The organism is Burkholderia sp. BCC1993 (assembly GCF_905339865.1).
GTDB lineage: Bacteria > Pseudomonadota > Gammaproteobacteria > Burkholderiales > Burkholderiaceae > Burkholderia.
Window position 1 is genome coordinate 1 of sequence record NZ_CAJPGZ010000025.1, and the last position, 55,782, is coordinate 55,782.

Consider the following 55,782-nt stretch of genomic DNA (forward strand, 5'->3'; position numbering starts at 1 on the left):
CCACGCCACACAATCCGCGCACAGGACTGGCCGAGCCCGGCACCGAGACGACCGCCCCCGATGTCGGCGACGTTCGCGAATTTTTCCCGAGGCGCAAGTCATGACAAACGTCCCCCGATGCGTATGGGCAGCGCTCGCGGCACGAAACGTGCCTGGCTGACAACAAACTAGCACGACCGCTCTGCGCCTCTGGCATCATTGCGGGCTACGTTTAAGGAGTAGGGCGAAGCGCGCGTATCGCGACTGATGTGCTCGCGCGCTTCAATAGTTGTTCAAACGACGACCGTTCGTCCGCGTCATCAACGGTGATTTCCGCATCCCGCACGAAGTCACCTGGATCGGTGACGACATGACATCTCTCCACGAGACGCTGATGGGCTCGCCGTACGCCTCCCTGACTTCTAACGTAAGCATTGATAGAGTGGGACGACAATCGGAAAAGCCAGTGGTCGCGGGTGAGCCATTGGATCTGGACACGCCAATAGTTCCCACGAGGAGCAGGATAGCCAGCTGTAGCCATTCCGGCTTCAGTTATTTCCTCTGCGTCAGAAACGATGCGAGCAAGCGCGACTCCATGTGTTGAAGAGCAGTAAAGGAGGAGCTGGCTGCTCAGTGGGGCTGCGCCAGGATGAACGCTTAGTTATCAGGATCGCCAAGTTTGGAAGATGAAAAGCGATATTGGCGCCGACAAAATATCCTGAGAGCAGTGTATTTTATCGGCGCGACATCATAATTTATAGTTCGGAGTCCATCTCCCTATTTTCTCTTTTTCTGTGAAGGTCGTTAATAAACATGATGTTTGCAAAAACCACTGACAATATCGCCTCAATCTGAATTATCGACATCATTGTGATTCCTGCTAGTGCGCTTGCTTTGAAGAGGGCTGCATGGGTCGAATAGATTGTGGTTTTTGAAATAATTACTTTAAACAAATAAAGGGCGAGAACAAAGACTATCGCGATCGCTGATTTAAGTACGCTTGCTACGATATTCTCTAGTCGCTTTGTTTCTGATAGAGTTTCAGAGAAATCGGCAACTTCTAATTTCCCTTGATGAACTATTCTGTTTAAGGCGTTTGGATAAAGAAAGGCAATCCAAATGCCCATGATGGTGAAAACCATTCCTGAGGCGGCTAGTAGCGTATCTGTGTAGTTTTTTAAATCGGACAGGTTATAGGATATCTCCCAATGAAGATATGTGAATTCAAGTGCTGCAAGAAGAATGGCGTAAATAAGTAGCCGAATCTTCATTGATAGGTACCGGTTCTTGTTGTTGCAACAATGGCTTGACTTCCAATTTTTGGAGCGAGAAAGGCATTTCTTCTATTGATGATGGCCTCGCATAAATCAACCGCTGTAATAATTTTATCTTTCGGAACATCATATGCAATAACGTTTGTGAGTCGGTACTTGTCGACCCAAACAATTTTGGCATCATTTGTCCCAAACCCAATGTTGTCCCATTCGCCAATCTTTCGATTTTCTTTGCTGTATGTTTCGATGATATGCTTGACTTCGGCAGCGGTCGGTCGCGCTTCAGCCTTGATCTCGATTTGTCGTGTCTTTGATTTTGGAGCGGACTTTAGGAACGGAAAATTGTCGAATAATTTGATCCATTGGTCGCGCTCATCACTCGTTTGAAGTGTGATTGTTTCGCGCTTTATTACATGCGTGATCTTGGCCGCAAGCGAGGCCATAGCTGCGCTTGCAGTGTCTTCTGTTTTTAGTGAAACATCGAACATATAACGGAAGCGATAGTCTCCATCGACCGCTCCATCGGTAAATGACAGACGAGTTTGACCGCTATCTGTTTGGTCTTTCTTTTTGTCTGGATGGTCTACTCGATTGGTAATTGCGGCACAGACCCAATCTTGAAAGAGTTGTGAGTCGCAAACTGAATTTTCAAATTTTACCGAGACAACCAAATCTTTCGATGGAACGATCCAGTAATACATAGGGCGACCCCAAATCATCTTTTTGCCCTTGTAATTTCCATTGTAAGTTACGACGTTGCCTTCACCGGTTTTTGCGTCCTCGGGAGCGCCAAGAATTGTGCCGTTGCTGGACGTCTCGGACTTCCAAAGGACGAGCAGAATGTCTCCAGTTTCTTCGGATGTATATATATCTTTGCAATAGCACTGAGCCTTTCCCGAGCGGAAGTCTGAGCTCCACGGCAGCGTATTACCGAGCGGTTTTCCGTGAACCCAGTTGGTGATCAGTTTAAATGTCTCTTCCAAACCAAGGCCTTCCGCTCTCGAAGAACTTTGGCGATATAGCCCGCACTTGTTCACGTTGAAATAGTTCATGTGCCCCGTAATGATCATTTCTGGTCCTTTGAGTATTATTCGAAAGAGATTGCGTTTGCATTTTGAGATAGCGCTCAAGACCAAGAATAGCCGATCCACGGAGTTTTTGGGAGGGCGTGTACTGCGAGCGAACTGAGGGGCGATGGGTGGCGTCGAACGTCATCTCGCTCGACTTGGAAGATCAAGGTCCATGGGCCGACGCGCTGTATACATCCATTGGCATGCCACGGAGGGAAGGGGGAACTTTTGAGGAGGCGAAGAAAAAGGGCTTAGCAAAGCTAAGCCCTAGAGTTTTTTAGCAAGGTGGTTGAGTGCGAGTCAGTAACGCGGGAATGGGTTAGAAGTCCACGGATTTGGATAGCGATGTGTCGCTCAACGCATAAGTCCGTTGCAATAACAGACTCATGTAGCGGCACTTCCTCTGGCGTTCTACTATCGCAGCGTTAAACGTCAATATTCCCCGCCCGCAACGCGTTCGACTCGATAAACGCCCGCCGCGGCTCGACATCATCCCCCATGAGGGTAGTAAAGATCCCATCCGCCGCAATCGCATCCTCGATCTGCACACGCAGCAGACGCCGCACTGTCGGATCCATCGTCGTTTCCCACAGCTGCTCGGGGTTCATCTCGCCGAGCCCCTTATAGCGTTGTTTGGAGACGTTGCGTTCAGCATCCGCCAGCAGCCACTTCATCGCGCTCTTGAAGTCCGCGACAGCCATGCTGCGCTCACCGCGCTTGATGACTGCACCTTCCCCAATAAGCCCCTTGAACGTATTCGCTGTGGTCACGAGCTGCTGATAATCCGCCGTGTGCTGGAATTCCTGATCGATGACCGAAACCCGCACGTTGCCGTGATGCGTGCGTTCGACATGCAGCGACCGCTGTTCGCGAACCGGGTCATACGAAGGCACGACACGCACTTCGTTCTTCAGCGCTTCATCATGCAACGCAGCGTGCAGCGCCTTCGCCGAAGCGTCAGTCGAAGCCTCAGTGGAGAGATCGATCACAACCCCATCCATGACCGCTTCCAGCGCGGCCGGGTCATACAACCGGCTCAACCGCTCGATCACGCTCTGCGACAGCAGATACGACCGCGCCAGCTCCCCAAGCGCATCGCCCGAAATCGCCGCCGCATTCTCACCCGGCACCAGCTCCGACCCTTGCAGCGCCAACCGCAGCATGTGCGCGTTGAGCTCCACGTCATCCTTCAGATACCGCTCGTCCTTGCCCGCCTTGATCTTGTAAAGCGGCGGCTGCGCGATATACACGTACCCGCGCTCGATCATGTCCGGCATCTGGCGATACAGGAACGTGAGCAGCAGCGTCCGGATGTGCGCACCGTCGACGTCCGCGTCGGTCATGATGATGATGCGGTGATAGCGCAGCTTGTCGAGGTTGTAGTCTTCCTTGCCGATCCCGCACCCAAGCGCGGTCACGAGCGTGACGATCTGTTCCGACGACAGCAGCTTGTCGTAGCGTGCCTTCTCGACGTTCAGCACCTTGCCGCGCAGCGGCAGGATCGCCTGGAACTTCCGATCACGCCCTTGCTTCGCCGACCCACCTGCCGAGTCACCCTCGACGATATAGATTTCGCACTTCGCCGGGTCTTTCTCCTGGCAGTCCGCGAGCTTGCCCGGCAGACCAACGCCGTCGAGCACACCCTTGCGACGCGTCATCTCACGCGCCTTCCGAGCAGCATCCCGCGCACGCGCGGCTTCAACAATCTTCCCGCAAATGATCTTCGCGTCGATCGGCGTTTCCAAAAGGAATTCTTCCAGCGCCTTCGCCACAACCTCTTCAACCGGCGCACGAACCTCGGAAGAAACCAGCTTGTCCTTCGTCTGCGAGCTGAACTTCGGCTCCGGCACCTTCACGGACAGCACGCACGACAGCCCTTCGCGCATGTCGTCGCCGGTCGTCTCGACCTTCGCCTTCTTCGCGATTTCGTTGTCGGTGATGTACTTGTTGATGACGCGCGTCATCGCGGCCCGCAGGCCGGTCAGGTGCGTGCCGCCGTCGCGCTGCGGAATGTTGTTCGTGAAGCACAGCACGTTTTCGTTGTAGCTGTCGTTCCACTGCATCGCGACTTCGACGCCCACGCCATCCTTCTCGCCGTTGGCGAAGAACACCGTCGGGTGCAGGTTGGTCTTCGTCTTGTTGATGAACTCGACGAAGCCCTTCACACCGCCGGCGAACGCGAAATCGTCTTCCTTGCCCGAGCGCAGGTCCGTGAGACGAATCCGCACGCCGTTGTTCAGGAACGAGAGTTCACGCATCCGCTTCGCGAGGATGTCGTAGTGATACTCGACCGTGCCGAAAATGGTCGGATCGGCCATGAAGTGCACTTCGGTGCCGCGGTTCTCGGTATCACCGGTGATCAGCATCGGCGAAACTTCCACGCCGTCCACCGTCTCGAGCACGCGCTCCTGCGCGACGCCGCGATGGAACTCCATGAAATGCTTCTTGCCGTTCCGGCGCACGGTCAACCGCAGCCAGCTCGACAGCGCGTTCACGCACGACACGCCCACGCCGTGCAGGCCGCCCGACACCTTGTAGCTGTTCTGGTCGAACTTGCCGCCGGCGTGCAGCTCGGTCATCACGATTTCAGCCGCACTGCGCTTCGGCTCGTGCTTGTCGTTCATCTTCACGTCGGTCGGAATCCCGCGGCCGTTGTCGGTCACGGAAATCGAGTTGTCGGCGTGAATCGTCACGTGGATGTCGTTGCAGTACCCGGCCAACGCTTCGTCGATCGAGTTGTCGAGCACCTCGAACACGAGGTGGTGCAGACCGGTGCCGTCAGACGTGTCGCCGATGTACATCCCGGGGCGCTTGCGCACCGCTTCCAGACCTTCGAGGATCTGGATCGACGAGGCGCCGTAGCTGCTGTTATCGGGTTGCGAATTGTGCTGTTCACTCATGGATATCTTCCGGTTCTGCGAGGCCACTCAGGTGGCGGCGCGGTGCGTTTCAGCGAGAGAAATCGCCGGGCCGCTCCAGTTTCCTGGCCCGCCCCAGGCGCCGAAAAGGCACCAAAGGGACGGGTTGTCGGTTCGCCATAAAAACGCCAAAGGGGCTTGCCGCCCCCTGGTGTGTGTCTTGATGTCGTGCGCGTCAGATGCGCATCGGCATCACGACATACTTGAACTCGTCGTTCTCGGGCACGGTAATCAGCGCGCTCGAGCTGGCGTCGCCGAGGCTCACCTGCACGGTGTCGACCTTCAGGTTCGCGAGCACGTCGAGCAGATACGTGACGTTGAAGCCGATGTCGACGGTATCGCCCTGGTACGCGATTTCCAGTTCTTCCTGCGCCTCTTCCTGATCGGCGTTGGTCGACATGATCTTCAGCTGGCCCGGCGCGATGATGCAGCGCACGCCCTTGAACTTGTCCGAGGTCAGGATCGCCGCGCGCTGCAGCGAACGCTGCAGTTCTTCACGGCCGATCTCGAACGTGTTCTTGTGCGCCTTCGGGATCACGCGCTGGAAGTCGGGGAACTTGCCCTCGACGAGTTTCGACACGAGCTCGACCTGGCCGAACGTGAACTTGGCCTGGGTTTGCGCGATGTCGATGGTGACGGTGTCGTCGATGTCTTCGAGCAGGCGCTGCAGCTCGAGAATCGTCTTGCGCGGCACGATGACTTCCTGGCGGCCGAACGTGCCGCCTTCGAGCTTCATCGACGAGAACGCGAGGCGGTGGCCGTCGGTGGCCACGGCCATCAGCTGGTCGCCGTCGACGACGAGCAGCATGCCGTTCAGGTAGTAGCGGATGTCCTGCTGCGCCATCGCGAAGTGGACCATGCCGAGCAGCTGGCGGAACGACTTCTGCGGGACGGTCAGGGTCGCGCCGAAATCCTTCGCCTGCGCAACGGTCGGGAACTCGTCGGCCGCCAGCGTCTGCAGTGCGAAACGGCTCTTGCCCGATTGAACGGTGAGGCGCTTGTCGGCGAGCGACAGCGTGACCTGGCCGTCAGGCATCGCGCGCAGGATGTCGAGCAGCTTGCGGGCGGCGACGGTGGTCGCGACCTGGTCGCCGCCGACGCCGAAATCGGCGCGCGTGGTGATCTGCAGCTCCAGGTCGGTCGACAGGAACGAAACGTCCGGGCCGTTCTTGGTGATCAGCAGGTTGGCGAGGATCGGCAACGTATGGCGGCGTTCGACGATGCCGCTGACCGTTTGCAGCGGCCTGAGGAGGGTGTCTCGTTCGGTCTTGACCAGTTGCATAGAGTTCCTTCGTTGAGTAACGGCCTGCAGCGCAGCAGCCTCGCAGCGCCCCGCCGGCCGGGCTCTTGGCCCGCCACCACCGGGGCGGTCAAACCAGTATTGTGCCTCAAAACCGAACCGCCCCCCTTAATTTGGGGCGGATGCCGAATTATCAAGCGCGGTGCGCGCTCAGCCCTTCAGCGTCTGTTCCAGCACGTGCAGCTCGTGGTTGAGCTGCGCGTCCTTGCTGCGCTCGTCGGCGATCTTGCGCACCGCGTGCAGCACGGTGGTGTGATCGCGCCCGCCGAACAGCTCGCCGATTTCCGGCAGGCTCTTCTGCGTGAGTTCCTTCGCGAGATACATCGCGATCTGCCGCGGCCGCGCGATGTTCGCGGGGCGCTTCTTCGAATACATGTCGGCGACCTTGATGTTGTAGAAGTCGGCGACGGTCTTCTGGATGTTCTCGACCGAAATCTGCCGGTTCTGCACGGTCAGCAGGTCCTTCAGCGCTTCCTTGGTCAACTCGATCGAGATCTCGCGGCCGTGGAACTTCGAATACGCGAGGATCTTGCGCAGCGCGCCTTCGAGCTCGCGCACGTTCGAGCGCAGGTGCTTCGCGACGAAGAACGCGACGTCTTCTGACAGATTCACGCCTTCCGACTGCGCCTTGCGCATCAGGATCGCGACGCGCATTTCCAGCTCGGGCGGCTCGATCGCGACGGTGAGGCCGGAGTCGAAGCGCGAGATCAGGCGATCGTCGATGCCCGAGATTTCCTTCGGATACGTGTCGCTGGTGATGATCACCTGCGCCTTGTTCGCGACCAGCGCCTCGAACGCGTAGAAGAATTCCTCTTGCGTGCGCGACTTGCCGGAGAAGAACTGGATATCGTCGATCAGCAGCAGGTCGAGCGAGTGGTAGTAGCGCTTGAAGTCGTCGAACGCCTTGCGCTGGTACGCCTTCACCACGTCGGACACGTACTGTTCCGCATGGATGTAGCGGATCCGCGCGCCGGCCTTGTCGAGCAGCAGCTGGTTGCCGATCGCGTGGATCAGGTGGGTCTTGCCGAGGCCGACGCCGCCGTACAGGAACAGCGGGTTGTACGAGATGCCCGGGTTGTCCGCGACCTGGATCGCGGCGGCGCGCGCGAGCTGGTTCGCCTTACCGGTCACGAAGTTGTCGAACGTGAGCACCGGGTTCAGCTTCGAGCGTTCGTACATCGAATCGGCTTCGCCACCGTTCGCGGGTGCGGCGCCGGGGCCCGGGCGCCACGTGCGGCGGCCCGCTGCCGCTTCGTGCGCGGGCAGGCTCGGCAGGTCGATGTCGGCGTCGTCGGCGTTCAGGTGGTGCGCGGCGGCCGCCGACGGCGTCATCGGCACGTCGATCGGCGCGCTGGGCGCAGCGCCGGCATTCGCGGCCAGGTTGGCGGCGATTGCGGCGACCGTCGCGGCCGGGCCGGTTGGGGCCAGCGGCGCGCGCGGGGCTGCCGGCGCGGCGCCCACAGCGGCGCTGCGCATGCCTGCCTTGGGATCGAGGACGAACTGGACTTCGATCGGCGCGTTCCAGAAATCTCGGGCCAGATCGGAGATCCGTCCCGAAAACTGGCTCTTGACCCAGTCCAGCTTGAAACGGTTCGGCGCGGCGATGGACAGCGTGTTCGCCGACGCATCGAAGGCCACCGGGGCCAAGGGTTTGATCCACGTCACGTACTGCTGGGGCGTCAGCTCGCGCTCCAGCAGTGCCGAACAGTGTTGCCAGAAATCGTTCATCAAGTAACTGTCGTTTTTTGCGTGCACAGCGCGGCTCGCCGGCGCCCTTGTTGCGGTTGCGCAACAAGGCCCGAAGCGGTCGTGCGAGCGTGCCTCGGACGCCTGCGTCACAGTGTTGGAGGGGCAGGCGCGGGCCGAAGCGGCGTGCGGGATTCTTGGAGATAAGGCGAGATTCTACCGCCAAACGCGGCCACAGCGCGAGTTATCCACAGGCCGTGGCTGTGGGGCGCGGGGCCGGATCGGGCGGGGCCTGCACAGGCGATCGACTCCTAAAGTATTGACCGTCAACGGAAAAACGGTTTAAATAGCGGGTTCCGCGAAAACCAATCCTGTATTCCCGGCGATTGCGTTCGCCCGAATGCCTCCGGTTAAGGGCACGCGGTCCCCTGAATTTCGACATTCTCGAACAAGTGAGAACATCATGAAACGTACTTACCAACCGTCCGTGACGCGCCGCAAGCGCACCCATGGCTTCCGTGTCCGCATGAAGACGGCAGGTGGCCGCAAGGTCATCAACGCTCGCCGCGCGAAGGGCCGCAAGCGCCTCGCCATCTAAGGCAGGTTGCGCGCTGTGTCCGCCGTCCGCAGTCCTGCGGAAGGTGCCGTCGAGCCGGGTGCGAATCCGTCGCAGACGAAAGCCGCCTTCCCGAAAGCTGCGCGACTTCTGAAAACGGATGAATTTTCATCCGTTTTTCGTTTGCGCCCCTGGCGGCGTTCCGCGCACTTCGTGATCTACGGCAAGCCGACCGGTCAGCCCGCGCGTCTGGGGCTCGTCGTCGGCAAGAAGTATGCGCCGCGTGCAGTAACGCGTAACCTCGTGAAGCGGCTGGCGCGCGATCAGTTTCGCCTGCGCCGGGCCGAATTCGCCGGTTACGACCTGCTGCTGCGGCAGCACACGCGCTTCGACAAGAATGCGCTGCCGAGCGCGGCTTCCGCCCCGCTCGCGGCGATGTGCGCGGCCGAGATCCGCGAACTGCTCGACAGGGCAGTCCGGGAAATCGCCCGCCGGGCGTCGAAGCCCGCGTCCGAGTGACGCATCCATCCGTGGTGCGGCGTTCGCGCCTGCCCGGCTGGTTTTGACGCGGCGTCGAACGGCGCCGCCCAAGGTATGGAAACGGTATTGATCGCCTTGCTGCGCTTCTACAAGGTTGCCGTGAGCCCGATGCTCGGCAACCGTTGCCGTTTTTATCCTTCCTGTTCTGATTACGCGCGCGAGGCAATCCAGTATCATGGCGCCGCGCGCGGCACGTATCTCGCCGTCAGGCGCGTGTGCCGATGCCACCCGTTTTCCGCGGGCGGCATCGACATCGTCCCGCCGCCCAACTCCGACACTCGCGCTCACGGCGAAGCCGACGCGCGGTCCCATCGACTCTGAGACAACGCATGGATATCAAACGCACCGTCCTATGGGTGATCTTCTTCATGTCAGCTGTCATGCTGTACGACAACTGGCAGCGCGACCATGGACGCCCGTCGATGTTCTTCCCGAGCGCCACGCAAACGGCCCCCGCGGCTGCAGGCGGTGCATCGGGCACGGGCGCGACGACGACGACCGCAGGTGACGCACCTGCTGCAGCAGCAGGCGCCGCACCGTCGACGACGGCACCGGCCGCGCAGGCGCAGCTCGTGAAGTTCTCGACCGACGTGTATGACGGCGAAATCGACACGCGCGGCGGCACGCTCGCGAAGCTGACGCTGAAGAAGCAGGGCGACGGCAAGCAGCCGGACCTGTACATCACGCTGTTCGACCACACGGCCGGCCACACGTATCTCGCGCGCTCGGGCCTGCTCGGCGGCGACTTTCCGAACCACAACGACGTCTACACGCAGGTCAACGCGGGCTCGACGTCGCTGACGGGCGACCAGAACACGCTGAAGCTGTCGTTCGAATCGCCGGTGAAGGGCGGCGTGAAGGTCGTGAAGACCTACACGTTCACGCGCGGCAGCTACGTGATCGGCGTCGATACGAAGATCGACAACGTCGGCACGGCACCGGTCACGCCGACGGTCTACATGGAACTGGTGCGCGACAACACGGCCGTCGAAACGCCGATGTTCTCGCACACGTTCCTCGGGCCGGCGGTCTACACGGACGCGAAGCACTTCCAGAAGATCGACTTCAGCGACCTCGACAAGAACAAGGCGAACTTCGAGAAGTCCTCCGACAACGGCTGGGTCGCGATGGTGCAGCACTACTTCGCGTCGGCCTGGATTCCGCAGCAGGGCGCGAAGCGCGACATCTACGCCGAGAAGATCGATCCGTCGCTGTACCGCGTCGGCGTGAAGCAGCCGGTCGCCGCGATCGCGCCGGGCCAGTCCGCCGACGTGCAGGCGCGCCTGTTCGCCGGTCCGGAAGAAGAGCGCATGCTCGAAGGCGTCGCGCCGGGCCTGGAGCTCGTGAAGGACTACGGCTGGGTGACGATCATCGCGAAGCCGCTGTTCTGGCTGCTCGAGAAGATCCACGGCTTCGTCGGCAACTGGGGCTGGGCGATCGTGCTGCTGACGGTGCTGATCAAGGCCGTGTTCTTCCCGCTGTCGGCGGCCAGCTACAAGTCGATGGCGCGCATGAAGGAAATCACGCCGCGCATGCAGGCGCTGCGCGAACGCTTCAAGAGCGATCCGCAGAAGATGAACGCCGCGCTGATGGAGCTGTACAAGACCGAGAAGGTCAATCCGTTCGGCGGCTGCCTGCCGGTCGTGATCCAGATCCCGGTGTTCATCTCGCTGTACTGGGTGCTGCTCGCGTCGGTCGAAATGCGCGGCGCGCCGTGGATTCTGTGGATTCACGACCTGTCGCAGCGCGATCCGTTCTTCATCCTGCCGGTGCTGATGGCCGTCTCGATGTTCGTGCAGACGAGCCTGAACCCGACGCCGCCGGACCCGGTCCAGGCGAAGATGATGAAGTTCATGCCGATTGCGTTCTCGGTGATGTTCTTCTTCTTCCCGGCCGGCCTGGTGCTGTACTACGTCGTGAACAACGTGCTGTCGATCGCGCAGCAGTACTACATCACGCGCAAGCTCGGCGGCGGCGCCAAGAAGAAGCCGGCCTGATGCTCGTGGCACACGCGGCGGCGAGCCGCCCGCGATGCACGTAGAAAAGCCGCATGGTGCGAACCATGCGGCTTTTTCGTTTCCGGCGAGTGGCCCGACCGCGCATGCGTGCGCGCGGCGGCTGCCGCTCAGGCCTTCTTCGCTTCGATTTTCGTGTCGCCGCCGTAGAACTGCTCGATCAGTTCCTGAACGAGGTAACGCTGATGCGGCGGCAGCGCCTCGATCTTCGACGCGAGTTCGATCGTCTCGGGCGTCGGCGGATAACGCTCGTCGCGCGGCAGCGGTTGCGGCGTCGTATGTTCGGTCACGCTCGGCGACGGGCCGTAATGCAGCCAATGCAGTTCGACGCGCAACCAGTCGGCGAGCGTTTCGAGTTTGTCCGGCGTCGGAATCGTGCGGCCCGTCAGCCATTTGTGCGCGGTTTGCGGCGAAACCGGCTGCGCACCGCGGTGACGCAGATTGAACCGGTTCGCGAGCTCCGTCGCGCCGGTGACCTTGTCCGGGCTGCGCCGCAAGGCGAATTTCAGGCGTTCCGAGAACGCTGCTTTTTCTTCGGGTGTCGGCATGGGGGTGATTGTGCAATTCCACCGACACGTCTCAGACAACCATATGGGCTAAACATAGCCTGTTCGGACGAATCTCAACCTGCCGTGGACCATGCGGAGGAATTGGGGGCCGCAGCGTCGGACCGTTCGGAAAGGCATACTCGTCCGAAATGGACAGGTCGTGATGGTCCGGCGTTGATACTCGACTTATCCCCGTCGGGATAAATTCGGGCAAGTTCGACGCCGATCGGGCGTCCGGTGGCGTGCGGGCCGGCACGCTACAATGCCGGCGTCCCGATGCCCGAACTGTTGTGCGGGCGCACCATTGACGCTCTGTTCACCCGATTCATCCCATTCCCATGCTCGCTACCGATTCCGATCCGATCGTCGCCATTGCCACTGCTGCCGGCCGGGGGGGCATCGGCGTTGTCCGCGTGTCGTTCGGGCGCGGCGGCGAGGCGGCCGCGCTGCCGCTGATCGACGCGTTGTGCGGGCAGCGGCTCGCGCCGCGCCACGCGAGCTACGTACCGTTCCTCGACGAGCACGGCGCGCCGCTCGACCGTGGAATCGCGCTGTATTTTCCCGCGCCGCATTCGTACACCGGCGAGCACGTGCTCGAGTTGCAGGGACATGGCGGGCCGATCGTGATGCAGCTGCTGCTGCAGCGCTGCCTGGATGCGGGGCGCGGCTTCGGGCTGCGGCTCGCGGAGCCGGGCGAGTTCACGCGGCGCGCGTTTCTGAACGACAAGCTCGATCTCGCGCAGGCCGAGGCCGTCGCCGACCTGATCGAGGCGAGTACCGAAGCGGCGGCGCGCTCGGCCGGGCGCTCGCTCGACGGCGCGTTCTCGCGGCAGATCCACGCGCTCGTCGAGGATGTGATCACGCTGCGGATGCTGGTCGAGGCGACGCTCGATTTCCCGGAAGAGGAAATCGACTTCCTGGAAGCGGCCGATGCGCGCGGCAAGCTCGCGAGGATCCGCGAGCAACTGGCGCACGTGCTCGGTGACGCGCGGCAGGGCGCGCTGCTGCGCGAGGGGTTGTCGGTCGTGCTCGCGGGGCAGCCGAACGTCGGCAAGTCGTCGCTGCTGAACGCGCTCGCCGGCGCGGAGCTGGCGATCGTTACGCCGATCGCGGGCACGACGCGCGACAAGGTCGCGCAGACGATCCAGGTCGAAGGGATTCCGCTGCACATCATCGATACGGCCGGGCTGCGCGAGACGGAGGACGAAGTCGAGCGGATCGGGATTGCGCGCACGTGGAGCGAGATCGAGCGCGCCGACGTCGTGCTGCATCTGCTCGATTCGCGCACGGGGATGACGGCGGACGACGAGACGATCGCGGCGCGGTTCCCGGATGGCGTGCCGGTGGTGCGGGTGTTGAACAAGACGGACCTCACCGGTGTGCCGGCGCGCGTCGAGCATCCGGCGGCCGAAGGCGACCTGACCGAGGTGCATCTGTCGGCCAAGCGCGGCGACGGCATCGACATGCTGCGCGCGGAGCTGCTGCGGATCGCGGGGTGGCAGGCGGGCGCCGAAGGCGTCTATCTGGCGCGCGAGCGGCACTTGATTGCGCTGCGGGCTGCGCAGGAGCATCTGGCGCAGGCGGCGGATCATGCCGAGCAGCGCGCGCAATCGCTCGATCTGTTTGCGGAGGAGCTGCGGCTCGCGCAGGAGCAACTCAATGCGATTACCGGGGAGTTCACTTCGGATGATCTGCTGGGGGTGATTTTCAGCAGGTTCTGCATCGGGAAGTAGGCGGGCATTTCAACGGAATACCGGCGCTTCGAATTCCCGCTGTTTCCCTTTTCCACATCGACCCACGTTCCGAGATGAGTGCCTTTCCAATGGCGGACGCCGTGCCGCGCGGCATGGACAAGGAAAAAGTCGCAGCCCTCGCGCGTCGGAAATTTACCGGCTCGCTGGCCAACGACACCAAGTGGAACGAGCTGATTACCTTCGTGCGCGATCTGAGCGGGTGGCGGCCTTCGTACCGGTCAAAGTGGGTCAATGGTCATGTGACGGATTGGGACGTCGAGTGGTTCTACCATCTGCCATTCCCGTTCGTGGGCGTCGAATGGTTCGACATCGGGTTGAATGCCCAGGCGTCCGCCACGCATCAAGCGGCGGACCAATCCGCGCGAGTGTTGGGAAAGCTTGCAGAGATCGGCTTCGAGTTCGAGGCCAGATGCGAGGTGGTGAGAATCTGGGGATATGGGCCGAAGTCGTACGAAGACTTTCCGACGGCTCGTTGAGGAAGGACGCAGCTGCCGTCCTCAGCGGTCCGGATCAATCGACTGATCCGGACGGCGTCGTCGCGACAGCCGGGATGGAAGGCATCAATCCCAATGCCGATGATGATGGTAATACCCGCCACCACCGTAATACCCGCCACCATCCGGCACCACGATGCAGCCGCTCAACAGCACGGCGACACCGGCAATCAACAAAAGGGTTTTCTTCATCGCGCTCACCTGCTCGGATTCGACATGAACCCAGCATAGCGAGCGCCTTCAACACCGGCTGTAAGCGATCGTTTCCCGGAGCGGCAATCCGTAACGGCGGATTATTCCGGTCACAATGACCGTAACAAATTCCCAATCCGCAGACGTTTTCATGCCGCCACGACGCGGTTTCGCCCCGCATCCTTCGCACGATACAGCGCGGCATCGGCGGCTTCGATCAACGCATCGGGCGTCGACAGGTCGTCGGCCGACACGGTCGCGCAGCCGACGCTGACGCTCACGCGCCCGGCCGGCGACCCGGGCATCGCGAGATCGATCCGCAGCACCGCTTCGCGCGCTTCCTCGGCAACGACCCGTGCCCCGCGCGCGCCGGTGTTCGGCAGCACGATGGCAAACTCCTCGCCGCCGTAGCGCGCGACGATATCGGACGGCCGCCGCACCGCGCCGGCCAGCGCATTCGCGACCGCGATCAGGCACGCATCGCCCTTCACGTGACCGAACGCGTCGTTGTACGCCTTGAAGTGATCGACGTCGACCATCAGCAGCGACAACGGCTCGCCTTGCCGCCGCGCCTGCAGGAACAGCGTGTGGAAGTGATCGTTGAAGTGGCTGCGATTGAACGCGCCGGTCAGCCCGTCGCGCGCGGACGAACGAACCAGCGTCGCATGCGCCTCGAACAGTTGCTGATACAGCTTCGTCACCTCCCAGGCGAGCACGCACACCAGCACGCCCGGCGTGAACATGCTGAACACGCGCGCGAGATACCAGCCGACCGTGAAGCGGCTCGTGGTCAGCAGGTTCAGCGTCGTGTCGGTGAGGCAGGCGAGCACCGCGATCGCGAGCCACAGGTCGAGCGTCGTGCGCAGTCGGCCGGAAGCCAGCACGGCGACGAGCGCGAGCGCATTGAGCAGCCACACGACCAGCGCGATCCCGTTGACGGGCAGCGCGGCTTCGTCGCCCGGTGGATGGAACGCGGGCGGCAGGGCCACGTTCAGCGCTAACGCGCACAGCAGCGCGGCCGCGACGGCCGGGCCGCCGACCAGCGCGAAGGTCCATATGCGCGTCTGCGCCGCACCGACCGGCGCATGCGTGAGGCACTCGCGCGCGAGCAGCGCGGCCATCACGAAGCACGGAAAGCCCGCATGCCAGAAGACCCACATCCACGCGGCGCTTTGCGGACGCGCGCCGAGCAAGCCGTGCGGCGCGAACACGCCGGGGAAGGTGAGCAGCTGCAGCGCGACGGCGAGTGCGGTGAACGCATAGGCGCCGCCGAGCGCACCGAGCACGGGCTGGCGCGTGACGGTGAACTGCGCGCCGAGGAAGAAGGCGGCGATGCTCGCGGTGGTGAACACGGTCAGCGCGCACATCGGCATGAACGGCTCGACGGCCGGCAGCGTGACGTTCGCGTGCGGCACGGCGATCCCCAGGGCGAGCACGATGACGAGTGCCGTCAGCGCGCCGAACCAAAGCTGACGGCGCGTCGTATGCTGGATCAGGATACCTTCCATGGATTCCCCCGGGCACTCGTGCGGTCACGCCCGGTCTTGGCGCCGGGCAGCATGCATCCGGCCGCAGCGCAACCGGTGCGGCCCGATCCTATCGCGTTATTGGCGTGCGCTCAAATACCGAGGCCGGGGCCGAAGTTGCCGGCGATCCAGCGCGTGACGGCATCGACGTCCGCGTAGTCCTGTTCGGGCAGGCCGTCGAGCATCGACAGCACTTCGTTACTGGCGCCGGCGTCGCGTGCGGCGTCGACGATCGCATCCTTGTTGGCCGGGTAGCGGACGGCCGCCAGCACGTCGGCAATCTGCAGGTCGATCGCTTCGCCGGGGATATCGTGCGGAGGGAGAGCGGGTTTGTCGTTCACGTCGGCGGCTCGCTGGTTGGGCGGGATTCGGTTCGAGGCGGTTCGTAGCGAAAAGCGGTTGCACCGTTTGCAGCGCCCCGCCCGCGCGGGTGCCCTGCGGGGATGGCGATCGGCTCAGTGTCCGCGCCGCACCCGGCGCCACGGATGCCTCCAGTCGATATGCGGTGCATTTTCGTCGCGCGGATGCTGGCGCCGATGTTCCTGCCACAGTTCGTCGGAGAACAGCGCAGCCACGATCATGAGTGGCAGCACGAGGAAGATGCCGAGTATGACTTGCTCGATCACGATAGCCTCCTTGCGGTGGCAGGAACCCTTGTGTCCATTCTAGGCTCTGACCTTCGCCCGCGGTCAACTTCTTGCAGCGCGGAACGCGCCCCGTTCGCGGCGCCGCCGCACGGGTGTTTCATGCGCGCGCGGGCATCAAAAAGGACACGAACATGCAACTCCAGAACGACAAGCACACGCTTGCACTGCGGCCGCTGGAGCGCCAGGACCTGCGCTTCGTTCACGAGCTGAACAACGATGCGAAGATCATGCGCTACTGGTTCGAGGAGCCGTACGAAACCTTCTCCGAGCTGTCGCAACTGTATGACCGTCACGTGCACGACCAGCGCGAGCGCCGCTTCGTCGCGGTCGATCCGCAGGACGAGCTGGTCGGCCTCGTCGAGCTGATCGAGCTCGACTACATTCACCGTCGCGGCGAATTCCAGATCATCATCGCGCCCCAATGCCAGGGGCGCGGCTATGCGGGGCAGGCAACGCGCCTCGCGATCGAATACGCGTTCAAGGTGCTGAACATGCGCAAGCTGTACCTGATCGTCGACACGTCGAATGCGGCGGCCATCCACGTGTACGAGAAATGCGGATTCCAGCACGAGGCGGAATTGAAGGAAGAATTTTTCGGAAACGGCGCATATCACAACGCTTATCGCATGTGCATTTTCCAGCGCGATTATTTCGAGCGTCCGCAATCGGCCTGAATAAGATCGGGTAAAAACACGGGCAAATGCCCCCTGCGGCCCCGCTGCAGCGGGCGCCCGGCCTACCCGGGAAAATACGGGTAAATACGAGTGCGCTTATACCTGGCATTTTTCTTGTATCAGGTAAATCCGGTCCCGCACTGCGGTAAATTCAGATCGTTTCGGATGACTTTATGTGCGACGCATCAAAATGGTCCCGATGTTGAAATGAATTATCCAAACCGTTCAATCGGCGAACTGAAGTTTCTCTGAAAGTCTTGCCGGACGAGGCTTTGCGTCCGGCGGCGCAAGCGGACCCTCCGGACGGCAGACGCCGCCGCAAGCAAAAAACCGGATGCGCGCAGGGTGCGACAATTCGCCGCTATTGCGATCGCACAACAAATGTGCTTGATATCGCTTGCCGGTCTTCTAAAGTAAAAAACGCGGGTTCACGATCATCTTTAAACACATAGCTAACCCAGCCTGGTGCCCGCAAGCCTGGAGACAGAACATGATGAAGCGTACCGGTGTCCTTTTTGCCCTCGTCGGCGCATTTTCCGTGGTGTCGATCGCCCAGGCGGGCGGCGATGCGGCTGTCCAGCCGAAGCAGGAAATCCAGCTGACGCAGAATGCGTGGGGCTGTCTGTCGAAAGACAATCTGGACTCCGTACTGAGTCACGAACGTGACGGCAAGTCGCAGGCGAAGCAGCAGTACTTCGACGACTACCGTTGCCTGTCGGTGCCGGAAGGCCAGCGCTTCCGCGTGGTGTCGGTCGATCAGGGCGACGTCCAGTTCGTCAGCGCCGACAACAGCGACCAGCAGGGCCTCTGGACCGATTCGCGCTTCGTCAAGCAGTAACCCGCACGCGCACCTCTCGCCCCCGCGCGCCTGCCGGAACCGCCGGCGGCGCGACCTGAACGCGGCCCGGCCGATGCCGGGCCGTCGTGCTGTGGCGCGCCCGTCTCGCGCCGGGCGGCGCGCATTCGGTATCATCACGGCCCGACCGAACCGAATGCCCGCCCGGGCCGTATCCGCATGGCGCTGAAATCCACGATCTACAAAGCCGAGCTGCAAATCGCCGACATGGATCGGCACTACTACGCCGATCACGCGTTGACGGTCGCCCGTCACCCGTCCGAAACCGACGACCGGATGATGGTGCGCATCGTCGCGTTCGCGCTGTTCGCGCACGAGCGTCTCGAATTCTGCAAGGGGCTGTCGGACGTCGACGAGCCCGATCTGTGGCAGAAGGACCTGACGGGTGCGATCGACGTATGGATCGAGGCCGGCCAGCCCGACGAACGGCGCATCTCGAAGGCGGCCGGCCGCGCCGGGCAGGTCACGGTGATCGCGTACGGCGGCAAGACCTCGGATATCTGGTGGCAGGGCGTGCGCAGCAAGGTGGAGCGGCTGCGCAACGTGCAGGTGCTGTCGCTGGCCGACGGCGTCGCGGCCGCGCTCGGGCGTCTTGCCGAGCGCACGATGCGCCTGCAGTGCACGGTGCAGGACGGTGCCGCCTGGATCTCGAGCGCCGACCACGATCCGGTCGCGGTCGAATGGACGGTGCTGAAGCCGTTCGCCGACGCTTGACGGCCGGCGCTCAGCCGAACGCGGCGGGCGGCCCCTTGAATTCCAGCATGTTCCCTTCGGGATCGAACAGATAGATCGACGGCCCGTAGCCGCCGGCGCCGTAGCGTTCGGCGGGGGCGCCGGGGCGCGCGCCATGCGCGGCGAAATGCTCGATCAGCGCGTCGGGGTCGAACGGCTCGACGCGCAGGCACAGATGGTCGAGGTTGCGGCCGGTGCCGGGCGGGCCGCTGTCGGGACGATCGATCGGGCCGCCGACCGACAGCAGGTCGATCAGCGCATCGCCGGCGCGCAACTGCACGAGGCCCAGGTCGGGCTGTTCCTTCTCCACGTGGCAGCCGACGGCATCGCAGTAAAAGCGCGTCATCGCAGCCATGTCGGTCACGCGCAGCACGACGTGATCGATCGCGCGGATGGTCGGTTTCATGAGCGGGACACTCCTTCACGGATGGCGTGCACCGAGTGTAGACCGCGCCGGCGACGGATGCCGCCATGCTGCACGATCGACGGACGAAAAAAAGCCCGTTCACGCAGAGCGGAACGGGCTTAATCCATATCAGGAGGAGACATGGAGGAGACAGTTCCAACTATACACACGGCGATGGTGCGTTGCAATATTCCGAGTGTAAAAAATGGTCAGGATGGCGATTGGTCGCGGCCGCACTGCAGCAAAATGGTGACGCGACGATGACGAAAGCGGTGCCGGAGCAGCGCTTGCGCGGCCTTTCGTCCGATTGATCGATTGCGATGCGCCCCCGGTTTCGCGGGCGCGAATCACAGAGCAAGATTCAGGGCGCGACGGCCCATGCCGATGTCTAGAGTAGGCACCATCTACACTAGAGAGTGCGAGGTTCAGATGAAAACCGCCTATCCGACCGACGATGCCCGCTGGGGCGCCGTGACCGCCCGCGATCCGCATGCGGACGGCGCGTTCTTCTATGCCGTGCGCACGACCGGTGTGTTCTGCCGCCCGAGCTGCGCGTCGCGGCTGCCGCGGCGCGAGCATGTGTCCTTCTTTGCCAGTCCGGCCGACGCGCGCGCGGCCGGTTTTCGCCCGTGCAAGCGCTGCCAGCCGGAAGGGCTGCCGCGCGAACTCGAGATCGTCAATCGTGCCTGCGCGGTGCTCGACGCGCATCCGGAGCGGCTCACGCTGCAGCAACTGAGCGACGCCGTGCACGTAAGCCCGTTCCACCTGCAGCGGCTGTTCAAGCGCGTGGTCGGCGTGTCGCCGCGGCAGTATCAGGCCGCGCAGCGCGGTGCCGCCTTGCGCGAGGCGCTGCAAAGCGGGCAGCCGGTCACGCAGGCGGCCGTCGACGCGGGTTTCAACTCGCCGTCGCGGCTCTACGCATCGGTGCCGCGCGAACTGGGGATGGCACCGTCCGCGTTCCGTCGCCAGGGCGCCGGCCTGCGGATCGACTATGCAACCGCGTCGACGCCGCTCGGCACGGTGCTCGTCGCCGCGACCGAACAGGGCATCTGCCGGATCGCGTTCGGCGACGAGCCGGCATCGCTCGTCGGCGAACTGACGGATGCGTTCGCGCGTGCCGAGCTGGTCGAATCGCCGTCGCGGCTCGCGCCGTTCGTTGCGCAGATTCGCGCATACCTCGACGGCACGCGGCACGCGTTCGATCTGCCGCTCGACATCGCGCCGACTGCGTTCCAGCAGCGCGTCTGGGAAGCGCTGACGCACATCCCGTACGGCGAAACGCGCAGTTACTCGGAGATCGCCGAGGCACTGGGCGCGCCGCGTGCGGTGCGGGCCGTCGCATCGGCCTGCGCGTCGAACCCGGTCGCGCTCGCGATCCCGTGCCACCGTGTCGTGCAGAAGGGCGGCGCGCTCGCCGGATATCGCTGGGGCGTGCGCCGCAAGGCGACGCTGCTCGCGTCCGAGGCGCGCCATGCGCACGACGATGAAACCGAAGCCGTTGCGGAGGGCAACGCAGTTTGAGCATCGAACCAACTACGATCGCGTCGATCGAGGGCGGCGGCCAGGTGCCGCCGTCCGCGCAGCTGGAACTGCGCTTCAAGGCGCCGTACGACTGGGCGCGCGTGCTGCGCTTCTTCAGCGGACGGGCGATTCCGGGCGTCGAACAGGTCGTCGACGGCGTGTATCGCCGCATCGTCGACCTGCACGGCGACGCGGGCCGGCTCACCGTCACGAAGCATCCGCGCCGGCGTTGCCTGATCGCGACGGTCGACGGGGCGGCCGCGCGGCATGTCGACGATGCATTCGCGCGCCGCGTCGCGTCGATGTTCGACCTCGGCGCCGATCCGGCCGCGATCGGGAGCGGGCTTGCGCGCGATCCGTGGTTCGCGCCGCTCGTCGATGCAGCACCGGGGCTGCGCGTGCCGGGCGCCTGGTCGGGATTCGAGCTCGCGGTGCGCGCGATCGTCGGCCAGCAGGTGAGCGTGAAGGCGGCGACGACGATCGTCGGCCGGCTCGTCCAGCGGGCCGGCGAGCGCGTCGCGCACGACGACGGCATGGCGGCGCCGGATGGCGTGCCCGCCTGGCGTTTCCCGACGCCGGACGCGCTCGCCGCCTGCGATCTGGAGAAGATCGGAATGCCCGGCAAGCGGGCCGCGGCGCTGACGGGCGTGGCGCGCGCGGTGGCGGCCGGCCACGTGCCGCTCGATCCCGCCCAGGCCGATCTCGCGACGCTGCGTAGCGCCTGGCTCGACCTGCCCGGCATCGGTCCGTGGACTGTCGAATACATCGCGATGCGTGCGTGGCGCGACCCGGACGCATGGCCGGCGTCCGATCTCGTGCTGATGCAGTCGATCACCGCGCGCGATCCGTCGCTCGACCGGCTCGCGAGCCAGAAACGCCGCACCGAAGGCTGGCGGCCGTGGCGCGCGTATGCGGCGCTGCATCTGTGGAACGACGTGGCCGACCGCGCCGGCGGCGCGCGCGGTGGATGACGGCCGCCGCGGCCGGCCGGCGGGTGCGCCGGGCAGGGCCGCGCTGCGACCCGCAAAGGGCGCGGGGCCGGCAGCGATCGGTCGGTGGTCCTCATGGTTGCGACGCTTGACGGCGATCGACCCGTTCCGGCGTCCGTCACCCCCGGCGTGCGGGCGGCTCGACCGTGACGGCGAGGCATCGCGGGTTCGGCTGCGGGGGTTGCACCTGGCGGCGCCGTGGCGTGCACGGCTCACGTTCCTTCCGACGAATTTCGCGTGATCGTCGAGTCTGGCGGTGCCGACGACGGTCGGCCGCGCGCGCGGCGATCATCGCCATCGGCCCGCCCGGCGGCCCGCCGCGGCGGGCGCGCACCACCCGGAGTCACCTCAAGCGCGCGTGACGGCGAGATGTTAAAGTGCCCGCTACCAACGAAGCGACCAATAATCCAGCCGGCCGCGCGGCATCCTGCGCGCGGCCGTCACGCACTTGCGTCTCCATGTCGAACACCATGACTCACCGCCAGTCCGAACTGCTGCTGAATCGTCTCGAAGCGCTGAGCTCGGGCCCGACGCGGCAGCATCTGCCCGACGGCCTGCGCGGCATCGAAAAGGAAAGCCTGCGCGTGACGCGCGACGGGATGATCGCGTTCACGCCGCATCCGCGCGCGCTCGGTTCGGCACTCACGCACCCGTCATTGACGACCGACTATTCCGAAGCGCTGATCGAACTCATCACGCCGGCGGAAGCCGACGCGTCGATCACGCTCGAACGCCTCGACGATCTGCATCGCTACGTGTACGCGTCGCTCGGCGACGAGATGCTGTGGAACGACTCGATGCCGGGCCAACTGCCGGCCGACGACGAAATCCCGATCGCCGACTACGGCACGTCGAACATCGGCCGCCTGAAGACGGTGTACCGGCGCGGCCTCGCGTATCGCTACGGCCGCACGATGCAGTGCATCGCCGGCATCCACTACAACTACTCGCTGCACGAGGAAGTGTGGCGGCGCCTGCATGCGGAAGAGGGCTCGACGGCCACGCTGGTCGACTACCAGTCGGAGCGCTATCTCGCGCAGATCCGCAACTTCCGCCGCCGCAGCTGGCTCTTGATGTACCTGTTCGGCGCATCGCCGGCGCTCGACACGAAGTTCCTGCGCGGCAAGCCGCACAAGCTCGACACGTTCGACGCCGATACGCTGTACCGGCCATATGCGACGAGCCTGCGGATGAGCGACCTCGGTTACTCGAACACGACCGCGCAGGCCGCGCTGCAGGTCGACTACAACACGCTGCCCGGCTATCTCGACGCGCTGTCGAAGGCCGTGAGCGAGCCGTATCCGCCGTACGAGGCGATCGGCACGCATCGCGACGGCGAGTGGATCCAGATCAACACGAACGTGTTGCAGATCGAGAACGAGTTCTACTCGACGATCCGGCCGAAGCGCGTCACGTATTCGGGCGAGCGCCCGCTGCATGCGCTCGCGTCGCGCGGCGTGCAGTACATCGAGGTGCGCTGCCTCGACATCGATCCGTTCGAGCCGACCGGCATCGCGCTGGAGACCGCGCGCTTCATCGACGCATTCCTGCTCGCGTGCGCGCTCGACGAGAGCCCCGCACTCGACTGCGATGCGTACAAGGAAGCGAACGCGAACTTCGGCAGCGTGACGATGGACGGGCGCAAGCCGGGGCTCATGCTGATGCGCGACGGTCAGCCGGTTGCGCTGCAGGCGTGGGCGGACGACCTGATGGCCGATATCGAAACCATCGGGCGCCGTCTCGACGAGATCCGCGGTGGCGACGAGCATGTGCGTGCGATTGCCGCGCAGCGCGAGAAGCTCGCCGATCCGGAGCGCACGCCGTCGGCGCGCGTGCTGCGCACGATGCGCGAGAACGGGCAGTCGTTCCTCGCGTTCGCGTGCGCGCACAGCGAAGCACATGCCGCGCATTTCCGCGCGAACCCGCCGTCGGCGGAGACGATGCGCGCCGAGCAGGCGCTCGCGGCGAAGTCGCTGGCCGAGCAGGCCGAGCTGGAAACGAAGGAGGCCGGATCGTTCGACGCGTTCGTCGCGGCCTATCGCGCGTATACGCTGAACCGCTTCAGCGTTTGATGGCCGCGGCCCGCTGCGCGTCGCGCGGCGGGCAGGCCGGTTGCGGGCCGGGCGGTCGCGTAGTCACGCGCCCGGCCCGGTTTCGTCCGCCTCAGTGATGCGCGTACGTGTCGCGATCGACCACGCGTGGCAGTGCCGGTTTCCCTGATTCCACATTCGCATGGCCGTTGCTGCCGTAGCCGGCCGCGTCGCCGCGCGCCTGCGCGGCGCGCTGCATGACCGCCTGCATGTTTTGCGGAAAGTCCGGGCTGCTGGCGAGACTCGGCCGGTAGCCGGCGGCCTGCAGTTCCGCGAGTTCCTGGCGAACTTGCGCGCGCGTCAGCGTCGACGCGGCCTGGGCCTGGGCGGTGACAGCCGAGCCGATCAGCAGGAATGCGCACACCGCAAGTTTCATGGTCTTCATCGTGTTTGCTCCGTGAGGTGTCCGGCGCCGTGCCTTCGTCGGCGCGGGCGGAATCGATGCAGCCAGTCTAGGCTTCGGATGCCAAACGAAACACCCCGCGCGCCGTCAGTCACCTTTGTCGCCTGAGCAACATTGCGCCGGCGGCTTGCTGGCGTGCGTGTCAGTGCGGCGCCAGCCGCCGTTCAGCATGCGGCGGATTCCGTGTGTCGACGCCGCGCGCATCGGGCTTGCCCTCCTTGTGCAAGCGCGATGCGCCTCCTAACCTTTTTTAAGCGACCGATCGGTCGGCGCTGCGGCATGGTTGCATGCGCAAGCGTCGGGCGATCTTCGCCGCCGTGGAACGCACGTTTGATACGGGGCCGGGGCATGCGCAGGCGCCAGGACGCCAAGTTCCACCGCCAACCGGTCGAGCGCGAAGCATGGGACAGGAGTAGGCGCTGAAGGGCTAACTCCTGTCGGCCGCGAAGCATGGGACAGGAGCAAGCGCTGAAGGGCCAACTCCTGTCGACCGCGAAGCATGGGACCGGAGTAAGCGCTGAAGCGCTAACTCCTGTCGACCGCGAAGCATGGGACCGGAGCAAGCGCTAAAGCGCTAACACCGGTCGAGCGCGAAGCATGGGACAGGAGTAAGCGCTAAAGCGCTAACTCCTGTCGACACGGAGACACGAGACACGATGAATCCCACCGCAACCCTGCCGCCCGGCATCCTGTTCGCGCAGCCGTTGACGCCCGTCGCCAACTCGCTGTTCCTGTCGTTCCTCGTCGCCGTGATTCCGATCGCGGTCGCGCTGATCGCGCTCGGCGTGCTGCGCCGGCCGGCATGGCAGGCGTCGCTCGCCGGCCTCGTCACCGGCCTCGCGGTCGCGATCGGCGCGTGGGGCATGCCGGCCGGCCTCGCGTTCAACGCGGTCGGCGCCGGCATGGCGCTCGCGGTCGTGCCGGTGATGTGGATCGTGTTCAACGCCTTGCTGCTGTACAACATCGCGGTGAAGTCGGGCCGCTTCGACCAGTTCCGGCAGTGGATGCTCGACCACCTGCCCGACGACCGCCGCCTCGTGCTGCTCGTCGTCGCGTTCTCTTTCGGCTGCCTGCTTGAAGGGATCTCCGGGTTCGGCACGCCGGTCGCGATCACCAGCGCACTCTTGATCGCGCTCGGCTTCCCCGCGCTCGAAGCGCTCACCTACACGCTGCTGTTCAACACGGCGCCAGTCGCGTTCGGCGCGCTCGGCGTGCCGATCACCGTGCTCGGCGCGGTCACGTCGCTGCCGCCCGCGACGCTCGGCGCGATGGTCGGCCGGCAACTGCCGTTCTTCGCGCTGCTGCTGCCGTTCTACGTGGTCGGCGCGTACGGTGGCCTGCGCTCGATCTCGAAACTGTGGCCCGCGCTGCTCGTGTCGGGCGCGAGCTTCGCGATCGCGCAGTTCGTCACGTCGAACTTCCTCGGCTACCAGCTCACCGACGTGCTGTCGTCGCTCACGTCGCTGATCGTCACGATCGGCTTCCTGCAGGTGTGGAAGCCGCAGCCCGATCCGCAATACGCGCTCGCGCGCAGCGTGCCCGCCACGGCCGGCGCCGCGCGCGCGGGCTTCGGCGGCTGGCTGCCGTGGATCGTCGTGTCGGTGGTCGTGATCGTCTGGGTGCACGCGAACATCGCGGCGATCGGCGACGTGAAGATCAAGTGGCCGGGCCTGCACAACGCCGTCTTCGTGTCGCTGTACCACAAGCCGTATGCGGCGATCTGGGACTTCCAGCCGCTCGGCACCGGCACCGCGATCCTCCTGTCGGCGATCATCACGGCCGTGCTGACGCGCACCGGCGCCGGCGGGTTCCTCGAATGCGTGGTCAAGACGTGGCGGCAGACGTGGATCGCGATCATCACGGTGATGATGATCGTCGGGCTCGCGTACCTGCTGAACTACTCGGGCATCAGCTACACGCTCGGCACCGGTGTTGCGTCGACCGGCGCGCTGTTCCCGCTCGTATCGGCGTCGCTCGGCTGGATCGCGGTGTTCCTGTCCGGCAGCGACACGTCCGGCAACGCGCTGTTCGGCAACCTGCAGGTGGTCGCCGCGCGGCAGCTCGGCCTCGATCCGGTACTGATGGCCGCGACCAACTCGTCGGGCGGCGTGATGGGCAAGATGATCTCGCCGCAGAACATCGCGACGGGCGTCTCGACGACCGACCTGAAGGGGCAGGAAGGCATCGTGTTCGCGCGCACCTTCTGGCACAGCGTGATCCTCACGCTGCTGCTCGGCGTGCTCGTGTTCCTGCAGCAGCACGTGCTGACGTGGATGATCCCCGCGCTGCCGAAGTGACGCGCGGCGGCTCAGCGCGCGTGCACCGGCCGCGTCGCGTGCGTTGCGTCGTGCGTCGCGGTCTGCGCCGGTACGATGCACGCGAGGAACGCATCGATCGCCGGGCTTTGGTGGCGCGCCTTCAGGTAGTACACGTATTCGTCGATCGTCGTGTCGACGCCGCGCAGCGCGACGACGCGCAGGTCCGGGTGACGCTCGGCCTCGCCGCGCGGAAACAGGCTTCCGCCCACGCCATGCAGGATCGCCTCGCGGATCGCTTCGCGGCTGCCGATCTCGGCGACCGACGTGGCCGCGACCCCGGCCGCCGCGAGGATCGTCTCCGTGCAGCGGCGCGTGACCGACCCTTCCTCGCGAATCAGGAGCCGCACGTCGGCGAGCTGCGCGGCGTCGATCGCGTCGAAGCGTGCGAGCGGATGGTCGCGATGCACGACGAGCACGAGCGGATCGGTCGAGATCACCTTGCGTTCGAGGCCGTCCGCGTCATTGCGCTGTGACGACACCGCGAGGTCGATGCGGAACTCGTGCAGCGCTTGCAGGATTTCCTCGGAATTGCCGATCCGGCACGTGAGCGCGATCGACGGATGCGCGTGCGAGAAGCGGCCGACTGCGTCCATGATGTAGTACGGCCCGGTCGCACCGATCCGCAGATGGCCTTCGAACAGGCCGCCGACGTTGCGCAGCATGATGTCGGCCTGCGCCTCGAGCGCGATCATCTTCTCGACGAGCGGCAGCAGCTCGATGCCGGTCTCGGTGACCTCGAGCTTGCGGCCGCTGCGATAGAACAGCTCGACGCCGTACAGCTGCTCGACCTGCCGGATCTGCGCGGCGATCGTCGGCTGGCTCACGCCCAGGTGGCGCGCGGCGCGCGTGATGCTGCCCTGCCGGACGGTCGCGTGGAACGCCTTCAGCTGATCGAACACGACTCGGCTTCTCCCTCCTCTTCATCGCGCGTCAGCGTAGCGCATGCGTGTGTCGGCCACATGAAAGGTGCGTCGTGCGCCGCTTCGAAAAAAAGCTGGGGGTGACCGCAAGAAACCTGCGGGAACCGGTCACGGCCGGGACATGCCGGTGCGGAGTAATAGCGGCAACGCACCGACCGCCGGCCCCGCTCGACCGGCGCCACCCTTACCGACCCACAGGATCCTCTTCATGTCCGCCACCAATCGACGCGATTTCCTGCGCCTCGCCGCCCAGTCGGCCGGCGCGATGGCCGCCTACGCCGGCTTCCCCCCGGCGATCCGCAAGGCGCTTGCGATGCCGGCCGCCTATCGCACCGGCACGATCCGCGACGTCGAACACGTCGTGATCTTCATGCAGGAAAACCGCTCGTTCGACCATTACTTCGGCGGGCTGCGCGGCGTGCGCGGCTTCAACGACCCGCGCCCGCACCTGCTGCCGAGCGGCGCGCCGGTGTGGCAGCAGCCGCCGGCGTCGGTGTTCACGAAGAACTACCACTCGCGCGGGCTCGACCCGTCCGCGCCGTACGTGCTGCCGTTCTACCTCGACCCGAAGCAGACGACCGAATTCCAGCCGGGCACCAACCACGGCTGGAGCAGCGGCCACCTGTCCTGGAACAACGGCCAGTGGGACCAGTGGGTGAACCAGAAGCAGGACGTGCTGACGATGGGCTACCTGAAGCGCCAGGACCTCACGTACCACTATGCGCTCGCCGACGCGTTCACGGTCTGCGACTCGTACTTCTGCTCCGCGCACGCCGACACGGCGCCGAACCGCATCTACCTGTGGACCGGCACGATCGATTCGCGCAACGTGTACGGCACGCAGCCGAACGGCCCCGGCATCGGCGAGCGCAACAACACGAACGGCTACACGTGGACGACCTACGCGGAACGCCTCGAGAACGCGAAGATCAGCTGGAAGCTGTACCAGGGCGGCACGGGCATCCCGGGCGACCCGACCGACAACTACACCGACAATTCGCTGATGTTCTTCAAGCGCTTCCAGGTGAAGGAAGGCGCGAGCGGCCCGCTGGTCGACAAGGGCGCGTCGGACCACACGCTCGCCGAACTGAAGGCCGACGTGCAGGCGAACCGGCTGCCGCAGGTGTCGTGGATCGTGTCGCCGTACAAGTACAGCGAACACCCGCAGGCGTCGCCGACCGACGGCGCGTTCTACATCAACATGGTGCTCGAGGCGCTGACGTCGAACCCCGAGGTGTGGGCGAAGACGGTGTTCATCCTCAATTACGACGAAAACGACGGGCTGTTCGACCACGTCGTGCCGCCGGTGCCGCCGGTGACGAGCGGCGTGGGCGGCCAGGGCATCGTGTCGTCGAACCTGCTGTCGAACCTCGGCGACGAACTGCTCGACCTGAACAAGTACCCGGGCGAGATGAGCCCGCTCGTGCCGGGTGCGGACCCGGGCGGCATCCAGCCGATCGGCCTCGGGCCGCGCGTGCCGCTGATCATCATCTCGCCGTGGACGAAGGGCGGCTGGGTCTGCTCGGAAACGTTCGACCACACGTCGGTGCTGCGTTTCCTCGAAGCGCGCTTCGGCGTGATGGAGCCGAACATCAGCGCGTGGCGCCGCTCGGTCTGCGGCGATCTCACGTCGGCATTCGATTTCTCCGCGCGACCCGATACGCGCACGGTGAGCTTCACGGTGCCGCAGCACATCCAGACGGCCGGCCAGGCGTACCAGGTGCCCGCGCAGCAGTCGATGCCGGCGCAGGAGCCCGGCACGCGTCCGGCGCGGGCGCTGCCGTACGAGCTGTTCGTGCATGCCCGCGTGAACGGCCGCGACGACAGCGTGTCGCTCGATTTCGCGAACTCGGGTGACGCGGGCGCCGCATTCTACGTGTACGACCGCCGCAATCCGGCGACGCCGCCGCGCCGTTACGCGGTGTCCTCGCACGACCGCTTCGCCGATACCTGGAGCACGTCGGCCGCGCGCGGCGACTACCATCTCGCCGCCTATGGCCCGAACGGCTATCTGTGCGAATTCCAGGGCAACACGCGGCTGGCCGCGGACGGCCGCCACGCGAACCCGGAAGCGAAGGTCGGCTACGACGTGCGCAACCGCCACGTGTACCTGCAGCTGCGCAACAGCGGACGCGCGGCGTGCCGCGTGGTCGTCGACAACGCGTACAGCCATGCGCATGCACGCAGCTACACGCTGGAGCCGGGCGAGCGCATCGAGGATCACTTCGAGCTGTCGTCGAGCCACGGCTGGTACGATCTGACGATCACCGCGACCACGCTGCGCGGTGGCGACGACAAGGTCGTGCGCCGCTTCGCGGGCCACGTCGAGACGGGGCGGCCGAGCCAGAGCGACCCGGGGCCGGTGAAGCAGACGGCCTGACGGCAGGCCCGCATCGTGCGGTCCGGCGTGCTCACGCCGGCCGCACGATGCCGCGTGCCGGTTGCACTCCGGCACGCGGAACCGGTTTTTGGAAACTGAAAACTGTTGACAATATGTCGGGCCGAGGGTATATAACGATCATTCGCCGACATGGCGTCCTCGTTTTTCTTCCGCAGCGTCGCTGCCTGCCCGACCATGACTGCCCCGAACGCGCTCAACGCCATCGAACTCCTGCAAAGCCAGTCGCTCGCGATGATTGTCCAGGACATGCTCGAGCGCGCGATCGTGTCCGGCGAATATGCGCCGGGCGAGAAGCTCAACGAAGTCGATATCGCGACCAAGCTGAACGTGTCGCGCGGCCCCGTGCGCGAGGCATTCCGCGCGCTCGAGCAGGCCGGGCTGCTGCGCAACGAGAAGAACCGCGGCGTGACGGTGCGCGTCGTGCCGCTGCGCGAGGCCGAAGAGATCTACGAAGTGCGCGCGATGCTCGACGAGTCGGTCGCGCGCGCGCTCGCGAAACGCATTTCGCCCGACACGCTGAAGGTGCTGAAGGGTATCATCCAGTCGATGAAGGATGCCGCGAAGACGCACGACGTCACGCGCTATACCGAGTTGAACGTGCAGTTCCACGACGCGATGGTGGTTGGCGTCGGCAATACGCATCTCACCGACACCTATCGCCGGCTCGTGCGCCAGCTCGGGCTGCTGCGCCAGGCCGCGATCGAGGCCGAGGAGGATGCGATCGCGGTGTCGGCGGCCGAGCACGACAAGATCGTGCAGGCGCTCGCGGGCGGCGACGAGGAGAAGGCGGTCGCACTGGTGCGCGAGCATGTCGCGCACGGCCTCGCGCGGATGCGCCGCACGCACGAGCAGGGATTGCCTGCGGCGGGGAAGGCGGCGCGGGAGAAGGCCGGCGCGTGAGCGGGTGCGGCGCGGGTCACCGCGCGTCGATGGCGACAGGGCGCTGAACCGATCGGTCAGCGCCTTTTGTTTTTTGCATCGTTCGCACGGTTACTTGCGGTGCGTGATGTTCGTCGCGCCTGACGGGTTCAGTTCCCGCCGAAGGTGACGAGATCCGAGCCGATGGTGGTGAGCGCCGACGCGTTGATCATTTGCCGCCGCGCTTATCAAAGAAATCGTCCAGGACCCAGCCAGTGCCAGTCTCGCAGCGTACCTGTGTGTAGGCGTAGATTTTTGCGGCGCGATCCGTCAATGGCACGCAGGATTCGCCGTTCCTGATCGTAAAGACGGGCTGGGTTCGATCGTCATTCGGTTCGGCGAAGACAGGCATGTCTTGAAGCGCCGTCCATTTTTCATCCAGGTGTTTCGAGCATGCGCTGATCATCACGATGAGTGTGGGCAATAGAAGAAACCGTGTCATTTCTTCGGATGTCGTCGGACGAGTTGATGAGGGAGTCGATGGTATCGCGTTGCACCACGATTTGTTGGCAATGCAGATAATTCAAGGCGTTATTCGCGCTGCACCTCGTCCCGGGCGCTTTCTGCTCGGTGCGACTCCATTGACTGCGATAGCGGCATGTTTGAATCGTGGACCCGAAGAGATGGATCGTGTGTGCGGCAGGACGCGTCCTATAGTCATGCGGTTATTTGCATGCAGCGCCGCCGGTTCGAGAGAAGACACCACGCTGGTGATTTGACTCGCTCTATTGAAGGACTTCGCGTGCTCGCGATCTGGTGAGGCGATGCACGCGTTTCGATAAAAATCGGCGACGCCGCAACGTTCACGAGCGCCGTGCGTTTCTTGCCCCTTTATTGCATGGCGCCCGCCATCACGCCTTGTCCGCCTTCCCCGCCGCGCTCGCGAATTTCGCGAGCCACGTATCGACCATCGCCGGCCGCCGGCTTTCGTCTTCCGCACGCTCCTTGCGACGAATCGCATTGCGCACCACGTGCGCGCCGACATAGCGGATCGGCTCCGGCGGGAAATGGCCGAGCGGGCCGCGCACGATCGGGCTGCGCGTCCACGCGTTGTCGAGCCCGAGCACCAGCGACGACAGGATCTGTCCGCCCATGTAGGTCGGCCCGACGCCGTTGCCTGAATAGCCGAAGCCGTAGAACACGTTCGGCGCGCCGTCGAGGCGGCCGAAGAACGGGAAGCCCGTCACCGAGCGGTCCGACGGGCCGTTCCAGCTCGCGGTGACCGGTACGCCCGCGAGCGACGGGAAGAATTCGCGCAGGCTCTGCGTGAGCTGCGCCTCGTACGGCGAGCGCCGGTCGAACACCGGCGCGATGCGGCTGCGCCACGAGAATGTGTTGCCGCCCTTGCCGAGCATCAACCGGCCGTCGGCGGTCGTGCGGTAGTAATACACGAAGATCCGCGAATCGAGCACCGACACGCCGTCGACGAGCCCGGTCCGTTCCAGCAGGTCCGGGCATTTCTCGGTGATGACCATGTCGCTCGACACGACCGCGATCGTGCGTTCGAACTGCGGGAAGCGGCTCGCCATCCACGCGTTGATCGCGAACACCAGCTTGCCGGCGCGCACGCTGCCGGACGGCGTGCGTACGACGGCCGGCTGCCCCGGCGTGAAGTCGACGAGCGGCGTGCGCTCGTAGATCCGGATCCCCATCTCGAGCGCGACGCGGCGCAGCCCGCGCACGAGCTTGCCCGGATGCACGGTCGCGGCGATCGGCGAATACACGCCGTCGAGATTGCGGGCGGAGCCCGAGCGGCGCGCGACTTCAGCGGCCGGCAGCGGCTCGTAGCTGTGGATGCCGCACGCGGCGAGCGCGTCGAGCACCGGCGCGAGCGTGCCGACCTGCGCGCGCGACGTCGCGGTGTACAGCGTGCCGTCGAGCCGCAGTTCGGCATCGATGCGATGCGTGCGACAGAAGTCGGCGATGTGCTGGACGGCCGCCTCCGACGCCTTCACGAGCCGGATCGCCTCCGCTTCGCCGAACAGGCGGCGCAGCGTCAGGAATTTGGCTGACCACGTGAGCAGGCACCCGCCGTTGCGCCCGCTCGCGCCAGCGCCGCACAGGTCGGCCTCGAGTATCGCGATGTCGAGCGCCGGGTTCTGCTGCTTCGCCTGGATCGCGGTCCAGAGCCCCGTGAAGCCGCCGCCGACGATGCAGACGTCGGCCTTTATCGCGCCCTGCAGCGCGGGGGCGAGATCGCCGTCGTTGAACAGTGCTTGTTCGATCCAGAAGGGTCGCATCGGATGTCGTGCCGGTAAGGGTCGAGAGAATTGCCGTGCCGCACACGGCGGTAAAACGCAAAACGAAAGCGAACCCGCCCCACCGCAACGCACGGCGACCGGCCGCGCGCCGCGGTGCGGCGGATGCATCGCGTCAGGCCGCCGCTTCGGCCGACACGCGGCGCACGCCCATCGCCTTCAGCGTGTCGGCGATCGCGGCGACCGCGCCCGGAATGCCGGCCTCGCCGAAGTGGCCGATGCAGCCGACGCGGAACGTGTCGACCTCGGTCAGCTTGCCCGGATACAGAATGTAGCCGCGCTTTTTGACCTCCTGATAAAACCGCTTGAAGTCGTAGTTCGGATCGTCGGGCGCGTGGAACGTGACGATGATCGGCGCCTGGATCGCCGGATCGAGGAACGGCCGGAAGCCGAGCGCGTGCATCCCGTCGATCAGCGCGCGAGTGTTGCGCTGGTAGCGGCCGCCGCGCGCGGCGAGCCCGCCTTCGTCGACGTACTGCGCGACGGCCGCGTCGAGCGCCGCGACCACGTGTGTGGGCGGCGTGAAGCGCCATTGCGTCGTGCGCTGCATGTAGACCCACTGGTCGTACAGGTCCATCGCGAGCGAGTGGCTGTTGCCTTCGCAGCGTTCGAGCGCGGTGCGCTTCGCGATCACGAAGCCGAGCCCCGGCACGCCTTCGAGACACTTGCCGGACGCGGCGATCACCGCGTCGAACGGCGTCGTGCGCGCATCGATGTCGATCGCGCCGAACGAGCTCATCGCGTCGACGATCAGTCCGCGGCCGTGTTTCGCGACGACCTGGGCGACCTCGTGCAGCGGGTTCAGCACGCCGGCGCCGGTTTCGCAGTGCACGAGCGCGACGTGCGTGATGGTCGGATCGGCGGCGAGCGCGCGCTCGACGTCGGCCGGATCGACGCGGCGGTCCTCGCTGTAGTCGAGTGTCGTGAGCGTGCGGCCGAGCACGCGGCAGATCTTCGCGATACGCTGGCAGTAAGCGCCGTTGTTCGGCACCAGCACGTGGCCGTCGCGCGGCACGAGCGTGCCGATCGCCGCCTCGACCGAGAACGTGCCGCTACCCTGCAGCGGCACGCATTCGTGCGTGCCTTCGCCGTGCACGATCTGCAGCAGCCGTTCGCGCAGCCGCGCGGTGATCGCGTTGAAGTCGCTGTCCCACGAACCCCAGTCGCGCAGCATCGCGTCGCGCGTGCGGTCCGAGGTCGTCAGGGGGCCGGGGGTGAGCAGGATGGGCTGGGTGGCGAGCGTCATGGTGTCTCCTTGGTGAAGTCGGGACGTCACGTGAATGCGGCGAACGGATCAGCGGCGATGCGGGGTGCGCCAGGCCTGCGTGCGGCGCAACAGGCGGTGCGAGATGCACGCGAACAGTACGCAGGCGAACGACGAGGTCGCGAGCACGAGCGTCGCCATCGCGGCGGCCGGGCCCATCTGGCCCGCGTCGTCGAGGTTCAGGATCGCGACGGAGGCGGGCTGCGTGTCCGGCGAGTACAGGAACGCGACGGCGGAGACCGTCGTCATCCCGTTGACGAACAGGTAGCGCGCGATCAGCAGGATCGCAGGCAGGCACACGGGTACGGTCACGCGCAGGAAGGTCTTGTAGAACGGCACTTTCAGCGACGCGGACACGGCCTCGAACTCGCTGTCGATCTGCCGCAGCGCGGTGACGGCGGTCAGGTGGCTCGACGCGTAGTAGTGGACGACCGTGACGATCGCGAGCAACCACAACGACCCGTACAGCCCGTTCAGCGGATTGCCCGGCGCGTTGAACAGGAAGATGTAGCTGATGCCGAGCACGAGGCCCGGCACGCCCATCGGCAGGATCGCGCACAGGCTGATGAAGCCGCGCAGCCAGCGTGCGCCGCGGGTCTTCTCGATCAGGTAGGCGCCGCCGAACACGACGATCGTGCCGCCGAGCGCGACCGTCGCGGCCATCCGCAGGCTGTTCTTGTACGCGTCGAAGATGCCGGCGCCGATCAATCCCATCTTGTAGTGCTGCAGCCCGACGCTCATCTGGTACGGCCAGAACTTCACGAACGACGCGAACACCGAGATGCCGACCACCGCGATGAAGAACGCGCACACCAGCGCGCAGTATGCGAGCATCGCGGCGTCGAAGCCGCGCGAAGGCTTCGGCTGGTACGGCGTCGAGCGCGCGCCGAGCTGCGACTGCTGGCGGCGGCGGATGAAGAAGTCGACGCCGAACGCGACGAGCGCCGGGCACAGCAGCATCAGGCTCACGACCGCGCTGCGGTTGAAGTCCTGCAGCCCGATGATCAGCTTGTAGATGTCGGTCGACAGTACGTTGTACGAACCGCCGATCACGACCGGCACGCCGAAGTCGTTGATGCACATCGTGAAGGCCACCATCGTCGCGCTGATCAGCCCGTACTTTGCGCCCGGCAGCGTGATCGTGAAGAACTTGCGCGTGCGGTTCGTGCCCATCGCATCGGCGGCTTCATAGAGCCGGCCGTCCGCGAGCGACAGCGCGGTGACGAGGATCATCAGCACGTGCGGAAACGATGCGTACACCATGCTCAGCACGATCCCCGGCAGTCCGTAGATCGAGTGGCCGTGCAGGAGCGGCTTGAGCAGCCCCGCGTTGCCGAACCAGTAGATGAACGATACGGCGGACAGCAGCGTCGGCGCGAGCAGCGGCAGCAGCGCGATCGTGCGCGCGGCGTTCTTCAGCGGCATGCACGAGCGCGTCAGCGCATACGCGAACGTGAACGCCATCGGCACGACGATCATCGTGACGAGTGCGCCGACCGTCAGCGAATGGAGCATCGAGCGCAGCACGCCGCTGTCCTCGAGATACTCGACGAAGTTGTGTGCGCCGACGAAACGACCGTCCGTGTCGACGAAGCATTTCTGCACGACGAGCGCGAGCGGCAGCAGCAGGAACAGCGACATCAGGGCGGCCATCGCGACGAGCGCGAGCTGCGCGATGCGGTCGTGCCAGTGCGTGAGCTGCCGCACGTCGGCGGAGGCGGCCGCGCCGCGGCGGCGTTCGGTGAGGACGGCGCTCATTGCAGTCGCTCCTTCGCGCTCGGGAACACGCGGACATGCTCGCGATCGAGCGCGAGGTCGATGCGCGCGCCGGCCTGCACGCCGGTGCGGTCGACGTCGTGATACGACAGGTCGGCGACGATTTCCTGGCCGTCGAGCCCGTCGATCCGGAAGCTCACGCGACAGAACGCGCCGAGGAACTCGAGCTTCTCGACGCGGCCGGCCAGCACGTTGTCGGCCGTCTCGCCCGGAACGCGGATGCGCAGATCCTCGGGCCGCACGTAGACCGACACGGCCGCGCCCTGGGCCGGCCGGTTCGCGCCATGCCTGCAGTCGAAGCCGACGCCGCCCGCACGCAGCGTGCCGTCTTGCGCGACTTCGGCGGGGATCGTGTTGACGCGGCCGATGAAGTCCGCGACGAACGGCGACGCGGGCTGCCGGTAGATTTCGAGCGGCGTGCCGATCTGCTCGATCACGCCGTGATTCATCACGACGATGCGGTCGGCCATCGACAGCGCCTCTTCCTGGTCGTGCGTGACCATGATCGTCGTCACGCCGAGCCGCTGCTGCAGCGCGCGGATCTCCTGGCGCAGCCGCACGCGCACGCGCGCGTCGAGCGCCGACAGCGGCTCGTCGAGCAGCAGCAGGCCGGGTGACGTCGCGAGCGCGCGCGCGAGTGCGATGCGCTGCTGCTGGCCGCCGGACAGTTGACCGGGATGCTTGCGATGGCTGTCGGGCAGGCCGACCAGCGCGAGCAGCGTATGCACGCGCGCGTGGATCGCGTCGCGCTTCATCCTGCGGTTCACGAGCCCGTACGCGACGTTGTCGAAGACGGTGAGGTTCGGAAACAGCGCGTACGACTGGAACACGATCCCGTAGTCGCGCAGTTGCGGCGGCAGCCGCGAGATGTCGCGGCCGTCCTGCATGATATGGCCGGCGCTTTGCGCCTCGAGCCCCGCGATGATCCGCAGCAGCGTGGTTTTCCCGCAGCCGGACGGCCCCAGGAAGCAGATCATCTCGCCCTTCATCACGCTCAGGTTGATGTCGGTGAGGACCTGTGTGTCGTTGTACCGCTTTTCGATGCGTTCTACGCTCAGATAGGGTGCCATGCACGCCTCCACGCTGCGGGCGGCCCGGACGCGGGCCGGATACGACGATCGGAAGGGAGGCGGGGCGGCGCGTGTCGCGGCCCCGCTGTCTGGTGCGGCGTTATCGCCGCGTCATTGCTGTGCTTTCGCCCCGTAGCGCTTCTGCCAGGTATCGAGGATCGACTGACGGTTCTTCGCCGACCACACGAAGTCGTTCTTCACGAGCAGGTCCGCATAGTTGTCGGGGATGCCGGCGAGCTTGCGCGCGACGCCCGGGTACGCGACGATCGCCCACCAGCGCGCGGTGATCTGGTTCGCGTCCTTGCTCGCCATGAAGTCCGCGAGCTTCTTCGCGGCGTCGGGCTGCTTGGTCGTCTTCATGATCGCGGTGCCTTCCATGTCCCAGCCGAGCCCTTCCTTCGGGAACACGAGGTCGATCGGCGCACCCTGCGCCTGCAGTTCATGACCGCGGAACTCGAACGAGATGCCGATCGGGAATTCGCCGGTGCCGGCGAGCGTGCATGGCTTCGAGCCCGAATGCACGTACTGCGCGACGTTCTTGTCGAGCGCGTCCATGAATTTCCAGCCGCGGTCGTCGCCGAAGGTCTGCAGCCACGCGGTGACGTCGAGATAGCCGGTGCCCGACGACACCGGGCTCGGCATCACGATCGCGCCTTTGTAGACCGGCTTCGTCAGGTCTTCCCACGACGTCGGCTTCGGGATGTTCTTCGCCTGCGCGGCGACGCGGTTGTAGCAGATCGTTGCGCCCCACACGTCCATGCCGACCCAGTGCGGCGGCGTGTTCGCGTCGCTGTACTTGCGCGTGAGCTGGTCGAAGCCCTTCGGCGCATACGGCATCAGCATCCCCTGCAGGTCGAGCAGCGTGAGGCTCGATGCGGCGAGGCCGAGCACGACGTCCGCGCGCGGGTTGTTCTTTTCCGCGAGCAGCTTCGCGGTGACCGAGCCGGTCGAGTCGCGCACCCAGCGGATCTCGATGTCGGGGTTCGCTTTCTCGAAGGCGTCCTTGTAGGGCTTCATCGCCTCGTCCTCCAGCGCGGTGTAGACGAGCAGCGACGTCTTCGCATGCGCCGCCTGCGCGGCGCCGAGCGCGACCGCGGCGGCCAGCGCGACACGCGCCGCGCCCGTCGCCCATGCATTGAAACGCTTGTGTACCGGCACTTCGTTCATCTTCAGACCCCTTGACCGTGGCTCCGCGGCATGCGGCGGATGAGTGGAGACCAGCCCTCTTCGTACTGCCTCGTGTTTCCGTCTTTTGCTTTCTGTTCTCTGCATGTTGTTGACAATCTACAAATCATCAATTTTAATGTCAAGCATGGAAAACACCTCCTCGGCGCGGCGCGGGCGCCGACAGCTCAACCCCTTCGAACCGAAAGGACTGAACGTCATGACTGAAACGCCTGTATCCGTGGAAGTGAACGGCCGCCGCTACAACTGGATGAGCCGCCCCGTGGTGGTGGTCTGCGTCGACGGCTGCGCCTATGAGTATCTCGAGATGGCGGCCGAGGCCGGCGTCGCGCCGTTCCTGCGCACGCTGCTGAAGCCGGGCACGGCGCTCAAGGGCGAGTGCGTGGTGCCGAGCTTCACCAATCCGAACAACCTGTCTATCGTTACCGGCGTGCCGCCGGCGATCCACGGGATAAGCGGCAATTACTTCTACGATCGCGACACCGGCGCCGAGGTGCTGATGAACGATCCGAAGTACCTGGTCGCGCCCACCGTGCTCGCGACCTTCGCGGAACAGGGCGCGCGCGTCGCGGTCGTCACCGCGAAGGACAAGCTGCGCCGCCTGCTCGGCAAGGGGCTGAAGGGCATCTGCTTCTCGTCGGAAAAGGCCGACGAGGCGAGCCTCGAGGAAAACGGCATCGACAACGTGCTCGAGCTGGTCGGCAAGCCGGTGCCGAGCGTGTACAGCGCGGACCTGTCGGAATTCGTGTTCGCGGCCGGCGTGCGCCTGCTCGAGACGCGCCCGATCGACCTGATGTACCTGTCGACGACCGACTACGTGCAGCACAAGTGCGCGCCCGGCACCGACGGCGCGAACGCGTTCTACCAGATGATGGACCGCTACCTGAAGCGGCTCGACGAACTCGGCGCGATCGTCGCGATCACGGCCGACCACGGGATGAACGCGAAGCACGACGGCGAGACCGGCGAGCCGAACGTGATCTACCTGCAGGAGCTGTTCGACGCATGGCTCGGCCACGACGCGGCGCGCGTGATCCTGCCGATCACCGATCCGTACGTCGTGCACCACGGCGCGCTCGGCTCGTTCGCAACCGTCTACGTGCCGGATTCCGCCGATGCCGACGCGCTGCGCGCGCGGCTCGCCGCGGTGGACGGCATCGAGGTCGTGCTGACGGGCGCTGAAGGCTGCGCGCGCTTCGAGCTGCCGCCCGAGCGGATGGGCGACCTGATCGTGATCTCGAAGCAGGACGTCGTGCTCGGCACGCGCCGCATCAAGCATGACCTGTCGGGCCTCGACGTGCCGCTGCGCTCGCACGGCGGGATCTCCGAGCAGATCGTGCCGCTGATCTTCAGCAAGCCGGTCGCGACCGACGTCGCGGGCCGCGCGCGGCTGCGCAATTTCGACATCATCGACATCGCGCTCAACCATCTGCAGTGACGCGGACGCATCCGCCAGGAGACACTCATGAACGCCATTGCAGCATCGACGGAGGTTCGCACGGTTCATCGTGAAGCACTACGAATCGATGGTGAGCGGATTTATCGCGACGCGGTAATCGAAGTGCGCAACCCGTACGACGGCTCGCTCGTCGGCACCGTGCCGAAGGCGACGCTCGACGACGTGCGGCGCGCATTCGCGGTCGCGCGTGCCTACCGGCCGTCGCTCACGCGCCACGAACGCGCGGCGATCCTGCGCCGCGCGGCCGACATCGTGCGTGCGCGCACCGCCGGGATCGCGGCGCTGATCACGGCCGAGGCCGGCTTGTGCATCAAGGATTCGACGTATGAAGCCGGGCGCGTGGCCGACGTGCTCACGTTCGGCGCGGGCGAAGTGCTGAAGGACGACGGGCAGATCTTCTCGTGCGATCTGACGCCGCACGGCAAGAAGCGCCGCGTGTACACGCAGCGCGAACCGCTGCTCGGCGTGATTTCCGCGATCACGCCGTTCAACCATCCGATGAACCAGGTCGCGCACAAGGTGGTGCCGTCGGTCGCGACCAACAACCGGATCGTCGTGAAGCCGTCGGAGAAGGTGCCGCTGTCGTGCTACCTGTTCGCGGACATCCTGTATGAAGCCGGCCTGCCGCCGCAGATGCTGCAGGTGATCACCGGCGATCCGAAGGACATCGCGGACGAGCTGATCACGAACCCGGCGATCGACCTGATCACGTTCACCGGCGGCGTGTCGATCGGCAAGTCGATCGCGGCGCGGATGGGCTACCGGCGCGCGGTGCTCGAACTCGGCGGCAACGATCCGATCATCGTGATGGAAGACGCCGATCTCGACGAAGCGAGCACGCTCGCCGTATCGGGTTCGTACAAGAACTCGGGGCAGCGCTGCACCGCGATCAAGCGGATGCTCGTGCACGAGGCGGTGGCCGATCGCTTCACCGAGCTGGTCGTCGAGAAAACCCGCGCGTGGGCATACGGGAACCCGGCCGATCCGTCGGTCGACATGGGCACCGTGATCGACGAAGCGGCCGCGAAGTTCTGCGAGCAGCAGGTGAACGACGCGATTGCGCGCGGTGCGCGGCTGCTGGTCGGCAACGTGCGCGACGGTGCGCTGTATTCACCGACCGTCGTCGATCGCGTGACGCCCGACATGCCGCTCGTGAAGTACGAGACGTTCGGGCCCGTGTCGCCGATCATGCGTTTTCGCGACATCGACGAGGCGATCCGGATGTCGAACAGCACCGACTACGCGTTGTCGTCGTCGGTCTGCACGAACCGCTTCGACAGCATCACGCGCTTCATCACGGAGCTGGAAGTCGGCAGCGTGAACGTGCGCGAGGTGCCGGGCTACCGGCTCGAACTGACGCCGTTCGGCGGCGTGAAGGATTCGGGCCTCGGCTACAAGGAAGGCGTGCAGGAGGCGATGAAGAGCTTCACGAACACGAAGACCTATTCGCTGCCGTGGTAAGCGGTGTGTGATGCGGACGCGCCGGCTCGACGGCCGGCGCGCGCAATTTCTCCCCGGCGGGATGCGGCCGCGATGGCCGCGAGACGATGGTCAATCGTCGTCGTCGCCGCGGTGATGTCGCCAGCCGCGATGCCAGCCGTTGTCGTGCCGGTAGCGGCGGTAGCGATATTCGCCGTAGTACGGGGCGTAATAGGCGGGCGCCGGCTCGTACACGACGGGCGGCGGCACGTAATAGACAGGCGGCGGCGCTTCGACCACCGGCCCCGGCACGCCGAAATACACGCCGACGTCGGCACGCGCGAATGCGCTTGCCGACAGGCAGGCGGCCGCGATGCCGAGGGCGCAGGACAACAGGATGCGTCTCATTTGCCGTTCACTCCGTTCGTCGGGACAAGGCCCGCGAGCAATCGTTTTACGTGCCTTCATGGTACGTAGCGCATGCCGAATGGGTGATACCGCAGTGTCGCTTCTGTAACCGCCGGTAACGATTCGTCAGACGATCGCCGCGCGGCATCGCGACGGATTTCGTCTGGGCAATGAGCGTGGCTGGCCGGCGCGTTATTCCACGCACTCATATCGTTAGCGGATTTGCGTTTTTGCCGCGCATCGGCGCGTCGGTAGAATTCGCGGACCTCTCGTGCGGCCGCTCGGGCCGGCGGGTTCACTCCCTTCCATCGTTCGGGGTCCGTACCATGAAATTCATCCGATCCATTCTGCTCGTCGCGCTGCTGCAGGCCGTCGCGGCCACGAGCGCGCTGGCTGCCGACGACCTGTCGCAGATCAAGTCGGCCGGCGTGTTCCGGGTCGGCACCGAAGGCACGTACGCGCCGTTCACGTATCACGATGCGTCGGGCAAGCTGACCGGCTTCGACGTCGACATCGCGAGCGCGATCGCGCAACGGCTCGGCGTGAAGGCGGAGTTCGTCGAAGGCAAGTGGGACGGGCTGATCGCGGGCCTCGACGTGAACCGCTACGACGCGGTCGTCAACGAAGTGTCGATCACCGATGCGCGCAAGGCGAAATACGATTTCTCGACGCCGTACATCACGTCCCACGCGGTGCTGATCGTGCGCGCGGACAACACGTCGATCCGCTCGTTCGACGACCTGAAGGGCAAGAAATCCGCGAACACGCTGACCAGCAATTTCGGCAAGCTCGCGGCCGCGCACGGCGCGGACGTGGTGCCCGTGCAGGGCTTCAACGAATCGATCGACCTGCTGAGCGCAGGACGCGTCGACGCGACGATCAACGATTCGCTGTCGTACCTCGATTTCCGCAAGCACAAGCCCGACGCGAAACTGAAGATCGCGGCGACCGACACGACCGGCGCCGGCGATGCATCGGGCGTGCTGCTGCGCAAGGGCAGCCCGGCGCTGGTGGCGGCGATCGACAAGGCGCTCGCGGACCTCAAGGCCGACGGCACCTACGCGAAGATCTCGCAGAAGTACTTCGGCCGCGACGTGTCGCAGCCGTGACGCGAGGCTGACCGATGCCGCCCTGGTTGCACCTGATGGCGGAATCGCTGCGGCCCCTGCTGGTGGCGGGGCTCGTGTTCACGGTTCCGCTCACGCTCGCGTCGTTCGCGATCGGCCTGCTGCTCGCGTTCGGCGCGGCGCTCGCGCGCCTGTTCGGGCCGCGCTGGGCGCAGGCCGCAATACGTTTCTACATCTGGCTGTTTCGCGGCTCGCCGCTGCTCGTGCAGCTGTTCGTGATCTTCTACGGATTGCCGAACGTCGGCATCGTGCTCGATCCGCTGACCGCCGCCGTGATCGGCTTCTCGCTTAACGTCGGCGCGTACAACGCCGAGGTGATCCGCGGCGTGATCGAATCGATCCCGAAAGGGCAGTGGGAAGCCGCGTACTCGATGGCGATGACGCGCGCGCAGGCGCTGCGCCGCGCGATCCTGCCGCAGGCCGCGCGCGTCGCGCTGCCCGCGCTGTCGAACTCGTTCATCTCGCTGGTAAAGGACACGTCGCTCGCGGCCGTGCTGACCGTTCCCGAGATCTTCCAGGCCGCGCAGCGCATCGCGGCCGTCACCTACGAGCCGCTGATCCTCTATACCGAGGCCGCGCTGATCTATCTGCTGTTCAGCTCGGTGCTCTCGTCGCTGCAACGTCGGCTCGAGCTCCGCTTCGGGCGCCATGCGCTGTTCCACGCGGAGTTGCGATGATCCGTCTCGAACGCATCGACAAATCGTTCGGCGCGCAGCGCGTGTTGACCGGCATCGACCTCGCATTGCAGCCCGGCAGCGTGACCGCGTTGATCGGGCCGTCCGGCAGCGGCAAGAGCACGCTGCTGCGCTGCGTGAACCTGCTCGAAGTGCCGGAGACGGGCGCGCTCACGGTCGGCGACGCCCGCATCGACTTCGCGGCGGGGCGTCGCCCGTCGCGCGATCACGTGTTCGCGGTGCGCCGTCAGACGGGCATGGTGTTCCAGAACTTCCAGTTGTTTCCGCACCTGAGCGTCGTGCAGAACGTGATGGAAGGGCTCGTGACCGTGCAGCGCTGGCCGCGCGAGCAGGCGCGCGAACGGGCGCTCGCGTTGCTGGACAAGGTCGGTATCGCCGACAAGGCCGACGCATGGCCCGCGACGCTGTCGGGCGGCCAGCAGCAGCGCGTGGCCATCGCACGCGCGCTCGCGCCGTCGCCGCAGGTGCTGCTGTGCGACGAGCCGACGTCCGCGCTCGATCCCGAATTGTCCGTCGAAGTCGTCGAAGTGCTGCGCCAGCTCGCGCGGGAAGGCACGACGATGCTGATGGCCACGCACGACCTGCGCCTGGCCGCGTCGGTCGCGCACGATGCGGTGTTTCTCGCGGATGGCCGGGTGGTCGAGGCCGGCGCATCACGCGAGCTGTTCGGGCGGCCGCGCGATCCGCGCACCGCGAGGTTCGTCGCGACGCTCGCGCAGGGCGTGCCGGCCTTCTGATTGGCTACGCCACGCGGCTGCGTGGGCGATCAATCCTGTCCGTGCGCGTCGAGCACCGCGGCGACGATCGCCTCGGGCGCATCCTCCTGGACCAGGTGCCCCGCGCGCGGCACGCGGATCAGCGTGCCGCCCGCGATGCGATCGGCGAGCGCCTGCCCCTGTTCGCGCGGAATCCACGCGTCGTCCTCGCCCCACACGATGCGCACCGGAAAGTCCGGCGGCGCATAACGGGCCTCGGCTTCCTCGATATAGCGCTGGCGCATCTGCGCGATCTGCCGATAGAACGCCGGCTGGCCGGCCGGCGTGAGCCATGGCGAGCGGTAGATCGACAGCACGTCGTCGCTCAACGGCCGTGCGACCGCATTGCCGATATAGGCCGACACGAGTGCGTGATGCGCATACGCCGGCAGCCCGGTGAACGCGGCTTCGTGCTGCGCGACGTGGCGCACGAACGGCGAGCCTTGCGGCGCGATCGCGACGGGGTTCACGAGTGTCAGGTCCGAATACGCGATGCCGTCGAGGAAATGCGCGCGCAGCACGGTTGCGCCGCCGTAGTCGTGCGCGAGTACGCGCGGGCGTGAAAGTTTCCATTCGTCGAGCAGCGCGCCGAACAGCAGGTTCTGCCGGCCGAGCGAAACGTCCGTGTCGGGCATGTCCGACTGGCCGTAGCCGAGCAGGTCGTAGAAGAACACGCGATGACGCCGTGCGAGCCAGGGCGCGATGCGGCGCCACACCTGCGACGAGAACGGCGTCCCGTGCACGAGCACGAGCGGCGGCCCTTCGCCGAGCGTGCCCCATGCGATCCGGTGACCTTCAAAATTGTAGCGATTGGCGAGCTCGAGCATCGGTGCCTCCGTGCTAACCTGTTTTGGTTGTTAACAGGTTACGCCTGTTCATTCGGATATGAAACCGATAGGTGGAAATAAATGGTTACTCGACACGAGCCTGCGCGACCGGCGCATACATGGCGCGCGGCCGATTTCGTCGGCGGCCATCCAGCGCTCGATTTCCTGAACACGGTAGCGGACACGGGCAAGACGCGCGATGAGGACAAACTCGTCGACTGGCCGGCCGTGCGTGCCTGGGCCGGGAAGTCGGGGTTGCTGGGGGAGGCCGACCTGACGCGGTTTCTGCGTCATCCCCGGCAGGACGGCGCGGACGAACTCGCCGCGCTGCACGGTTTTCGCGAGGATGCGTATGCGGCGCTCGCGCACCTGACGGCCGGCGAAGGCGGCAGTGCCGGCGCGCGAGCGGCGGACCGGCTCGCCGAGGCGATTCTCGATGCGATCGGGCGCAGCAGATTCGACGCGGTCGACGGCCGCTTCGCGTGGCGGCCCGATGCGCGCGCCGCGTCGCGCTGGATCGACGCGGCCGCGCTCGGGTTCGAGCATCTGCTGCGCGGCGACGACTTCGCGCGCGTGCGGCAGTGCGGCCGCTGTACGTGGTTCTTCGTCGATCGCGGCCGCGGCGTCGGACGCCGCTGGTGCGACATGCGCACGTGCGGGAACCGCGCGAAGGTGGAGGCGTTCAGGGAGCGGTGAAGCCGGGGGCGCGGCGTTGACGGCCCGGTTCTTCCGCGTTCGTCATTCAGCGAGTTCGTGCGGCCGAGGCTCGGGCCACAGCGCCCCGACGACGAACAGTCCGGCGACGAGGAACGGCACGCCGATCGCGAACAGGATGGCCGTGAGCCCCCACCGGTCCCAGAACCGGTCGATGACTGCGCGCTCGGGCGTGACGGGGTCGTACAGCACGTTGACCACCTCGCCTTCGTACAGCCCGGGGCGCGATGAGGTCGAGCCTTGCGCGAACGTGACGGGGCGGCCGCTGTCGGTCGTGAACGCGATGGTCGCCGAATAGAGCGACGTGTGCGTGCGGGACGATTGGGCGGTTTCGGCGATCTCGACGACATGGCCGGTCGAGTGCGCGTAATGGCGGGCGATCTGCCACTGGCGCAGGCCGGCGGCGCCGGCGCCGGCCAGGAAGCCGGTGCCGATCGCGATCGGAATTAGCACGATCGCGATGTTCCAGCGGCGCCGGACCGTTTTGCGGACGGCCGGCGCGGACAGCGCGTCGGCTTGCCGGCCGCGGCGCGCGTTCACGTACAGCAGGCTGCCGAGCGCCAGCGATGCGACTGCAAGCAGCGCCGGCACCGCGACGGGCAACCAGCGTTGCGTGAAATCGTCGATCAGCGCGGGACGGTTCGGATGGGCCGGATCGACCAGGACGTCCACGCTTTCGCCGATGTCGTATGCCGGGACCACCGATGCGGTATTGCCGGCGACTTCGCGGCGGCGGCCGTCGTTCGCGAGATAGGCGACGATCGGGCGGTATGCGCGCATCGCGTCGCTGTCCTGCACGATGCGCACGACCGTGCCCGGCGTACGGATCAGGTCGCCGGCCGCATGACTCGCGGTGACGGCGAGCATGGCTGCAACCACGAGCAGCGCAACGCCGAGCGCGAGTGCGACGAGCGCGTCCTTACGCGGCATGGCCGGATCCGTAGTGCGCGTCACGCGACGGGCCCGGATGCGATCGGGGGAAGGGGGCGACACGATGTGCGTGCCGTTGTCGGCGTGACCATGCCCTCTGAATGGTCGCGTCTCGTTCACATGATTCCATGTCTGACGTCCCATGCTCTCTCAGTGCCGGCGGCGATACGGCGATCGCCGTCCCGGTCGTGTGATATTTGTCGGACGATTCTAGCGGAAAGTGTCTGGGCGAGGCATCAATGTGATTGCCTGTCGCGAGGAGGGGGAGAGGCCGGGCGGCGCCGGAAATGGAAAAAGGCCGGTCAGCTTGCGCTGACCGGCCTTTGGAATTCCTGGTGGGGCGTGAGTGACTCGAACACTCGACCTACGGATTAAGAGTCCGCTGCTCTACCAACTGAGCTAACGCCCCCAACAGAAGAAAGATTATGCCCGTGTATTTGGGACTTGGCAAGCCCTTTCTGCGAATTTCCTCAAAATATTTCGTTGCGGCGACGGCGGCTGTCGGTGCGGTAATGAGCCATCGCAGTTGGCGCGCTCCCGGTATGATGACGTCCACACCCGTTGCGCGGCGGTCGCGCAACGTTTTCTGGACATTCGAAGATGGACGAAAACGCAGTCCGCGAATTGCTGGATCGCCTGCTGGCCCCGTGGGTCCGCTCGCTCGGTCTGGTCCCCGTATCGATCGGCGACGACAGCGTCACGATGCGCTTGCCGTTTTCCGGCGAATTCCGTCATTCGGGCGGCGTCATCTGCGGCCAGGTGTTCACGGCCGCGGCCGACACCGCGATGGTGGTCGCGATCTCGGCCGCGCTCGGCGAGTTCCGGCCGATGACCACCGTCTCGCTGAACACGAACTTCATGCGTCCGGTGCGCAAGGGCGACGTGCTCGTCACCGCGCGCGTGCTGCGGATGGGCCGCAACCTGGTATTCGGCGAAGTCGAGCTGTTCGACGAGGACGGCAAGATGGCCGTTCACGCGACGTCGACCTACGCGCTCGTCAGCTGAGCGGCGCGATGTTCGACCAGATCGTCTTCGCGGGCGGCGGCAATCGCTGCTGGTGGCAGGCCGGCTTCTGGGACGTCGCGCAGCCGGCGCTCGGCTTGCGCCCGCGCGTGATCGCAGGGATCTCGGCCGGCGCGGCGACCGCCTGCATGCTGTATACACGCGACGCCGCGTGGGTGATGCGCTATTACGAGGAAGCGCTGCGCCACAACCGCAAGAACGCGTACTGGGGCAACCTGTTCGGCCGCGAGCCGGTGTTTCCGCATTACCGGATCTACCGTCAGGCGCTGCTCGACATCTACGGCGAGCCGTTCCCGCGGCTCGCCGACGCGCCGGAGATCCGCATCGGCGTGTCGCACGTGCCGCGCTGGCTCGGCGCGCGCAGTGCGGTCGCCGCGGGCCTCGTCGCATACAACATCGAAAAGTACCTGCGCAAGACGCTGCACCCGACGCTCGGGCGCACGCTCGGTTTCCGGCCCGAGTTCGTGCGCGCGCAAGCGTGCGCGAGTGTCGAAGAACTCGCCGACCTGATCCTGCAGTCGTCGTGCACGCCGCCGTTCACGCCGGTGCTGCGCCGCGGCGGCCGGCCGGTACTCGACGGCGGGATGGTCGACAACGTGCCGGTCGACGCGCTCGACGCGTCGCCGGGCGACGTGCTGGTGCTCGTCACGCGGCTGTATCCGCGCCCGCAGATGTTCACGGTCGCGCACGGCGACCAGCGGCGGCTGTATGTACAGCCGTCGAGCAAGGTGCCGATTTCGAGCTGGGATTACACGAGTCCGTCGCAGATGCGGCATGCATACGACCTCGGACGGCGCGACGGCGAGCACTTCCTCACGCGCGTCGACGCGATGACGGGCGGCCGCGTGGCCGCCTGAAGCGGGGAAGGCGGGAAGCCGGCAGCAGGGCCGCGCGGCGAGCGCGGCCCGTGCCGGTCAGCACCGGTCGGAGTCCGTCAGCGCACGCGGCGCGGCGTCAGCGCTTCCGGATTGACGACGCTCGACATATCGCCCTGGTCGAATGCGAGGATGTTCTTGAACGCCGCGCTGAAATAGAGCTCGTAGCTTTCGCGCTCGACGTAGCCGATGTGCGGCGTGCAGATCACGTTTTCCATCCGCAGCAGGCTGTAGCCCTGCAGGATCGGCTCGCTCTCGAACACGTCGATCGCGACCATCCCCGGACGGTTGTGCGACAGCGCGTTGACGAGCGCGTTTTCCTCGAGCAGCTCGGCACGGCTCGTGTTGACGAGCAGCGATGTCGGCTTCATCCGCATCAGGTCTTCCTGCTTGACGATCCCGCGCGTGTCGTCGTGCATGCGCAGGTGCAGCGACAGCACGTCGCTCTGCTCGAACAGCGCTTCGCGGCTCTCGGCGGCCGTATAGCCGTCGGCGCGCGCGGCCTCGAGCGAATGCTCGCGGCCCCAGATCAGCACGTTCATCCCGAACGCCTTGCCGTAGCCGGCGACCAGCCGGCCGATCTTGCCGTAACCCCAGATGCCGAGCGTCTGGCCGCGCAGCACCTGGCCGAGGCCGAAGTTCGGCGGCAGCGCCGACGTCTTCAGGCCCGACTGCTGCCACGCACCCTGCTTCAGGTTCGCGACGTATTGCGGAATGCGGCGCTGGGCGGCCATCACGAGCGCCCAGGTCAGCTCGGCGGGCGCGACCGGCGAACCCGTACCTTCGAGCACCGCGATGCCGCGGTCGGTACACGCTTCGAGGTCGATGTGGCTCGAGATGCGGCCGGTCTGGCTGATCATGCGCAGGTTCGGCAGCTTGGCGAGCAGTTGCGACGAAATCGGCGTGCGCTCGCGAATCAGCACGAGCGCCTCGACTTCCGCCAGGCGGCTCGCGAGTTGCCCCAGGCCGCGCACCGTGTTGTTGAAGACCTTCACGTCGTGCTCGGCAAGCATCTCGAAGCAGTTCAGCTTGCGGACGGCGTCCTGGTAGTCGTCGAGGATGGCAATTTTCATGGTCAGCGGGAGTCGCGCGTTGAAAGCGGCAGTGGCGGCGGCGCACGTCGCGCACCCGTCCCGCCCGGCCGGGGCCGACATGATGCTACGTCGGCGCATGTCGTGGTGTCTTTTTAACAGGTTGTTACGCTCCGCCGCAATCGGCGCCGGCCTGACCCGGCGCCGCTCCCGTCGGGTGTGGCGGGGTGCGCTGCCGTGTCGCGTCAAATACGTCCTTCCTGATTCGGCTGCTTACTCGACGAGGTTCACCCAATTGTTGCTCCAATCAGAATAATTGGATCATCCATTCCCGATGGGTGAGGATTTTTGACTATTTTTATCGTCAACCCCGGCCTTGTTGAGCAACTCTGCATCATTTCCGCTGTCGTAGGAGAATTACGCATTTGCTTCAACTTTTTGAAGTTGTAACAGCGGCAGGAGTCGTTTATGGATCATTTGCAGTCGATGCGCGTGTTCGTCAAGGTTGCGGATCTCGGCAGTTTCGCGCGGGCCGCGAGTGCAATGGATATCTCCAACGCGGTCGCGACGCGTCACGTTGCCGATCTGGAAGGCCGGCTCGGCACGCGTCTGCTGAACCGCACCACGCGCAGCCTTTCGCTGACGGAGTCGGGCCAGGTCTATCTGGAGCGGGCGCGCCAGATTCTCGATGAGCTCGAGGATGTCGAACAGATGGTCGTCGCGCGCAATCACGAGCCGGTCGGCACGTTGCGCATCGTCGCGCCAGTCGTGTTCGGCCTGCACAACCTTGCGCCCGTCCTGCAGTCGTACACAGAGAATTTCCCGAAAGTGGTGCCGGATCTGACGCTGGTCGACCGCCAGGTCGATCTCGTCGAGGAAGGTTTCGACGTCGGCATCGTCGTCACGCGCCAGATGCGCAGCGCGAGCATCGTCACGCGTCGGCTGACCACGGGCTGCATGACCGTGTGCGCGACGCCGAGCTACCTGGAAAAGCACGGCGTGCCGACTCACCCGGAGCACCTCGCCGAACACCCGGCGCTGAGCCTGCCGACCGAATACTGGGGCGACGAGCGCGTGTTCACCGGGCCGGACGGCGAAGTGCGCGTGCGCCCGACCAACGTGATCGTCGCGAACAATACCGCGATGCTGCGCCAGTTCGCGCTGCTCGGGATGGGCGTCGCGATCCTGCCCAGCTACCTGATCGGCAGCGACATCGCGCGCGGCGCGCTGGTCCGGCTGCTGCCGGATTTCCGGCTGCCGCAGGTCGAAATCAACATCGCGTATCCGAGCCGGCGCCACCTGCCCGCGAAGGTGCGCACGTTCATCGACCACCTCGTCGAATATTTCAGCCGCTCGACCGACGCGACGATGGGCGAACAGTGGGCCGCACAGGGTGCGGCGCCTGCGCCGATCGGCGTCGAGATACGTGCCGAGCCGCCCGAATCGACCGACCCGAACCTGCAGCCGCGGCTCGCGCGTTCGCCGCGCGCGCGCGTCGCGGTGCCGTCGCCGCTGTAACGGCGCGGCGGCCGCGCACCGGCACGGCCGGCATCAGGCACCAAGAAAAAACGCGGATCGAGCGATCGATCCGCGTTTTTTTATCGCCGCTTCACCGGCGTACTACGGGCCGGGGAAACCCCGGCGCCCGGTGCGTCAGGAGCCCGTCTTGCGCGCCGTCGTCTTGCGGGCGGCGGTCTTGCGGGCCGGTGCCGGTTTCTCGTCGGCGCCTTCCGTCACGGTTTCGGCATCCTTCGTCGCCGATTTTGCCGTCTTCTTCGCAGCAGCGGCCTTCGGCTCCTTCTTCTCGAACTCGAAACCGATCTTGCCGTCCGGCTGCTTCACGAGGAACGCCTTGAAGTTGCGGCCCGTGCGCGACGACTTGAAGTTCGGCAGCAGATCCGTACGGCCGTCGGCCAGCAGCTTCGCCATCTGCTCGCGCGTGATTTCCTGCTGCAGGATCACCTTGCCCGAACGGAAGTCGCAGGTCTTCGGATTCGCGACCGAGTGCTCGCACACATAGCTCATCCCGTGCTCGAACACGCGGCCCTTGCACTTCGGGCACGCGCCGACCGGTTCCTGCGCGGAGAAGTCGGGCGCTTCGCCTTCCTCGCCGCCCTGGTCCTGGCCGAAGTCGAACTCGAGCTTGTAGTTCTTCGTTTCGTCGTCGAACGAGAGCTTCAGGATCGCCGAGAACGGACGGCCCATCTTGCTGCGGAAGCCGGACAGCGGACCGATGGTCTTCTCCCGCAGCAGCTCCTCGACTTCCGCGATCTCGAACTGCCGGCTGCCCGGGATCTTCGAGATCGAGAACTCGCACTTCGTGCATGCGAAGCGGCGGTAGTTTTCCTTCACCTGACCGCCGCAGTTCGGGCACGGCGTCTCGAGCGTCGCGTAATCGCCGGGGATCGTGTCGGAATCGTATTCCTTCGCGCGCTTGACGATCTGCTGCGTCATGCGGGCGATTTCCTGCATGAACGCGTCGCGCCCGAGGTTGCCGCGCTCCATCTGCGACAGCTTGTATTCCCATTCGCCGGTGAGCTCGGGCGCGGTCAGTTCCTTCACGCCGAGCCCGCGCAGCAGCGTCATCAGCTGGAATGCCTTCGCGGTCGGGATCAGTTCGCGGCCTTCGCGCACGAGATACTTCTCGCCGAGCAGGCCTTCGATGATCGCCGCGCGCGTCGCCGGCGTGCCGAGGCCCTTCGCGGCCATCGCCTCGCGCAGCTCGTCGTCCTCGACGAGCTTGCCCGCGCCTTCCATCGCCGACAGCAGCGTCGCTTCCGAGTAGCGTGCGGGCGGTTTCGTCACGAGCGCGACCGCGGCGATCTCGTCCGTCTTCACCTTCTCGTTCTTCTGCACCGGCACGAGGTTCGCGTCCGCGCCTTCGGCGTCGCGGCCGTACACCTGCAGCCAGCCCGGCTCGACCAGCACCTTGCCTTCGGTCTTGAAGTGGTGGCCGGCGACTTCGGTGATCCGCGTCGTGACGCGGAACTCGGCCGCCGGGAAGAACACCGCGAGGAAGCGCTTCACGACCATGTCGTACAGCTTCTGCTCCGGCTCGGACAGCGACTTCGGCGCCTGCAGCGTCGGGATGATGGCGAAGTGATCGCTGATCTTCGAGTTGTCGAAGATCCGCTTGTTCGGCTTCACCCAGCCCTTGTCGAGCACCTGCTTCGCATGCGGCAGGTAGTTGTGGCTCTCCTTGAGCATCTCGAGCGTGGACTGCACCGTCGAAATGTAGTCTTCCGGCAGCGCGCGCGCGTCGGTACGCGGGTACGTCAGTACCTTGTGCTTTTCATACAGCGCCTGCGCGAGACCGAGCGTGTTCTTCGCGGAGAAGCCGAAGCGGCTGTTCGCCTCGCGCTGCAGGCTCGTCAGGTCGAACAGCAGCGGCGACAGCTGGGTCGACGGCTTCGATTCCTCGGACACCGTGCCGACGTGGTCGCGGCATGCGGCGACGATGGTTTCGGCGGCCGGCAGGCTCCACAGGCGCGAGTCGCGCTTTTCCGGATCGAATTCGTCGCGCTTGAATTTCGGGTCGTACCACTTGCCTTCGTAGAAGCCGCCCGCGCACGCGAATTCGGCCTTCACTTCCCAGTAGTCGCGCGGGATGAAGCGGCGGATTTTCTCTTCACGTTCGACGACGATCGACAAGGTTGGCGTCTGAACGCGGCCGACGGTCGTCAGGAAGAAGCCGCCGCCCTTGCTGTTGAACGCGGTCATCGCGCGCGTGCCGTTGATCCCGACGAGCCAGTCGGCTTCCGAGCGGCAGCGTGCGGCGTCGGCGAGCGGCTGCATGTCCGAGTCGGTGCGCAGGTGCGCGAAACCGTCGCGGATCGCCTGCGGCGTCATCGACTGCAGCCACAGACGCTGGACCGGCTGCTTCGCCTTCGCGTGCTGCACGATCAGGCGGAAAATCAGCTCGCCCTCGCGCCCCGCGTCACATGCGTTGATCAGGCGGTCGACGTCCTTGCGTTTCATCAGCTTGGTCAGGACTTTCAGGCGCGACTCGCTTTTTGCGATCGGGTTCAGGTCGAAATGCGGGGGGATGACGGGCAGATGAGCGAAGCTCCATTTCCCGCGCTTGACCTCGTACTCTTCCGGGGCGGCGATTTCCAGCAGGTGGCCGACCGCGGACGACAGGACGAATTCGTCGCTCTCGAAGTATTCGTCATGCTTGGTAAAGCCGCCCAAAGCGCGTGCGATGTCGTTCGCGACAGAAGGCTTTTCCGCAATGATCAGTGCTTTGGACATGACAGATGTGTGTTGGTAGACCGGGTTCGCCGGCGTGGGTCCCTTTTACGACGGCTTTATAGCACACGCCGCGGCGACGACGGCTCGACGTGCAAAAAGCGGCTCATCATAGAGGGGGGCCGCAACGGCGGCAAGCGCGCCCGGCGCGGCGGCACGCGCAACGGCGCGAAAAGCCGCCCGGCCGGTGCGCGGTTCACGCCTCGACGTTCAGGATATTGCGCAATTTCGGTGCGTGCGGCGCGCCGGGCACGGCGCTCAGGTCGGACAGCATCCGTTCGACGATCGTCGCGTGCGGCAGCACCGTGCCGAAGAAGCGCGCGGTGTTCGCGTCCTCGATCAGGATCGTCGGGAAATTCTCGACGTCGAGATCGTCGAGCCGGTCGGCATGGGTTTCGATGTCGATCCACGCGAAGCAGGCGTCGGGATGGGTATCGGCAAGCTGGTCGAAGGCTGTCCGGTAGTCGCGGCAGGTGCCGCACCACTCGGCGCACAGGCAGGCGACCAGCAGCGTGTCGGGATCGGCGAGGCGCTCGGCGATCCGATCGGCATCGGTGTCGAGATTCAGCGCGGGCATGGAATTCCTTGGGTAGCGTCGGCGGCACGGGCCGCCCTATGCGGGGGACTGTAGCACGCCGGACGTGGGCGGAGTGGGCGCCACGTCAAGCCGCGCGAAGCGTCCGCCGGGCACGCTCGCGACGCGGCCGGCCAGTTCGAGCGCGAGCAGCGCGCGATGCAGCACGTCATCCGACAGGCCGCTGTGCTCGGCGAGCCACTCGTAAGTAACGGGGCCGTATCCTAGTGCGGTGAGCACGGATCGTTCGGCCGGGTCGTCGGGCGGCACGCCTTCGGTTCCGGCCGATGCGGTGGATGGAGCGGCGGAATCCGATTTCCCGACATGCTCGCCTGCGCATCGCCCCACGGTGTCGGCTGTTTCGCCGTTATCGGGGCGCGAACCCGAATTCGCCGTGGCGTGGGCGATGTGCGCCGCCGGTTCGTCCAGCCCGTACTCCTCGAGCACGTCGAGCGGCGTCGCGGCGAGCTTCGCGCCGTCGCGGATCAGCGCGTGGCAGCCCTGCGCGAGCGGCGCGTGGATCGAGCCCGGCATCGCGAACACGTCGCGGCCCAGCTCGTTCGCGAGCCGTGCGGTGATCAGCGAGCCGGAGCGCGGCGCGGCTTCGACGACGAGCACGCCGAGCGCGAGCGCGGCGATCAGCCGGTTGCGCTGCGGGAAATGCGACGCCCGCGCGGGCGTGCCGAGCGGCCATTCGGACAGGATCGCGCCGCGCGCGGCAATGTCGTGCGCAAGCGTGCGGTGCCGCGCCGGATAGACGAGATCGGCGCCCGTCGCGATCACCGCGATCGTGCCGGCGCGGCCGTCGAGCCCGCCGCGATGCGCGGCGCCGTCGATGCCGAGCGCGAGGCCGGAGACGATCGCGAGTCCCGCGTCGGACAGCGCATGTGCGAAGCGCGTGGCGTCGGCGAGCCCTTGCGGCGTCGCATGGCGGCTGCCGACCACGGCGAGCCCGCGTGCGTGCAGCAGGTCGAGCCTGCCCTTTACATATAGCAGCGGCGGCGGATCGTGCAGGTCGCGCAGCCGTGGCGGATAGACGGGATCGTTGAGCGTGACGATCGCGTTGCCCGGTGTATCGAGCCATGCCAGTGCGGCGTCGGTGCATGCGTCGAGGTCGTCCCGCTCGCTGGCGCGCACCGCCCGCGCGGCGGCAGCACTGCTCGCCGCGCCGATGGCCTGGTCGGACGCGTGCAGCAGCGCCGCCGGCGAGCCGAATGCGTCGAGCAGCGCGTGCAGCACGGCAGGTGAGATGCCCGGTGCATGCGCGAGCTGCAGCCACGCGCGCAACGCGGAAGTCGTCAGCGCTTGCGGCGACATGAGGCTCCCCTCGAACGCGGCGGCCAGCGGACCGCGTGGCGCCATGATAAAATTTTCATCATCCGAAATACTCGACAGGGCCGCGCGCACGAGCGCCCGG

The 55,782-nt window shown here is 65.6% G+C and carries 51 protein-coding genes and 1 tRNA gene; 25 read left to right on the forward strand and 27 right to left on the reverse strand.

The window, feature by feature from the left end:
* Positions 1–734: 734 nt before the first annotated feature.
* The 5 genes from U4Y91_RS32885 to dnaA form a co-directional block, all read right to left on the reverse strand.
* Positions 735–1,250: a hypothetical protein gene (locus U4Y91_RS32885; protein WP_321808566.1), complete on the reverse strand. Its 516-nt coding sequence runs from the start codon at positions 1,248–1,250 to the stop codon at positions 735–737.
* Positions 1,247–2,305 carry a hypothetical protein gene (locus U4Y91_RS32890; protein WP_321808567.1) on the reverse strand — a complete coding sequence of 353 codons (1,059 nt, stop codon included), beginning with the start codon at positions 2,303–2,305 and terminating at the stop codon, positions 1,247–1,249. The genes U4Y91_RS32885 and U4Y91_RS32890 overlap by 4 nt, the downstream gene beginning before the upstream one ends.
* Positions 2,306–2,748: 443 nt before the next feature.
* Complete coding sequence (gene gyrB, locus U4Y91_RS32895) at positions 2,749–5,223, reverse strand: DNA topoisomerase (ATP-hydrolyzing) subunit B (protein WP_321808568.1); 2,475 nt, start codon at positions 5,221–5,223, stop codon at positions 2,749–2,751.
* 193 nt (positions 5,224–5,416) lie between these two features.
* Positions 5,417–6,523: a DNA polymerase III subunit beta gene (gene dnaN, locus U4Y91_RS32900; protein ID WP_006756934.1), complete on the reverse strand. Its 1,107-nt coding sequence runs from the start codon at positions 6,521–6,523 to the stop codon at positions 5,417–5,419.
* Positions 6,524–6,691: 168 nt separating this feature from the next.
* The gene (gene dnaA / locus U4Y91_RS32905) at positions 6,692–8,269 is read right to left on the reverse strand and encodes a chromosomal replication initiator protein DnaA (protein ID WP_321808569.1); all 1,578 of its coding nucleotides are present in this window, start codon (positions 8,267–8,269) and stop codon (positions 6,692–6,694) included.
* Between the two features lie 421 nt (positions 8,270–8,690).
* Between dnaA and rpmH the strand changes: the two genes are divergently transcribed.
* The 4 genes from rpmH (at position 8,691) to yidC (ending at position 11,320) form a co-directional block, all read left to right on the forward strand.
* Complete coding sequence (gene rpmH / locus U4Y91_RS32910; RefSeq protein WP_004198824.1) at positions 8,691–8,825, forward strand: 50S ribosomal protein L34; 135 nt, start codon at positions 8,691–8,693, stop codon at positions 8,823–8,825.
* 15 nt (positions 8,826–8,840) lie between these two features.
* A complete protein-coding gene (gene rnpA, locus U4Y91_RS32915) occupies positions 8,841–9,302 on the forward strand; it encodes a ribonuclease P protein component (RefSeq protein ID WP_321808570.1) in 462 nt (153 codons plus the stop codon).
* 75 nt (positions 9,303–9,377) lie between these two features.
* Entirely contained in the window at positions 9,378–9,644 is a 267-nt protein-coding gene (gene yidD / locus U4Y91_RS32920) for a membrane protein insertion efficiency factor YidD (RefSeq protein ID WP_321808571.1), read from the forward strand.
* Between the two features lie 8 nt (positions 9,645–9,652).
* Positions 9,653–11,320 carry a membrane protein insertase YidC gene (gene yidC, locus U4Y91_RS32925; RefSeq protein ID WP_321808572.1) on the forward strand — a complete coding sequence of 556 codons (1,668 nt, stop codon included), beginning with the start codon at positions 9,653–9,655 and terminating at the stop codon, positions 11,318–11,320.
* A gap of 128 nt (positions 11,321–11,448) precedes the next feature.
* Here yidC and U4Y91_RS32930 read toward each other — a convergent pair whose 3' ends face one another.
* Positions 11,449–11,886, reverse strand: coding sequence for a helix-turn-helix domain-containing protein (locus U4Y91_RS32930; protein WP_124486743.1), 438 nt, complete (start codon positions 11,884–11,886; stop codon positions 11,449–11,451).
* Positions 11,887–12,224: 338 nt separating this feature from the next.
* Between U4Y91_RS32930 and mnmE the strand changes: the two genes are divergently transcribed.
* Together mnmE and U4Y91_RS32940 are read left to right on the forward strand one after the other, a co-directional pair.
* The gene (mnmE, locus tag U4Y91_RS32935) at positions 12,225–13,619 is read left to right on the forward strand and encodes a tRNA uridine-5-carboxymethylaminomethyl(34) synthesis GTPase MnmE (RefSeq protein WP_321808573.1); all 1,395 of its coding nucleotides are present in this window, start codon (positions 12,225–12,227) and stop codon (positions 13,617–13,619) included.
* An 89-nt stretch (positions 13,620–13,708) separates the two neighbouring features.
* Positions 13,709–14,116: a DUF6678 family protein gene (locus U4Y91_RS32940; RefSeq protein ID WP_321808574.1), complete on the forward strand. Its 408-nt coding sequence runs from the start codon at positions 13,709–13,711 to the stop codon at positions 14,114–14,116.
* Positions 14,117–14,200: 84 nt separating this feature from the next.
* Here the strand turns inward: U4Y91_RS32940 and U4Y91_RS32945 are convergent, their stop codons facing one another.
* The 4 genes from U4Y91_RS32945 to U4Y91_RS32960 all read right to left on the reverse strand — a co-directional run bounded on the left by U4Y91_RS32945 (position 14,201) and on the right by U4Y91_RS32960 (position 16,478).
* On the reverse strand, positions 14,201–14,326 hold the full coding sequence (locus U4Y91_RS32945) for a hypothetical protein (RefSeq protein WP_006750105.1): 126 nt from the start codon (positions 14,324–14,326) through the stop codon (positions 14,201–14,203).
* Positions 14,327–14,475: 149 nt separating this feature from the next.
* On the reverse strand, positions 14,476–15,834 hold the full coding sequence (locus tag U4Y91_RS32950; protein WP_321808575.1) for a sensor domain-containing diguanylate cyclase: 1,359 nt from the start codon (positions 15,832–15,834) through the stop codon (positions 14,476–14,478).
* A gap of 110 nt (positions 15,835–15,944) precedes the next feature.
* A complete protein-coding gene (locus tag U4Y91_RS32955; RefSeq protein WP_321808576.1) occupies positions 15,945–16,193 on the reverse strand; it encodes a DUF2795 domain-containing protein in 249 nt (82 codons plus the stop codon).
* 114 nt (positions 16,194–16,307) lie between these two features.
* Positions 16,308–16,478 carry a hypothetical protein gene (locus U4Y91_RS32960; RefSeq protein ID WP_321808577.1) on the reverse strand — a complete coding sequence of 57 codons (171 nt, stop codon included), beginning with the start codon at positions 16,476–16,478 and terminating at the stop codon, positions 16,308–16,310.
* A gap of 152 nt (positions 16,479–16,630) precedes the next feature.
* Here U4Y91_RS32960 and speG point away from each other — a divergent pair, with 152 nt between their 5' ends.
* The 3 genes from speG (at position 16,631) to U4Y91_RS32975 (ending at position 18,743) form a co-directional block, all read left to right on the forward strand.
* Entirely contained in the window at positions 16,631–17,173 is a 543-nt protein-coding gene (gene speG / locus U4Y91_RS32965) for a spermidine N1-acetyltransferase (protein ID WP_321808578.1), read from the forward strand.
* Positions 17,174–17,663: 490 nt separating this feature from the next.
* Positions 17,664–18,011 carry a surface attachment protein Sap1 gene (gene sap1, locus U4Y91_RS32970; protein ID WP_321808579.1) on the forward strand — a complete coding sequence of 116 codons (348 nt, stop codon included), beginning with the start codon at positions 17,664–17,666 and terminating at the stop codon, positions 18,009–18,011.
* Positions 18,012–18,188: 177 nt separating this feature from the next.
* The gene (locus U4Y91_RS32975) at positions 18,189–18,743 is read left to right on the forward strand and encodes a YaeQ family protein (RefSeq protein ID WP_124486733.1); all 555 of its coding nucleotides are present in this window, start codon (positions 18,189–18,191) and stop codon (positions 18,741–18,743) included.
* A gap of 10 nt (positions 18,744–18,753) precedes the next feature.
* Here the strand turns inward: U4Y91_RS32975 and U4Y91_RS32980 are convergent, their stop codons facing one another.
* A complete protein-coding gene (locus U4Y91_RS32980) occupies positions 18,754–19,167 on the reverse strand; it encodes a VOC family protein (protein ID WP_257773921.1) in 414 nt (137 codons plus the stop codon).
* Positions 19,168–19,232: 65 nt separating this feature from the next.
* Between U4Y91_RS32980 and U4Y91_RS32985 the strand changes: the two genes are divergently transcribed.
* From U4Y91_RS32985 to gshA, 4 genes are all read left to right on the forward strand, one after another.
* Complete coding sequence (locus U4Y91_RS32985; protein ID WP_321808580.1) at positions 19,233–19,478, forward strand: hypothetical protein; 246 nt, start codon at positions 19,233–19,235, stop codon at positions 19,476–19,478.
* Positions 19,479–19,596: 118 nt separating this feature from the next.
* The gene (gene ada, locus U4Y91_RS32990) at positions 19,597–20,688 is read left to right on the forward strand and encodes a bifunctional DNA-binding transcriptional regulator/O6-methylguanine-DNA methyltransferase Ada (protein WP_257773923.1); all 1,092 of its coding nucleotides are present in this window, start codon (positions 19,597–19,599) and stop codon (positions 20,686–20,688) included.
* Positions 20,685–21,659 carry a DNA-3-methyladenine glycosylase family protein gene (locus tag U4Y91_RS32995; RefSeq protein WP_321808581.1) on the forward strand — a complete coding sequence of 325 codons (975 nt, stop codon included), beginning with the start codon at positions 20,685–20,687 and terminating at the stop codon, positions 21,657–21,659. The genes ada and U4Y91_RS32995 overlap by 4 nt, the downstream gene beginning before the upstream one ends.
* A gap of 476 nt (positions 21,660–22,135) precedes the next feature.
* Positions 22,136–23,749, forward strand: a complete 1,614-nt coding sequence (gshA, locus tag U4Y91_RS33000) for a glutamate--cysteine ligase (RefSeq protein ID WP_321808582.1) — start codon at positions 22,136–22,138, stop codon at positions 23,747–23,749.
* A 91-nt stretch (positions 23,750–23,840) separates the two neighbouring features.
* On the opposite strand, the gene U4Y91_RS33005 is transcribed toward gshA, so the two are convergent.
* Positions 23,841–24,152, reverse strand: coding sequence for a DUF4148 domain-containing protein (locus U4Y91_RS33005; protein WP_321808583.1), 312 nt, complete (start codon positions 24,150–24,152; stop codon positions 23,841–23,843).
* Positions 24,153–24,826: 674 nt separating this feature from the next.
* On the opposite strand from U4Y91_RS33005, the gene U4Y91_RS33010 reads away from it, so the two are divergent.
* Positions 24,827–26,467 (forward strand): L-lactate permease, encoded by a 1,641-nt coding sequence (locus tag U4Y91_RS33010; RefSeq protein WP_321808584.1) that lies wholly within the window; start codon positions 24,827–24,829, stop codon positions 26,465–26,467.
* Positions 26,468–26,478: 11 nt separating this feature from the next.
* Here U4Y91_RS33010 and U4Y91_RS33015 read toward each other — a convergent pair whose 3' ends face one another.
* Positions 26,479–27,387 carry a LysR family transcriptional regulator gene (locus U4Y91_RS33015; RefSeq protein ID WP_321808585.1) on the reverse strand — a complete coding sequence of 303 codons (909 nt, stop codon included), beginning with the start codon at positions 27,385–27,387 and terminating at the stop codon, positions 26,479–26,481.
* 229 nt (positions 27,388–27,616) lie between these two features.
* Between U4Y91_RS33015 and U4Y91_RS33020 the strand changes: the two genes are divergently transcribed.
* Positions 27,617–29,788, forward strand: a complete 2,172-nt coding sequence (locus U4Y91_RS33020) for a phosphocholine-specific phospholipase C (protein WP_321808586.1) — start codon at positions 27,617–27,619, stop codon at positions 29,786–29,788.
* Between the two features lie 195 nt (positions 29,789–29,983).
* Positions 29,984–30,709 carry a phosphonate utilization associated transcriptional regulator gene (locus U4Y91_RS33025; RefSeq protein ID WP_321808587.1) on the forward strand — a complete coding sequence of 242 codons (726 nt, stop codon included), beginning with the start codon at positions 29,984–29,986 and terminating at the stop codon, positions 30,707–30,709.
* 187 nt (positions 30,710–30,896) lie between these two features.
* Here U4Y91_RS33025 and U4Y91_RS33030 read toward each other — a convergent pair whose 3' ends face one another.
* From U4Y91_RS33030 to U4Y91_RS33055, 6 genes are all read right to left on the reverse strand, one after another.
* Positions 30,897–31,169: a hypothetical protein gene (locus U4Y91_RS33030; protein ID WP_321808588.1), complete on the reverse strand. Its 273-nt coding sequence runs from the start codon at positions 31,167–31,169 to the stop codon at positions 30,897–30,899.
* Between the two features lie 409 nt (positions 31,170–31,578).
* Complete coding sequence (locus U4Y91_RS33035; RefSeq protein WP_321808589.1) at positions 31,579–32,967, reverse strand: FAD-dependent oxidoreductase; 1,389 nt, start codon at positions 32,965–32,967, stop codon at positions 31,579–31,581.
* A 133-nt stretch (positions 32,968–33,100) separates the two neighbouring features.
* On the reverse strand, positions 33,101–34,231 hold the full coding sequence (locus tag U4Y91_RS33040) for a 2-aminoethylphosphonate--pyruvate transaminase (protein ID WP_321808590.1): 1,131 nt from the start codon (positions 34,229–34,231) through the stop codon (positions 33,101–33,103).
* A 48-nt stretch (positions 34,232–34,279) separates the two neighbouring features.
* The gene (locus U4Y91_RS33045) at positions 34,280–36,007 is read right to left on the reverse strand and encodes a putative 2-aminoethylphosphonate ABC transporter permease subunit (protein WP_321808591.1); all 1,728 of its coding nucleotides are present in this window, start codon (positions 36,005–36,007) and stop codon (positions 34,280–34,282) included.
* Positions 36,004–37,095, reverse strand: a complete 1,092-nt coding sequence (locus U4Y91_RS33050) for a putative 2-aminoethylphosphonate ABC transporter ATP-binding protein (protein ID WP_321808592.1) — start codon at positions 37,093–37,095, stop codon at positions 36,004–36,006. Before U4Y91_RS33050 ends, U4Y91_RS33045 begins: the two co-directional genes overlap by 4 nt.
* Before the next feature lie 111 nt (positions 37,096–37,206).
* Entirely contained in the window at positions 37,207–38,262 is a 1,056-nt protein-coding gene (locus U4Y91_RS33055) for a putative 2-aminoethylphosphonate ABC transporter substrate-binding protein (RefSeq protein ID WP_321808593.1), read from the reverse strand.
* Between the two features lie 217 nt (positions 38,263–38,479).
* On the opposite strand from U4Y91_RS33055, the gene phnA reads away from it, so the two are divergent.
* Together phnA and phnY are read left to right on the forward strand one after the other, a co-directional pair.
* Positions 38,480–39,718: a phosphonoacetate hydrolase gene (gene phnA, locus U4Y91_RS33060; protein ID WP_321808594.1), complete on the forward strand. Its 1,239-nt coding sequence runs from the start codon at positions 38,480–38,482 to the stop codon at positions 39,716–39,718.
* Between the two features lie 27 nt (positions 39,719–39,745).
* Positions 39,746–41,200, forward strand: a complete 1,455-nt coding sequence (phnY, locus tag U4Y91_RS33065) for a phosphonoacetaldehyde dehydrogenase (protein ID WP_321808595.1) — start codon at positions 39,746–39,748, stop codon at positions 41,198–41,200.
* 90 nt (positions 41,201–41,290) lie between these two features.
* Here phnY and U4Y91_RS33070 read toward each other — a convergent pair whose 3' ends face one another.
* On the reverse strand, positions 41,291–41,566 hold the full coding sequence (locus U4Y91_RS33070; protein ID WP_321808596.1) for a hypothetical protein: 276 nt from the start codon (positions 41,564–41,566) through the stop codon (positions 41,291–41,293).
* A 326-nt stretch (positions 41,567–41,892) separates the two neighbouring features.
* Between U4Y91_RS33070 and U4Y91_RS33075 the strand changes: the two genes are divergently transcribed.
* The 3 genes from U4Y91_RS33075 to U4Y91_RS33085 are packed head-to-tail and all read left to right on the forward strand — an operon-like array spanning position 41,893 to position 44,125.
* Positions 41,893–42,675 carry an amino acid ABC transporter substrate-binding protein gene (locus U4Y91_RS33075; protein ID WP_321808597.1) on the forward strand — a complete coding sequence of 261 codons (783 nt, stop codon included), beginning with the start codon at positions 41,893–41,895 and terminating at the stop codon, positions 42,673–42,675.
* A gap of 14 nt (positions 42,676–42,689) precedes the next feature.
* Positions 42,690–43,370, forward strand: coding sequence for an amino acid ABC transporter permease (locus tag U4Y91_RS33080; RefSeq protein ID WP_044847337.1), 681 nt, complete (start codon positions 42,690–42,692; stop codon positions 43,368–43,370).
* Positions 43,367–44,125 (forward strand): amino acid ABC transporter ATP-binding protein, encoded by a 759-nt coding sequence (locus tag U4Y91_RS33085; RefSeq protein WP_321808598.1) that lies wholly within the window; start codon positions 43,367–43,369, stop codon positions 44,123–44,125. Before U4Y91_RS33080 ends, U4Y91_RS33085 begins: the two co-directional genes overlap by 4 nt.
* A gap of 29 nt (positions 44,126–44,154) precedes the next feature.
* On the opposite strand, the gene U4Y91_RS33090 is transcribed toward U4Y91_RS33085, so the two are convergent.
* Positions 44,155–44,970, reverse strand: a complete 816-nt coding sequence (locus tag U4Y91_RS33090; RefSeq protein ID WP_321808599.1) for an alpha/beta fold hydrolase — start codon at positions 44,968–44,970, stop codon at positions 44,155–44,157.
* A gap of 81 nt (positions 44,971–45,051) precedes the next feature.
* On the opposite strand from U4Y91_RS33090, the gene U4Y91_RS33095 reads away from it, so the two are divergent.
* Complete coding sequence (locus U4Y91_RS33095; RefSeq protein ID WP_321808600.1) at positions 45,052–45,666, forward strand: CGNR zinc finger domain-containing protein; 615 nt, start codon at positions 45,052–45,054, stop codon at positions 45,664–45,666.
* 42 nt (positions 45,667–45,708) lie between these two features.
* Here U4Y91_RS33095 and U4Y91_RS33100 read toward each other — a convergent pair whose 3' ends face one another.
* On the reverse strand, positions 45,709–46,758 hold the full coding sequence (locus U4Y91_RS33100) for a DUF3592 domain-containing protein (protein WP_321808601.1): 1,050 nt from the start codon (positions 46,756–46,758) through the stop codon (positions 45,709–45,711).
* 189 nt (positions 46,759–46,947) lie between these two features.
* A tRNA-Lys gene (locus U4Y91_RS33105) sits at positions 46,948–47,023 on the reverse strand.
* Positions 47,024–47,214: 191 nt separating this feature from the next.
* On the opposite strand from U4Y91_RS33105, the gene U4Y91_RS33110 reads away from it, so the two are divergent.
* Both U4Y91_RS33110 and U4Y91_RS33115 read left to right on the forward strand, forming a co-directional pair.
* The gene (locus U4Y91_RS33110) at positions 47,215–47,619 is read left to right on the forward strand and encodes a PaaI family thioesterase (RefSeq protein WP_044847342.1); all 405 of its coding nucleotides are present in this window, start codon (positions 47,215–47,217) and stop codon (positions 47,617–47,619) included.
* An 8-nt stretch (positions 47,620–47,627) separates the two neighbouring features.
* Positions 47,628–48,494, forward strand: coding sequence for a patatin-like phospholipase family protein (locus U4Y91_RS33115; RefSeq protein WP_321808602.1), 867 nt, complete (start codon positions 47,628–47,630; stop codon positions 48,492–48,494).
* A gap of 77 nt (positions 48,495–48,571) precedes the next feature.
* Here the strand turns inward: U4Y91_RS33115 and U4Y91_RS33120 are convergent, their stop codons facing one another.
* Positions 48,572–49,585 carry a D-2-hydroxyacid dehydrogenase family protein gene (locus tag U4Y91_RS33120; RefSeq protein ID WP_044847344.1) on the reverse strand — a complete coding sequence of 338 codons (1,014 nt, stop codon included), beginning with the start codon at positions 49,583–49,585 and terminating at the stop codon, positions 48,572–48,574.
* A 426-nt stretch (positions 49,586–50,011) separates the two neighbouring features.
* Here U4Y91_RS33120 and U4Y91_RS33125 point away from each other — a divergent pair, with 426 nt between their 5' ends.
* Positions 50,012–51,061, forward strand: coding sequence for a LysR family transcriptional regulator (locus U4Y91_RS33125; RefSeq protein WP_321808603.1), 1,050 nt, complete (start codon positions 50,012–50,014; stop codon positions 51,059–51,061).
* A gap of 135 nt (positions 51,062–51,196) precedes the next feature.
* Here the strand turns inward: U4Y91_RS33125 and U4Y91_RS33130 are convergent, their stop codons facing one another.
* The 3 genes from U4Y91_RS33130 to dprA form a co-directional block, all read right to left on the reverse strand.
* Complete coding sequence (locus U4Y91_RS33130) at positions 51,197–53,794, reverse strand: DNA topoisomerase III (RefSeq protein ID WP_321808604.1); 2,598 nt, start codon at positions 53,792–53,794, stop codon at positions 51,197–51,199.
* Between the two features lie 193 nt (positions 53,795–53,987).
* The gene (locus tag U4Y91_RS33135) at positions 53,988–54,368 is read right to left on the reverse strand and encodes a thioredoxin family protein (protein ID WP_044847347.1); all 381 of its coding nucleotides are present in this window, start codon (positions 54,366–54,368) and stop codon (positions 53,988–53,990) included.
* A 36-nt stretch (positions 54,369–54,404) separates the two neighbouring features.
* On the reverse strand, positions 54,405–55,727 hold the full coding sequence (gene dprA, locus U4Y91_RS33140; protein WP_321808605.1) for a DNA-processing protein DprA: 1,323 nt from the start codon (positions 55,725–55,727) through the stop codon (positions 54,405–54,407).
* Positions 55,728–55,782 lie beyond the last annotated feature (55 nt).

Excerpts from the sequence above, each read along its gene's own strand:
- U4Y91_RS32885 (WP_321808566.1), bottom strand. The coding sequence starts at position 1,250 with ATGAAGATTCGGCTACTTATTTACGCCATTCTTCTTGCAGCACTTGAA.
- U4Y91_RS32890 (WP_321808567.1), bottom strand. The coding sequence starts at position 2,305 with ATGAACTATTTCAACGTGAACAAGTGCGGGCTATATCGCCAAAGTTCT.
- gyrB (WP_321808568.1), bottom strand. The coding sequence starts at position 5,223 with ATGAGTGAACAGCACAATTCGCAACCCGATAACAGCAGCTACGGCGCC.
- dnaN (WP_006756934.1), bottom strand. The coding sequence starts at position 6,523 with ATGCAACTGGTCAAGACCGAACGAGACACCCTCCTCAGGCCGCTGCAA.
- dnaA (WP_321808569.1), bottom strand. The coding sequence starts at position 8,269 with ATGAACGATTTCTGGCAACACTGTTCGGCACTGCTGGAGCGCGAGCTG.
- rpmH (WP_004198824.1), top strand. The coding sequence starts at position 8,691 with ATGAAACGTACTTACCAACCGTCCGTGACGCGCCGCAAGCGCACCCAT.
- yidD (WP_321808571.1), top strand. The coding sequence starts at position 9,378 with ATGGAAACGGTATTGATCGCCTTGCTGCGCTTCTACAAGGTTGCCGTG.
- yidC (WP_321808572.1), top strand. The coding sequence starts at position 9,653 with ATGGATATCAAACGCACCGTCCTATGGGTGATCTTCTTCATGTCAGCT.
- U4Y91_RS32930 (WP_124486743.1), bottom strand. The coding sequence starts at position 11,886 with ATGCCGACACCCGAAGAAAAAGCAGCGTTCTCGGAACGCCTGAAATTC.
- mnmE (WP_321808573.1), top strand. The coding sequence starts at position 12,225 with ATGCTCGCTACCGATTCCGATCCGATCGTCGCCATTGCCACTGCTGCC.
- U4Y91_RS32940 (WP_321808574.1), top strand. The coding sequence starts at position 13,709 with ATGGCGGACGCCGTGCCGCGCGGCATGGACAAGGAAAAAGTCGCAGCC.
- U4Y91_RS32945 (WP_006750105.1), bottom strand. The coding sequence starts at position 14,326 with ATGAAGAAAACCCTTTTGTTGATTGCCGGTGTCGCCGTGCTGTTGAGC.
- U4Y91_RS32950 (WP_321808575.1), bottom strand. The coding sequence starts at position 15,834 with ATGGAAGGTATCCTGATCCAGCATACGACGCGCCGTCAGCTTTGGTTC.
- speG (WP_321808578.1), top strand. The coding sequence starts at position 16,631 with ATGCAACTCCAGAACGACAAGCACACGCTTGCACTGCGGCCGCTGGAG.
- sap1 (WP_321808579.1), top strand. The coding sequence starts at position 17,664 with ATGATGAAGCGTACCGGTGTCCTTTTTGCCCTCGTCGGCGCATTTTCC.
- U4Y91_RS32975 (WP_124486733.1), top strand. The coding sequence starts at position 18,189 with ATGGCGCTGAAATCCACGATCTACAAAGCCGAGCTGCAAATCGCCGAC.
- U4Y91_RS32980 (WP_257773921.1), bottom strand. The coding sequence starts at position 19,167 with ATGAAACCGACCATCCGCGCGATCGATCACGTCGTGCTGCGCGTGACC.
- U4Y91_RS32985 (WP_321808580.1), top strand. The coding sequence starts at position 19,233 with ATGCTGCACGATCGACGGACGAAAAAAAGCCCGTTCACGCAGAGCGGA.
- ada (WP_257773923.1), top strand. The coding sequence starts at position 19,597 with ATGAAAACCGCCTATCCGACCGACGATGCCCGCTGGGGCGCCGTGACC.
- gshA (WP_321808582.1), top strand. The coding sequence starts at position 22,136 with ATGTCGAACACCATGACTCACCGCCAGTCCGAACTGCTGCTGAATCGT.
- U4Y91_RS33005 (WP_321808583.1), bottom strand. The coding sequence starts at position 24,152 with ATGAAGACCATGAAACTTGCGGTGTGCGCATTCCTGCTGATCGGCTCG.
- U4Y91_RS33010 (WP_321808584.1), top strand. The coding sequence starts at position 24,827 with ATGAATCCCACCGCAACCCTGCCGCCCGGCATCCTGTTCGCGCAGCCG.
- U4Y91_RS33020 (WP_321808586.1), top strand. The coding sequence starts at position 27,617 with ATGTCCGCCACCAATCGACGCGATTTCCTGCGCCTCGCCGCCCAGTCG.
- U4Y91_RS33025 (WP_321808587.1), top strand. The coding sequence starts at position 29,984 with ATGACTGCCCCGAACGCGCTCAACGCCATCGAACTCCTGCAAAGCCAG.
- U4Y91_RS33030 (WP_321808588.1), bottom strand. The coding sequence starts at position 31,169 with ATGACACGGTTTCTTCTATTGCCCACACTCATCGTGATGATCAGCGCA.
- U4Y91_RS33035 (WP_321808589.1), bottom strand. The coding sequence starts at position 32,967 with ATGCGACCCTTCTGGATCGAACAAGCACTGTTCAACGACGGCGATCTC.
- U4Y91_RS33040 (WP_321808590.1), bottom strand. The coding sequence starts at position 34,231 with ATGACGCTCGCCACCCAGCCCATCCTGCTCACCCCCGGCCCCCTGACG.
- U4Y91_RS33045 (WP_321808591.1), bottom strand. The coding sequence starts at position 36,007 with ATGAGCGCCGTCCTCACCGAACGCCGCCGCGGCGCGGCCGCCTCCGCC.
- U4Y91_RS33050 (WP_321808592.1), bottom strand. The coding sequence starts at position 37,095 with ATGGCACCCTATCTGAGCGTAGAACGCATCGAAAAGCGGTACAACGAC.
- U4Y91_RS33055 (WP_321808593.1), bottom strand. The coding sequence starts at position 38,262 with ATGAACGAAGTGCCGGTACACAAGCGTTTCAATGCATGGGCGACGGGC.
- phnA (WP_321808594.1), top strand. The coding sequence starts at position 38,480 with ATGACTGAAACGCCTGTATCCGTGGAAGTGAACGGCCGCCGCTACAAC.
- phnY (WP_321808595.1), top strand. The coding sequence starts at position 39,746 with ATGAACGCCATTGCAGCATCGACGGAGGTTCGCACGGTTCATCGTGAA.
- U4Y91_RS33070 (WP_321808596.1), bottom strand. The coding sequence starts at position 41,566 with ATGAGACGCATCCTGTTGTCCTGCGCCCTCGGCATCGCGGCCGCCTGC.
- U4Y91_RS33075 (WP_321808597.1), top strand. The coding sequence starts at position 41,893 with ATGAAATTCATCCGATCCATTCTGCTCGTCGCGCTGCTGCAGGCCGTC.
- U4Y91_RS33080 (WP_044847337.1), top strand. The coding sequence starts at position 42,690 with ATGCCGCCCTGGTTGCACCTGATGGCGGAATCGCTGCGGCCCCTGCTG.
- U4Y91_RS33085 (WP_321808598.1), top strand. The coding sequence starts at position 43,367 with ATGATCCGTCTCGAACGCATCGACAAATCGTTCGGCGCGCAGCGCGTG.
- U4Y91_RS33090 (WP_321808599.1), bottom strand. The coding sequence starts at position 44,970 with ATGCTCGAGCTCGCCAATCGCTACAATTTTGAAGGTCACCGGATCGCA.
- U4Y91_RS33095 (WP_321808600.1), top strand. The coding sequence starts at position 45,052 with ATGGTTACTCGACACGAGCCTGCGCGACCGGCGCATACATGGCGCGCG.
- U4Y91_RS33100 (WP_321808601.1), bottom strand. The coding sequence starts at position 46,758 with ATGGGACGTCAGACATGGAATCATGTGAACGAGACGCGACCATTCAGA.
- U4Y91_RS33110 (WP_044847342.1), top strand. The coding sequence starts at position 47,215 with ATGGACGAAAACGCAGTCCGCGAATTGCTGGATCGCCTGCTGGCCCCG.
- U4Y91_RS33115 (WP_321808602.1), top strand. The coding sequence starts at position 47,628 with ATGTTCGACCAGATCGTCTTCGCGGGCGGCGGCAATCGCTGCTGGTGG.
- U4Y91_RS33120 (WP_044847344.1), bottom strand. The coding sequence starts at position 49,585 with ATGAAAATTGCCATCCTCGACGACTACCAGGACGCCGTCCGCAAGCTG.
- U4Y91_RS33125 (WP_321808603.1), top strand. The coding sequence starts at position 50,012 with ATGGATCATTTGCAGTCGATGCGCGTGTTCGTCAAGGTTGCGGATCTC.
- U4Y91_RS33130 (WP_321808604.1), bottom strand. The coding sequence starts at position 53,794 with ATGTCCAAAGCACTGATCATTGCGGAAAAGCCTTCTGTCGCGAACGAC.
- U4Y91_RS33135 (WP_044847347.1), bottom strand. The coding sequence starts at position 54,368 with ATGCCCGCGCTGAATCTCGACACCGATGCCGATCGGATCGCCGAGCGC.
- dprA (WP_321808605.1), bottom strand. The coding sequence starts at position 55,727 with ATGGCGCCACGCGGTCCGCTGGCCGCCGCGTTCGAGGGGAGCCTCATG.